The sequence below is a fragment of the Candidatus Thorarchaeota archaeon genome (genome assembly GCA_021498125.1).
Classification (GTDB): domain Archaea; phylum Asgardarchaeota; class Thorarchaeia; order Thorarchaeales; family Thorarchaeaceae; genus B65-G9.
The window spans coordinates 1-57,671 of record JAIZWL010000009.1 but is presented as its reverse complement, the minus strand read 5'-3'; the positions used below and the strand labels follow the sequence as shown (position 1 = coordinate 57,671).

The 57,671-nt window shown below is 47.0% G+C and carries 43 protein-coding genes and 1 CRISPR repeat array (1 of these 44 running past the window's edge); of the genes, 18 read left to right on the top strand and 25 right to left on the bottom strand.

Annotated elements, in window-relative coordinates:
- A protein-coding gene (locus tag K9W43_13500) for a PAS domain-containing sensor histidine kinase (GenBank protein MCF2138241.1) crosses the window boundary here: on the top strand, positions 1-462 show its final stretch. Its footprint begins 921 nt before the window's first position; 462 of the gene's 1,383 nt are visible here — the last part of the coding sequence; its start codon lies beyond the left edge, outside the window; the stop codon is at positions 460-462.
- Positions 463-563: 101 nt separating this feature from the next.
- On the opposite strand, the gene K9W43_13495 is transcribed toward K9W43_13500, so the two are convergent.
- The 3 genes from K9W43_13495 to K9W43_13485 all read right to left on the bottom strand — a co-directional run bounded on the left by K9W43_13495 (position 564) and on the right by K9W43_13485 (position 9,587).
- Positions 564-4,307, bottom strand: coding sequence for a right-handed parallel beta-helix repeat-containing protein (locus K9W43_13495; GenBank protein ID MCF2138240.1), 3,744 nt, complete (start codon positions 4,305-4,307; stop codon positions 564-566).
- A 311-nt stretch (positions 4,308-4,618) separates the two neighbouring features.
- Positions 4,619-5,680 (bottom strand): hypothetical protein, encoded by a 1,062-nt coding sequence (locus tag K9W43_13490; GenBank protein MCF2138239.1) that lies wholly within the window; start codon positions 5,678-5,680, stop codon positions 4,619-4,621.
- A 223-nt stretch (positions 5,681-5,903) separates the two neighbouring features.
- Positions 5,904-9,587, bottom strand: coding sequence for a right-handed parallel beta-helix repeat-containing protein (locus K9W43_13485; GenBank protein ID MCF2138238.1), 3,684 nt, complete (start codon positions 9,585-9,587; stop codon positions 5,904-5,906).
- 680 nt (positions 9,588-10,267) lie between these two features.
- On the opposite strand from K9W43_13485, the gene K9W43_13480 reads away from it, so the two are divergent.
- Positions 10,268-11,668: a hypothetical protein gene (locus K9W43_13480; GenBank protein ID MCF2138237.1), complete on the top strand. Its 1,401-nt coding sequence runs from the start codon at positions 10,268-10,270 to the stop codon at positions 11,666-11,668.
- A 120-nt stretch (positions 11,669-11,788) separates the two neighbouring features.
- Here K9W43_13480 and K9W43_13475 read toward each other — a convergent pair whose 3' ends face one another.
- Positions 11,789-12,349: a hypothetical protein gene (locus K9W43_13475; protein MCF2138236.1), complete on the bottom strand. Its 561-nt coding sequence runs from the start codon at positions 12,347-12,349 to the stop codon at positions 11,789-11,791.
- A gap of 191 nt (positions 12,350-12,540) precedes the next feature.
- Here K9W43_13475 and K9W43_13470 point away from each other — a divergent pair, with 191 nt between their 5' ends.
- The 6 genes from K9W43_13470 (at position 12,541) to K9W43_13445 (ending at position 20,003) form a co-directional block, all read left to right on the top strand.
- Positions 12,541-13,257: a class I SAM-dependent methyltransferase gene (locus tag K9W43_13470; protein MCF2138235.1), complete on the top strand. Its 717-nt coding sequence runs from the start codon at positions 12,541-12,543 to the stop codon at positions 13,255-13,257.
- A 321-nt stretch (positions 13,258-13,578) separates the two neighbouring features.
- Positions 13,579-15,081: a zinc ribbon domain-containing protein gene (locus K9W43_13465; GenBank protein ID MCF2138234.1), complete on the top strand. Its 1,503-nt coding sequence runs from the start codon at positions 13,579-13,581 to the stop codon at positions 15,079-15,081.
- Between the two features lies 1 nt (position 15,082).
- Positions 15,083-17,170, top strand: a complete 2,088-nt coding sequence (locus K9W43_13460) for a hypothetical protein (protein MCF2138233.1) — start codon at positions 15,083-15,085, stop codon at positions 17,168-17,170.
- A gap of 331 nt (positions 17,171-17,501) precedes the next feature.
- Positions 17,502-18,122: a hypothetical protein gene (locus K9W43_13455; GenBank protein ID MCF2138232.1), complete on the top strand. Its 621-nt coding sequence runs from the start codon at positions 17,502-17,504 to the stop codon at positions 18,120-18,122.
- Positions 18,123-18,126: 4 nt separating this feature from the next.
- A complete protein-coding gene (locus K9W43_13450; protein ID MCF2138231.1) occupies positions 18,127-18,702 on the top strand; it encodes a hypothetical protein in 576 nt (191 codons plus the stop codon).
- The gene (locus K9W43_13445) at positions 18,690-20,003 is read left to right on the top strand and encodes a hypothetical protein (GenBank protein MCF2138230.1); all 1,314 of its coding nucleotides are present in this window, start codon (positions 18,690-18,692) and stop codon (positions 20,001-20,003) included. The genes K9W43_13450 and K9W43_13445 overlap by 13 nt, the downstream gene beginning before the upstream one ends.
- A 100-nt stretch (positions 20,004-20,103) precedes the next feature.
- Here the strand turns inward: K9W43_13445 and K9W43_13440 are convergent, their stop codons facing one another.
- Positions 20,104-20,256: a hypothetical protein gene (locus K9W43_13440; protein ID MCF2138229.1), complete on the bottom strand. Its 153-nt coding sequence runs from the start codon at positions 20,254-20,256 to the stop codon at positions 20,104-20,106.
- A 244-nt stretch (positions 20,257-20,500) separates the two neighbouring features.
- On the opposite strand from K9W43_13440, the gene K9W43_13435 reads away from it, so the two are divergent.
- Complete coding sequence (locus K9W43_13435) at positions 20,501-21,016, top strand: GNAT family N-acetyltransferase (GenBank protein ID MCF2138228.1); 516 nt, start codon at positions 20,501-20,503, stop codon at positions 21,014-21,016.
- Here the strand turns inward: K9W43_13435 and K9W43_13430 are convergent.
- Positions 21,013-22,095, bottom strand: a complete 1,083-nt coding sequence (locus tag K9W43_13430; GenBank protein ID MCF2138227.1) for a TIGR04084 family radical SAM/SPASM domain-containing protein — start codon at positions 22,093-22,095, stop codon at positions 21,013-21,015. The two genes, K9W43_13435 and K9W43_13430, sit on opposite strands and share 4 nt — an antisense overlap.
- Before the next feature lie 323 nt (positions 22,096-22,418).
- Here K9W43_13430 and K9W43_13425 point away from each other — a divergent pair, with 323 nt between their 5' ends.
- Positions 22,419-23,906 (top strand): BtrH N-terminal domain-containing protein, encoded by a 1,488-nt coding sequence (locus K9W43_13425; GenBank protein ID MCF2138226.1) that lies wholly within the window; start codon positions 22,419-22,421, stop codon positions 23,904-23,906.
- A gap of 16 nt (positions 23,907-23,922) precedes the next feature.
- Here the strand turns inward: K9W43_13425 and K9W43_13420 are convergent, their stop codons facing one another.
- From K9W43_13420 to K9W43_13405, 4 genes are all read right to left on the bottom strand, one after another.
- Positions 23,923-26,058, bottom strand: a complete 2,136-nt coding sequence (locus K9W43_13420; protein MCF2138225.1) for an ABC transporter substrate-binding protein — start codon at positions 26,056-26,058, stop codon at positions 23,923-23,925.
- 82 nt (positions 26,059-26,140) lie between these two features.
- On the bottom strand, positions 26,141-28,219 hold the full coding sequence (locus tag K9W43_13415; GenBank protein ID MCF2138224.1) for a thioredoxin domain-containing protein: 2,079 nt from the start codon (positions 28,217-28,219) through the stop codon (positions 26,141-26,143).
- Between the two features lie 108 nt (positions 28,220-28,327).
- On the bottom strand, positions 28,328-29,239 hold the full coding sequence (locus tag K9W43_13410) for an MBL fold metallo-hydrolase (GenBank protein ID MCF2138223.1): 912 nt from the start codon (positions 29,237-29,239) through the stop codon (positions 28,328-28,330).
- Between the two features lie 90 nt (positions 29,240-29,329).
- A complete protein-coding gene (locus K9W43_13405) occupies positions 29,330-29,716 on the bottom strand; it encodes a hypothetical protein (GenBank protein MCF2138222.1) in 387 nt (128 codons plus the stop codon).
- Between the two features lie 304 nt (positions 29,717-30,020).
- Between K9W43_13405 and K9W43_13400 the strand changes: the two genes are divergently transcribed.
- From K9W43_13400 to K9W43_13380, 5 genes are all read left to right on the top strand, one after another.
- A complete protein-coding gene (locus tag K9W43_13400) occupies positions 30,021-30,608 on the top strand; it encodes a hypothetical protein (protein ID MCF2138221.1) in 588 nt (195 codons plus the stop codon).
- A 153-nt stretch (positions 30,609-30,761) separates the two neighbouring features.
- The gene (locus tag K9W43_13395; GenBank protein ID MCF2138220.1) at positions 30,762-31,076 is read left to right on the top strand and encodes a hypothetical protein; all 315 of its coding nucleotides are present in this window, start codon (positions 30,762-30,764) and stop codon (positions 31,074-31,076) included.
- Positions 31,077-31,078: 2 nt separating this feature from the next.
- Entirely contained in the window at positions 31,079-31,597 is a 519-nt protein-coding gene (locus tag K9W43_13390) for a carotenoid biosynthesis protein (protein ID MCF2138219.1), read from the top strand.
- A 76-nt stretch (positions 31,598-31,673) separates the two neighbouring features.
- A complete protein-coding gene (locus tag K9W43_13385) occupies positions 31,674-31,907 on the top strand; it encodes a hypothetical protein (GenBank protein ID MCF2138218.1) in 234 nt (77 codons plus the stop codon).
- Between the two features lie 97 nt (positions 31,908-32,004).
- Positions 32,005-32,322, top strand: a complete 318-nt coding sequence (locus K9W43_13380) for a hypothetical protein (GenBank protein ID MCF2138217.1) — start codon at positions 32,005-32,007, stop codon at positions 32,320-32,322.
- Positions 32,323-32,371: 49 nt separating this feature from the next.
- On the opposite strand, the gene K9W43_13375 is transcribed toward K9W43_13380, so the two are convergent.
- Complete coding sequence (locus tag K9W43_13375; GenBank protein ID MCF2138216.1) at positions 32,372-33,118, bottom strand: amidohydrolase family protein; 747 nt, start codon at positions 33,116-33,118, stop codon at positions 32,372-32,374.
- Between the two features lie 131 nt (positions 33,119-33,249).
- Between K9W43_13375 and K9W43_13370 the strand changes: the two genes are divergently transcribed.
- Positions 33,250-33,894: a hypothetical protein gene (locus tag K9W43_13370; protein MCF2138215.1), complete on the top strand. Its 645-nt coding sequence runs from the start codon at positions 33,250-33,252 to the stop codon at positions 33,892-33,894.
- Here the strand turns inward: K9W43_13370 and K9W43_13365 are convergent.
- The 12 genes from K9W43_13365 to K9W43_13310 form a co-directional block, all read right to left on the bottom strand.
- The gene (locus tag K9W43_13365; GenBank protein MCF2138214.1) at positions 33,889-35,037 is read right to left on the bottom strand and encodes an acetoin utilization protein AcuC; all 1,149 of its coding nucleotides are present in this window, start codon (positions 35,035-35,037) and stop codon (positions 33,889-33,891) included. The two genes, K9W43_13370 and K9W43_13365, sit on opposite strands and share 6 nt — an antisense overlap.
- Positions 35,038-35,101: 64 nt before the next feature.
- The gene (gene guaA / locus K9W43_13360) at positions 35,102-36,664 is read right to left on the bottom strand and encodes a glutamine-hydrolyzing GMP synthase (protein MCF2138213.1); all 1,563 of its coding nucleotides are present in this window, start codon (positions 36,662-36,664) and stop codon (positions 35,102-35,104) included.
- A gap of 9 nt (positions 36,665-36,673) precedes the next feature.
- Positions 36,674-37,933: a phosphoribosylamine--glycine ligase gene (purD, locus tag K9W43_13355; GenBank protein ID MCF2138212.1), complete on the bottom strand. Its 1,260-nt coding sequence runs from the start codon at positions 37,931-37,933 to the stop codon at positions 36,674-36,676.
- Positions 37,930-39,366 carry a phosphoribosylformylglycinamidine cyclo-ligase gene (gene purM, locus K9W43_13350; GenBank protein MCF2138211.1) on the bottom strand — a complete coding sequence of 479 codons (1,437 nt, stop codon included), beginning with the start codon at positions 39,364-39,366 and terminating at the stop codon, positions 37,930-37,932. The genes purD and purM overlap by 4 nt, the downstream gene beginning before the upstream one ends.
- Positions 39,367-39,371: 5 nt before the next feature.
- On the bottom strand, positions 39,372-41,540 hold the full coding sequence (gene purL / locus K9W43_13345; GenBank protein ID MCF2138210.1) for a phosphoribosylformylglycinamidine synthase subunit PurL: 2,169 nt from the start codon (positions 41,538-41,540) through the stop codon (positions 39,372-39,374).
- A complete protein-coding gene (purQ, locus tag K9W43_13340; protein ID MCF2138209.1) occupies positions 41,534-42,229 on the bottom strand; it encodes a phosphoribosylformylglycinamidine synthase I in 696 nt (231 codons plus the stop codon). The genes purL and purQ overlap by 7 nt, the downstream gene beginning before the upstream one ends.
- Position 42,230: 1 nt before the next feature.
- The gene (locus K9W43_13335) at positions 42,231-43,232 is read right to left on the bottom strand and encodes a phosphoribosylaminoimidazolesuccinocarboxamide synthase (GenBank protein ID MCF2138208.1); all 1,002 of its coding nucleotides are present in this window, start codon (positions 43,230-43,232) and stop codon (positions 42,231-42,233) included.
- A 77-nt stretch (positions 43,233-43,309) separates the two neighbouring features.
- On the bottom strand, positions 43,310-44,383 hold the full coding sequence (locus tag K9W43_13330; protein MCF2138207.1) for a DUF1297 domain-containing protein: 1,074 nt from the start codon (positions 44,381-44,383) through the stop codon (positions 43,310-43,312).
- Positions 44,380-45,333 (bottom strand): formate--phosphoribosylaminoimidazolecarboxamide ligase, encoded by a 954-nt coding sequence (locus K9W43_13325; GenBank protein MCF2138206.1) that lies wholly within the window; start codon positions 45,331-45,333, stop codon positions 44,380-44,382. The genes K9W43_13330 and K9W43_13325 overlap by 4 nt, the downstream gene beginning before the upstream one ends.
- Positions 45,330-46,691 (bottom strand): amidophosphoribosyltransferase, encoded by a 1,362-nt coding sequence (locus tag K9W43_13320; protein ID MCF2138205.1) that lies wholly within the window; start codon positions 46,689-46,691, stop codon positions 45,330-45,332. The genes K9W43_13325 and K9W43_13320 overlap by 4 nt, the downstream gene beginning before the upstream one ends.
- Before the next feature lie 37 nt (positions 46,692-46,728).
- Positions 46,729-47,343 carry a phosphoribosylglycinamide formyltransferase gene (gene purN, locus K9W43_13315; protein ID MCF2138204.1) on the bottom strand — a complete coding sequence of 205 codons (615 nt, stop codon included), beginning with the start codon at positions 47,341-47,343 and terminating at the stop codon, positions 46,729-46,731.
- A 119-nt stretch (positions 47,344-47,462) separates the two neighbouring features.
- On the bottom strand, positions 47,463-49,382 hold the full coding sequence (locus tag K9W43_13310; protein MCF2138203.1) for an FAD-dependent oxidoreductase: 1,920 nt from the start codon (positions 49,380-49,382) through the stop codon (positions 47,463-47,465).
- A gap of 215 nt (positions 49,383-49,597) precedes the next feature.
- Here K9W43_13310 and K9W43_13305 point away from each other — a divergent pair, with 215 nt between their 5' ends.
- Both K9W43_13305 and K9W43_13300 read left to right on the top strand, forming a co-directional pair.
- Positions 49,598-50,050, top strand: a complete 453-nt coding sequence (locus tag K9W43_13305; protein MCF2138202.1) for a MarR family transcriptional regulator — start codon at positions 49,598-49,600, stop codon at positions 50,048-50,050.
- A 199-nt stretch (positions 50,051-50,249) separates the two neighbouring features.
- Positions 50,250-52,028, top strand: coding sequence for a hypothetical protein (locus tag K9W43_13300; GenBank protein MCF2138201.1), 1,779 nt, complete (start codon positions 50,250-50,252; stop codon positions 52,026-52,028).
- A 261-nt stretch (positions 52,029-52,289) separates the two neighbouring features.
- On the opposite strand, the gene K9W43_13295 is transcribed toward K9W43_13300, so the two are convergent.
- Both K9W43_13295 and K9W43_13290 read right to left on the bottom strand, forming a co-directional pair.
- Positions 52,290-53,888 carry an L-lactate permease gene (locus K9W43_13295; GenBank protein MCF2138200.1) on the bottom strand — a complete coding sequence of 533 codons (1,599 nt, stop codon included), beginning with the start codon at positions 53,886-53,888 and terminating at the stop codon, positions 52,290-52,292.
- 14 nt (positions 53,889-53,902) lie between these two features.
- Complete coding sequence (locus K9W43_13290; protein MCF2138199.1) at positions 53,903-54,886, bottom strand: NAD-dependent epimerase/dehydratase family protein; 984 nt, start codon at positions 54,884-54,886, stop codon at positions 53,903-53,905.
- A 329-nt stretch (positions 54,887-55,215) separates the two neighbouring features.
- Positions 55,216-57,608: direct repeats of the CRISPR family, unit length 37 nt; unit sequence GTCGCAGAAGAAGATCCCAGATTGAGGGGATTGAAAC.
- Positions 57,609-57,671: the final 63 nt, after the last annotated feature.

Sequence of the window (57,671 nt, the reverse complement as noted above, 5' to 3'; positions counted from 1 at the left end):
CTCAACGGACTGGAAGAGTATCCCTTAGAAGAGGTCTCGCTCACCAAGATCGTGGATGAAAGTGTTAGACAGTTTGAGACAATGTATCCTAATGCCCACTTTGAGTTTCAGCGACCACAGGAAGATATCATCATCCACGCAAATCGCTATGCTCCACGTATCTTTTCAATCATCCTTGAAAACGCAATCATTCATAATTCCAGAAAAGACAAAAGAGTCTGGATCGAAATACGTGAAACATCAATGGGTCATGAATGCATCATCTCTGATAATGGAAAGGGGATCACAGATGATGAAAAGACCATAATATTTGACTCCGCACGAAGATTTGGGGGAATCGGTCTGCTTCAGGCCAAAATTATTGCAAACAAGTTCGGTGCGTACATCACAATCTCAGACCGGGTTGCGAATCATCCAGAACAGGGAGCAAGTGTCACCATTCGATTCCCAAAGGTCACCTGAGAACCAAGAGAAGTCTATAACCTGCACTGCATCTGAAAAATGGTTCAAGTAAAAAAAGAAGGGGACCGCTTGGGATTCGGATCCCAAGCAGCAGATATTGCTCAAGCTCTACGTTTCTTCAAGAAGTAGAGCACAACTATGACAACTACTATGCCTGCGCCTGCGGCAAGTGCAATGACTGCAAGTGCATTATCGAAGAGCGGCAAGGTTGTTGTAGTAGTTGTTGGCACAACACCAGTAGACCAAGACGCCGCAATCACAGTAACTGTGACGGAGTCGGAAGCACTGTTTCCTGCGCCATCGTAGACCGTTATTGTGAACTGATACACACCCACATCAAGGCCATCAAGACTCAGGATTATCACTTCACCGTTCCAGTCACCGATTGTCATAGCAGACCCATTCATAGTGATCTCATACCTGTCAGGATAGAGATCACTTGGCGTCCACACAATGATATTGCCTGAAGAGCCAGCATAGATTGTCACGTCCGAGGGTGAATCAATCGTGGGATTGGTCGTGTCACTGATCATCCGTACCAGCACAGTGCTGGTGACTTGATTGAGATCAATATCACGAAGCTCCAGTTCTACATCGTGATCACCGACTGTCAGACCGCTGACATCAAAGGTAATTGTACCAGTTGTCCAATCACCACCGACTACAAAGACATCGTCCACATTGATGGAATAGTTCGCAGGATGCAGATCGCTGACGTTCCACACCAGATACTGGTTGCTGCCACCAACGAAGGCAAGCATCACTGTGGGGGCCACTATGTGTGGCTCGGTCCCATCATAGACATGGACATGTACGGTATCGAACACTGTGTTTCCGTCGCTATCGCGGATTGCTACCTCAAAGGCGTAATCACCATACGCAAGACCACCAACGTCAACTGTCACATTGTGGAAGTTCCATGCACCCTGATCGTAAAGAAGACCATCTCTGGTGACATTCCAGCTGACAAGATAGTCATCATATGCGTACCAAGTCAGGAGGTAATGTTCTGTTCCCTCTGCATAAGATACATCCGGAAGCATACTTACAATGGGGAATGTAGGAAGATACTTTGATGGATAGCGATCCTGAGTACCGCCACCACCAGGAACATCATATGCACCAGAACCCGAATAATCATCCCATGCATTTCCAGTGTCAACACCATTGTCCCAGTAATGAGTACCAGTATCATATCCATTCTCGTCCATGTTACCTACGAACGTGTTTGAATAGATAACGGGACCAGCCATTCCAGTTACATGCAGTCCATACCTCGTGTTCCACCTGAAGGTATTTCCAATGAATGCCCAGTAATCTCCAGAGGAGATATAGGCACCATCACGATTACCTTCAAACAGACAATTGGTCACGTTATTATAATCACCAGTTGAAGATGTGCTTCGTATCCCATCATAACCACTGTAGAGGAATTTTGAGTTGTCGATGATCCAATGAGTCGAACCTAGGTAGAGGTAGATACCATAGAGAGACGTCAAAAATTCACTCTCATGGACCTCCCAGTACTCTGAACTGACAGCATAAATACCACGAGATATAGTATCCTTCACTATCGTATTTGTAAGGGTCACATTATCAGTATTCGAGGCATAGATACCATAGTAGGATCCAACTATTGTCAAATTGGTCAGGGTAAACACCTCACCATAATATGCGTAAATCCCATTACCATCTGTTGTGTGACTCCAATCATAAAGCGCAGCCTCGGTGATTGTCACATTGATCGTAGTGTATAACTCAATTCCGATTCGCCCAGAACTGCCTTTGAGATACAGATTTGTGAGGGTCAAGTTATTACAGTGCCCAAATCCAATGCCAAAATAAATGGACTCAACATGGATCTTATCAATCGTGATAAAGTCACTGTAAAGGGCTTGAAAAGCAACTGTCGGATTTATGAAGGAACCATTTTGAACAAGAATGTTCGTTGAGTTGACAATAAAGATCTGACCATAGGAGTTCCCATCAATAGTCAACCCATTATGATTTAGGGCATAATAGACAGGCAGCCCGTTCACTGTGTTATAAGACAGGTCCAAGACATAGAAAGCCAAGGAGTGGCCGAATGGAAAATAAATTCCACACTCTGTCATTGTATTGCCAAAGATGGTCGCATTATTAGCGTACATCAGATAGATGCCAATTTTAGGACCAGCACCAATGGTGTTGTTCAATATCTTTCCGTCATAGATCATCCAAGTATTGATTCCAGCATAGGTTGCATCCCAGATCTGGTTGAAACGGACTGTACAATTGGGAGCTGCGGATACATAGATACCCTCATACACCTGATTCAATGTATTATTTTCTACAAGGGGTTTTGAAATGTCTGAAACATAGATGCCAGCATCCCCGGTTTGCGAAACATCATTGCCAACAACAAAGAGATCACCTGTAAGAGTATCCGTGTAGATTCCTTCACTGTCAACGTTAGATACTGTATTGTAGCTCACATTAAAATCACCAGAACTACTGACGTATATGCCTGTGCTAGTGGCTAACTCAACGGTATTAGAAATAATGTCCCACTGGTACGTGGTGTCACAGTAAATTCCAGTGTCTACATCAGTTATGGTGTTATCCATGACCGTTGTTTCGTTGACTGTATCTGCATATATTGCATAGGTGGCAACATGTGAGATTGCGTTTCTCGAAACAGTAGCATTGACAACATGAAACAAGTAGATTGCTTCACCAAGACTGACTTGCGAGATTGTATTGTCTGTCAATACCAAATCTTGAGAGTTAGATAGGACCATCACTTTCCCTTTACTAATGTCCTCAATGGTATTGCCGATTATCGAAACACCAAATGAAGACTGAAGCATGATCCCATGCAGTGATGAGAAGATCCTGTTGTTCAATATTTGGGTATTATTTGTACTTACAACACTATAAATTCCATAATTATTTGACGAGGAGATACGACAACCCTTAATAGTAATATCTGAAACCACACCCCCCAATACATAGATACCATAGCTACTGCTAGTAATATTCGTGTTGGAAATGGTCACATTTTGGGCATTATCCAGCCGAACCCCGTAGTTAAGATTAGTGCCGCCAGAGCCAGTAATAGAGAAATCACGAACATATGAAGCATAGGCAATGGTGAATGTCGTATCCGCAATAAAACCCATTATGGAAGTGGAATTGGAATTATAGAGAAATATTCCATAGTAAGATAACGACCCCTCAAATGAAATATCTTTGACTAAGAGGTTATTCGAGTCAGTCAAATAAACCGCACGACCACTTGATGCAGTGATAACACAATCTTGAACTACGACATCATCAGATGAGATTATGCGGACAGCATTAAAACCAGACGAATTTATAGTCAAGTCTGTATTCATCACTCTAGTCGATGTTGCATTGGAAAGGAAAATCCCATCCCCCTTTGAAGCTAGGGTCGTGTATTCAATCGATGCATGGGAAACATTGGCAAGATAAATTGCATAAAATGAACTCGAAAGCTGGTTTATCACACAGTCTACAATCTTGAAATGAGCATCGGTGTTTGTAATATTTATCGACACCAGATTCACATCATAAGTAATGTTCAATCCTGAGATTAGGAACGGATCTAGTTCTGTACCTGAACCGGGCCATCCTTGGGTTATGAAATCCTGAGCCTTGCTAATAATAATTGGCACATGGTTTGTATATCCTGATAATCTTGCTCCTGCGGTCTGAACTCCACCATGGACAATATTCTCAGTAGATATCATGTTACTACGAGTATTGACCAATGGCATCACAACAAAAGCCGGAAGAATCATCACGAGAACAAGTGCCAGTCCTAAAATAGATCTTTGTTGCACATGATTCACCTCTGTTTTAACTTCCAGGCATCCACCTTCAACGGTAGACCAACTTCATAAACAAGTGGCCTTTATCACCTTTCAATTCCCACAAACTGGTGGCGGATGCATCATTCGCTAATTGCCACATTTGTTAATAAACTCTGGTTTTCTGAAATGTGATATTAATGGTGGAGCGATGTCAAAGTGGATTCATACTTCTTGCTTGTGGGGACAGCACATAGGTCCCAAATCATTCCTGCATTCCTAAGGCCTGATGAACACCGATGAATACAACTTAAACATCCGAGTAGATCGAAACAACGTCCAGATTAGATCAGGACTGATTCAATTCGTTCTCGAAACGAGTCGTATGCGGTCACTAAGGGCGCCTCCGCAACCAATTCATCTCTATAATTAGTCTCAAACTCCAGTACAAGATTACGGAGAATCTGTCGGAAAGTAGGAGTTTCACGGGATGCAACAAGAAGATGTGTTGTCTTTAACCCATGCTCGACAAGAATCCGCACATCACCATGATTGATACCATTGAGTTCCTGCTCGGAACCAAGCATCTCCTTGAACAGTGATAGTACCCCGGACATTGCAGAGCCTAATAATTCCAGATCGATACTTCGGCTATACTCGAGAATCCGGTGTGCGAATATGAGAGAGCCTTCACCATCCAGTACCATGTAGTCGTATGCTTGGGTCTCACTAATGATCAACACACGCGGATTTTTTGCAACAACATAAGCCACAATTAGAAGCCCAAAGCTGTATGGAAATACCCAGAGCGTGTGGCCAAAGCTTCCAAGATTCAGGCTATCTGCAACAATACCCACCGGGCCCGCAATAATCCAGACAACAAATCCCAAGAAGTACATGAGAAGCTGCCTACGTTCCTCTAATTGCCGCTTGACTCGTAAGACTCGTACCCCATATCTGATTATCTCAACAATAAGGATAGCAAAGGCAAGAAGCTGAAGTAGAAGGACTAAATCACTTGACCAGTCTGCTCTAAGAACTGCTCCGAGAAGCGACCCTCCCGCCAAAAATGCAACTAAGAGAGTCCGTGAGGGAGGAAACTCGTATTGTGACACAATGATTGCAAAATACCATGCGAGATACCCCGCGATTACAAAAATTGCAAGTAGCATATTTGAGATCCACAACCGCTCCCCATTGATAATAATGTCCGCTTGCCGAAATGGCATGTAGGTCTGATCAAGAAGAAGATCGAGGGCCATTCCTGAAAAAGCGGTAATTGTGAGGGCGTACAGGAATGCAGTAAGGTTGCGTGTCTTCCACCAACCTCGGTAGATCACTCCCAGACCAATGGCCGTGATAATTACAGATACTGCTAAGATGGGAATCTGCTCTGGACTCTGCATTGTACTCGCATATCAAAGGTTAACTGCACATAATAAGAAAATCTACTATGTACTGTCATTCAAACCTAACAGCAACGAAACGAAATTTACCAGTTGCGAATTCGGTTGATGTGAACCATAGACCACCACTTACCTATAGAATATACATAACTAAAGACAAAGTAATAAAAAAGAAAAATAGGGGCTGTTTAGGGATAACGCATCCCCAAACAGATCTATGGCACTACGCAGCTCGTCGCTTCTTGAGCATGTACAATACGACAACAATGATAATGGCACCTGCCACGCCAGCCACGACCAGACCTATCAATAATGGATCAATGGGCGCAGATGGAGTGACGGTGGTCGTTGATGCTGGGGCCCAAGGCGAGGAGACGACGGTGACTGCGACCTCATCAGATGCACTGTTCCCTGACGCGTCATAGACTGTCAGAGTGAACTGGTGCACACCTAGGTCAAGGCCATCCACATTAATGACAATCTTTGCGCCGGACCAATCACCGGAGGCAACAGCGGTTCCATTGAGCGTCACCGTGTAGCTCTCAGGATAGAGGTCGGTTGGGGTCCAGACGACAGTATTGCCAATCGAGCCATAGTAGATGGTCAAGTCCGCGGGTGAGTCAACCGATGGACTTGTGACGTCTTGGATCATCCGCACCAACACAGTATTCGAGGTCTCATTGCGACTGATATCACGGACTACAAGCCGGACCTCGTGATCGCCGACTGCAAGACCACTCACGTCATAGGTGATGGTCCCCGTGGTCCAGTCATCCTCCACGGTCAACGTATCATCCACGTAGAGCGAATAATTGGCAGGATGCAGATCACTAACGTTCCAAGCAAGTACCTGACCAGAAGCGCCCACGAACGCGATCATTGTAAAGGGTCCTTCAATCTGAGGTGCAGTCCCATCATAGACATAAACAAGCACAGTGTCTTGGACCGTATTCGCATCATTATCACGAAGGGTGATCACGAACGTGTAATCGCCATACGCAAGACCACCGATGTCAAGAGTTACATCGTCATAGTTCCATGCGTCTGCTGCAAAGAGGGCACCATCACAAGTGACATTCCAACTGACAAGATAGTCATCATAGGCGTTCCATGTCAAAAAGTAATGCTCTGTCCCCTCTGCATAGGACACGTCCAGTGGAGTGCTGACAATAGGTGAAGTGGGAAGATACTTTGTAGGATAGCGATCCGTAGCACCACCACCACCGGAAACGGGATAAGAACCAGAACCCGAATAGTCGTCCCATGCATTTCCAGTATCCACACCATCGTCCCAGAAGTGACTGGCCGTATCATAGCCGTTGGCATTTTTGTTACCAACAAAGGTGTTGGAATAGATAATAGGACTGGTCATAGCAGACAAGTAGATACCCATTTGGATATTCCATCGGAAGGTGTTTCCAGTGATCCTCCAATAGTCAGCATACTGGCTATAGATACCATAATCATTGCCTTCGAAATAGCAATTCGTAATGTTGATGTAATCACTATGGGGTGAACCTGTTTTAATTGCGGCAGTAGGCGAATACAAGAATGTCGAAGAGTCAATGACCCAGTCACTCGTCTGGTCAATAATCCGAATCGAAAAGCTGGCATTAATGAATGTACAAGAATAGATTTGTGCAAAATCAGAATTACCAGAGGCATACATTCCATAATGAGCAATATTTTCGAATGTCGAATATAACAATGTCAGATTGAGGATGTCATTCAAGGTCAGACCATCATAAGAGTCAGAGATTGACACATTCGTGATCAAAAAGACGCTCGCCTGATTAAGGTCGATTGCTGGAGACCCGGTAAATTTAGTGAACTCACTATTCATAATTGTGAGATTCGAAGAACGTTCCAAGTACACTCCGCGACCTGCACTACCGCCAAGAAAACTTGAGTTCTTTATGGTCACATTATGAGAATACTGTAACTCAACTCCATAACGTGGCTCAACGACATGAACCCCATCAATTGTGGTAAAGTTACTAAACAGTAAACTGATACCAATGGTACTCCTGACAAAACTACCGTTTTGGACTAAGACGTTGGTGGAATTAACAAGAATAACTTGACCATATTGAGAACCATCGATACTTATTCCGTTCTTATTCAGTCCATAATAGACGGGAAGGCCACCAATAGTATTATTGTTCATAGTATAGACATTAGGACTTGGGGTGATCCCTGAACGTAAGATTTTGAAGCCACACGCATACATCTGATTTCCAGAGAACGTATAGCCACTTTGAGCTCCAGTAACCAAAATCCCAACGGTAGCGATACGACTTGCGATAGCCGTGTTGTTCAGGATCTCACTATCTCCAGAGGTAGAGATTGAAAGACCACTGGATCTGAAGTCTTGTACAACATTCGACTGTACGGTGCTATTTGGTGAGGTTCCTAGATTGATGCAGGTAAATGCTTGCATCACCATATTTCGTTCAACCAATGAATGCGAGCTACCAACAATGTGGATCCCATAGTTATTGGCGTCCACAATCTCATTTCCCACAATGACCAAGTTGGTATCTATTCCTGAAAAGTAAAATCCTGAATCATCAAGGTCAGTTGCGGTGTTATAACTCACATTTACATCATCGGAAAAGGCGATATATCCTGCATAGTCCGATTCTGAAAAAGTGTTAGAAGTGATCAGCAACCTGTTGTCATTTTGAGCATATACAGCACGCAACGTTGCTGAAATCGTGTTAGAAGCGATCAGGGTATCATTGAGGTACGTACCACTGATTGCATAGTTAGACACATCATAGAGTGTATTTCCGGTTATAGAAATGTTGGCTATTTTGTTCAATGCAATTCCGTGTCCAGATGAAATAGAACGGATTGTATTATCACGAATGATCAGGTTCGTGCAGCCACTAATAGTAACTGCATTTGAGTTGACAATATCTTCAATTACATTGCCGGATAATTCCAAGTCACGAGCTGTACTAATATAGATACCATCATGCGAAGAATAAATATGATTATTGATAATCCGCGTAAGATTACCAGAGTTCATGGTTATTGCACGATCTGAAGACGTAGTGATCTGGCAACCGTCAATCGTCATATTGACAACACTAGAAGACACCTGAACACCATAATCAACAGCGGATATAGATGTATCAATAATGCGAATATCATGCACATTGTCAAACATAAACCCGTCAGTCAAATCGGTCCCAGTTGAACCATCAACACTAAATCCGAAACTGTCCACAACCCATGCAAAATAAAAGGCCGTGACAACGTCTAACCCAGAAATTGTTGTGTGATTTGAATTAGAAATATATAAAGAGAACCAAAGGGCTGTACCAACAAAGGATGTATCGCGGATACTCAAAAAGTTAGACCCCACTATCGTGAGATGATAAAACGTCGAGTTGAAGATACAATTCGACACAGAAACATGATCCGCGTCTGTAATGTATGCCGCATTGGCAAAACCAGTCACAGTAACATCAACATGACTAATAGCTGTGTTTGTTGCATTTACAAGTTCAATCCCTGTTTTTTGACCCGTGACTGTTGAATACTCAATAGTGGCATGCGAAACATTCTCGAAGAGAATTGTTGCAATCCCCGAGGTCAATTGATTGGCCACACAGTCCACGATCTTGAAGTATGCATCAGTGTTCGTGATGTTAATAATGACAAGACCCACATCATAAGAGATATTCAATCCTAAGATGAGAAACGGATCAAGTTCGGTTCCAGACCCAGGCCATCCCTGAGATATAAAGTCCTGCGTGGATTTAATAATAATAGGAACATGCTCTGTATACGTTGACAATCGTGCTCCAGCCACCTGAACAACCTCAGGTGGAGGACTTGCCGCGAGTCTAGTGGTTTGCGGAGCAGCAATAAGTGGCACGACCATGAGAGATGGCAAAATCATCAACAGGAAAAGCAAAGTTCCCTTGCTGTAGCTTCTATACATACCTTTTTCCTCGTTGAACATAACGATAACTGACCACCCGTTGACAGGACCATAACAAAAACTCAGATCTTTGCTTTCCTATCTCCACCCTCAGTTTGGCGCCGGGTGCTTCTATCGTAAAGACTCAACCACACTATTTGTTAATAAACTCTGGTTTTTATCAACGGTCACTTGTAAAACGCAAGAACACCAGAATGTGTCGATCGTGCTACCATGTATCATTCAATGATAACATGATCCCGTCTTTTAGAGCACGCGACCATAGAAAATTGACACTCAGGAGAATAGGCTCGTAGAGAAAAGGTGTGGCCAGAGTTCCGCAGAGCAAGTTGTGGTAGGAGGGGGGGGAGTTGTAAATGAGGGCATGTTACGAAAACTAGGCCCTGCGGATCATACCTGACCACAAACGTAGTAGAAACGTAACCACTATTAAACATGTCTATAACTGAGCTTTATATAAAAACAAACGTTTGTTTAATATCTTTAGAACCACAATACGAGACTGTTACCATAAATTAATGGTTGTAAAAAACAGTAATAACAGGGAAAACATCTGAAACTGCTCAAGAAACACGCGCGTGCAAAGCTTAAAACAGCAAATGCGATATGAGAAGTAAAGGGAGGTAACGCATTTGGGAATCCCGATTCTCTCTGGAATAATAAATGGACTCAAAGTGTTCTTCAAGACGCGACGATATGTTGCATATCTGATAATTTTCGTAGCAACGACGTTTCTGGCACTATTTGTATCATGGTTGATCACGCTTTTTGTAGGTACGACGGTTGAACAGTTTCTTGTCGGAACGTTCGTGTATGTGGGAGCGACTGGTACGATCTACTTTGGTATTGGAACGCTTCTCACCGGATTAAAGATGGATCGACTCTGGATCACTCGACGCGGGCGGGGTCATGTTACCGAATTCAAAGGCCTTGCATGGCTAGCGGTCTCATTCGCAATCTCGGTCTTTCTCTCCATCGCAATCGGAGAGATTGGATTACTTGCATTCTCCATGTTCTGTTGGGTTGGCTGGATCGCATTTCAAGCATACCTGTCCTCACGAACAAGTCTACGACTTGCAACAATTGCGGAGCCCAAAAAGGGAGGTCTTGCGATTGGAATTGGTAGCTTCATCGTTTTGCTCATTGGTATAGGCATAATCGGAGCCGAGATCCTCCTTGCCTTGGTCATCATCCCAAACAATTTGTTCGGCATTGATGCGATCATTGGGTCAGTCTTCAGCGAATTTATGACCAATATCACGATCCAATGGCCATTCCTCGTGGCAGCAATGGGAATGCTTGGCTTGTTTGCAATGGTGGCACTGTTCACATTTTTCAGATACGCAAAGAAGGGTGCTGCGCTCAATATCGCACTTCTGACCGTCTTCGTTGCGGTCTATGCGGGTTACTTCCTTGTTAATGTCATGAGAAGGACTGGTGCCCCACAGATGACACCTGTAGATATCGGGATGTCTCTCTTCTTCCTTATCTATGCGATGAGTGGGATTGGACGAACGGTCACAGAGGTCGTCGAAGAATCCCGTGCTCGCCTTAGGGACTTTGGGCCATTATTGACCTTCTTCCTCGCCAGCGGATTCTTCTATGTAGACAGTATAATTGCAGTGACCGCCAGTGCTCCGACCTCGATTCTAGGAAGCTGGTACATCTTTGACTGGTCGGGAACAACCACATATGCGACCTACATCTTCCGCGACATCGCCAAACTTCTTGCGTTCCCGATTGTGGCAATGATCACGATGCTATACTACTTGAAAGTCGAACGCGTCGAGCGGATTGTCTCACACGCGCGTGAAGAGGGAGAAACCTTTGCTCCCGGAGAAGTAGATGAAGAGATCGCCGAGCGCGTTCCAGAACCTGGAGAGAGCTGGCCAAGTGAGCGTGCGGAAGGAATTCCAGAAGGGAAACAGGGACATGATCTCTCAACTCGTGACACACGACGCCTCTCTGTAGATAGTAGTCGTCGCCTTGGTAAAGCAAAGCGTCTCGGAGAGAAAGACGAAGACAAAGAGTAAAAAGAATAGTAATAATAACAATACATCAAGAGAGCCTTCTGGCTCTCTTACTTATTTTATATCATATTATTGGTCAAACTGGTATGAGTCTTGACGTTATACGAGACGAAACACGACCATCTATGCAGCCTTAAACATATCAAGATTGCTTAAGCAATGAATACTGTCATCAATCTTTACATGAAGGTCTTTGAGCATTGAACCAAGAGCCTTCTCGTCTTTGACCTCGTCATGGAGCTGGACAATATCATGCTTGATGACTTGAAGACGCTGCAACATCCGATCAACTCCAGCGAGAAAGAGCATCGAAACATCGCCATCAATCCCATAAAGGATTCTTCGACGCCCACGACCAGTCTGATCGTTATCCCGATGACCCGTAACAATTCCAGTCATAACAAGTTCCGCCATGATCGTGCCAATGCTTGCACGGGAATATCCTGTTCGTTCGCTGATCTCTTTAGCGCTCAGCCGTTGGCCAGTCTTGTATTTCTCATAGAGAAGAGCTGCAAGTGCCGGAGCAGCATTCTCACTAAGATTTAACCAGTTCGCCAATTTCTCGAATAATTTTAATAAAGAATTATCGACCTCGGGCATGCTTTTCGTAGGAATTTTAATCTCCTCCTCTAGAAGATTAAAATATCTCCCAGAATTGTAGCATTTATCTCTATCGAATCGCATGATGAAAAATTTCCGGAACGGCGATTATCTTGTTTGCCAAACGACCGGATGTAACACAATATCACTTGATTCATTCCAGAAACCTGTAGAAACATCAATCATAACAGATTTCACAAAATACTCGCCACAGATTTCTATCTTAAAACAGCACATTTATTAATAAAATCGCGATAAACTGGTGGGTGTTTTAGATGTCGGATGTGATGGGAGCAATCTTGTTAGCCGCAGTTCAGAATGAAGATGCGACACATCAGATTGAACGGGATGATGGTTTCATCAGCGAGATGGACGGACGCTTCTATGTTAGCAAATATGAGGATTGGTCGGAACCACTTTGCGAGGCTCTCAAGTCTGTAAAAGGGCGCGTCCTCGATATCGGTTGTGGTGCAGGGAGAATCATGTGCTACTTGGAAGAACGAGGTTTTGTAGTTCATGGAATTGACCTCTCGCCAGGAGCAATTGAGGCCTGTAAGCGTAACGGTATCGAGAATGCCCAGGTCATGGATGTGATGGCTCTGGATCTCACACTTGGAAAGTTCGATACCATACTCTTGCTTGGTTGTAACTTTGGTATTCCAGGTAATTATGATGGAGTTAGAGAAATGCTAAAACGACTCTGGAACATCACAAACAGTAGAGCAATAATACTTGCAGAGTCACGTGACTCTAGTGATACTGATAATGAAATCCATCTAGTATATCATGAGAAGAACCGTTCCAGAGGATGGCCTGTTGGGCAAGTGCGATTTAGGCTGCGATACAAGAACCTTGTCAGCGACTGGATTGATCTTCTGACAGTAAGTCCAGAAGAGATGGCCACTCTTGCTGAAGAAACAGGATGGAAACTTATTCGGGTAGTAGGACCACGCAGAGGATATATTGGAATACTAGAGCGACAGGAAGACTGATTGTCATAATCATAGATGATGTTAGAACGTTAGCAACTCCTAAAACTGAAGCAATGTTTAAATCAAAATTTACGAACTATTACCCAAATGATGCGTATTGTACGTGTCACAGTGCATAGGCGTTTACAGGATGTGGGATTGGCAATGATTTATGGAGGCTTACTGCTACCTAGTCCGCAGTTTCATCAAGTATTCAAATTTAGTTCCGGAAGAGTTCTCATCAATAAGAGCTGGTTGAACGATAGTAAGGCGATAATCCGGACAATGATCAACAGCAGGAAGCAGTAGGTATCTATGTGGATAGCCAGGTGAGGAATTATTGTGAGTACCAATATTGAGATTGAACAAGGCGATAGTCTGGCCGGCGACAAGATTGAGGAATTACTGCGGACTGTAGAAGCAGAGATCCAACATCTAAAGGAAATTGCCAAAGAAGGGAGCGACGAGGATCCATGGGACGCAATCTCTGTAGTCTTCCGGGTCAATAATAGTATAAATAAAATATTCGGAATCATTGAACATCTCTTGCAGAGCCATTCGGACGACAGCGATTATAGAAACCGCATCTCTCTACTCAGAGCAACTTTCAATGTAGAACGCCGTGCAGCATGGTTGCGTGCACGAACCCTAATGGCCAGCAAAAAGGACCAGAGCATTATCGAGCTGGAGAAGTTCAACAAACGTATTAGCGAACTCTTCGACATTATGATCGCGATAATTGAATCGGTCAAACAATTCAGCAAACAGGAATCCATCGATCTGAGCGATGGAAAGAAAAGACTTGCAGAATTTGAACAAGAGTTTGCTACTGCTGAGTCCGAAGCCATGGATCTCTTGGTCAAACATGGATCATTTCAGCACAAAGGAAGATTGACTGCACTCACTAGACAGTTCAGCAATGCCATGAGATTAGCAAGAAATGCAATGAGGAAACGCGGATGGGAAATTTCGAGAACCACACCAGCACAATCTGCTGGCGTGACGGCTGAAGATTTACAGGAAGCAGTAGAGAAGATCGAGATATTCAGGGGCTGTGAAGTGATCGGTGGGTCCTTTGAATACAAAGTAAAAATAAAGAATTCATCGCCGTTCGTCATTACAGAGATCATTGTCACAATCGTAGCATACCCTGATGATTGCCTTGAACTGGTAGGCCCAAAAATCAAGAGGATATCACGAATTGAGGTCGGCGGTTTCCGGTCTCCTAGTTTCGTATTTATTCCGACAAAAGACTGTGTACTGGGGAAGATCGTGGCAAGTGTGTCGTTCAATGATGCGACAGACAAGGTGCATGTCTTACCAGTCCGCGAATATGTGATTCGATCAGTCTGTGACCTATTGAGACCGAAAGAGATGGTCACTCAACAACTGGACACAATCTTGAGCGACATGGTCTCAGACCAGCGTGAGACCACAGTCCCATGGAATGCCGAATTCGCCTTTACGAAGACACGGCAATTACTCGCTGCAAATAATTTTCACATCGTAGATGAGACCACTCGTGATGCAGGTGGTCAGTTTGTGGGGGTCATTCGAGGATTCGCTGAGGGAAAGTACACCAAGAAACGAGTAGTAGCAGTGATCACAATAGCTGGCACCGTTGACAAGAATGAGTGCCTGGTCACGGTGGAGGCGATGGGCGACGATATTGCCATGCTTCCAACGACCATCGAGGAGTTGTCCGAGGGGATCACTACGTGGAGCTGCATTGCATGTGGCCATCCGCTAGACGCTGATGATGTAGTATTACTCAAGACAGGAGTCGCGGTCGCGTGCCCATATTGTGGTACAGTTCTAAAACGCGACCAATATGTGAGGGAGTGAGATGGAGCAAATTCAGACAGTTCTTGAATCAGTAAATATGGATCAAACACTCCGTGAAAAGTTTAGCAAGTTCTTACACCGTGCCCAGGATCACATAATCCAGCTCAAAATGATTGCTACTGAAGGTGGCGATGCGGACGAGGCAATCGCAGCCATATTTCAGGAGAGCTATAAAGCTAAGACGTTAGTCAAGCATCTGGAAAAGATGGTGGAAGAATATCCCGAACTGAAACAGATTGAGAAGCAGGTCTGGTCACTGGATGACGAACGTGCAAGAGAAAGTCAGGCCGCGTGGTTACGCGCACGTAAGCTCAAGATCGCAGAGGCGAGGATTATACGAAGAGGCACGCCGCATAATCTCTTTGTAAGCGGCACCTGTATAATCACAGGTGGCCGGTTTATCTATGTACTAACAATAAAGAACCGGAGCAATTTTGTTGTCACGAACGTGGTTACAACAATGGTGGCCTATCCTAGAGATTGTATGCAGTTGACCAGTGAGATCTCCCAGACGATCCCACGAATCAACGGTGGCGATTTTACAACTGTCAGGTTTGAGTTCGGGCCATCGAAGGACTGTGTTGAAGGTAAATTGGTTTGTGTGGTAAACTATATTGATCAAACAGATAGGCTCCGGATTCTACGAGCACGACCCTATGTCATTCGTTCGGTCTGTGACCTGCTTCAACCAGTGCAGACAACACAGGACAAGTTCGAGTCTGTATTCAGGAACCTGGTCAGATCAAAGTCGGAGATGGTACTCTATTGGCCAGCTGATGTACTTCTCCGCAAGGCACGGACGATATTACCCGCAATCAACTTCTACTTGGTCAATGTCCACAGCGAAACGGTTGATGATCAAGTAATCGGGACCATCACAGGAATGGCGCTGGGCAAGTACACGGGAAAACGTGTGGGCGTCACAATCACTCTGACAGGGAAAGCAGGAAACGATGAGACCCGCGTGAAGGTGAGTGTCAGTGGTGACGATGAGGCAATGTTGCCCAGTACCATTGATGAGATTATTGAAAAGATAGACTCATGGATCTGCCTCAACTGTGGTGCACCTCTGAACCCAGAACAGATCATGACCATCCAGACAGGCAGTGTCTACACTTGTCGCTATTGCGGTGCATCTCTCACATTGGATCTTTATTCGCACTCCAAGGTCTCAAAGTCCGAACACAAGCAGGGGGACTTTATCGATACTGAGACCCGGACTAAGCAACCAAAGACAGGCGAAGAGATCGAAGACAGTGGTGACCCGCACATTACTGATGGTGTATCAGTCCTACGAGGATGCGAGATTGAGGGAGGCGAGTTCCACTACAAGGTCAAAATCGTAAACAATTCGAAATTAGTGGTCACCAATATTGTGGTCACAATAGTCAGTTATCCCTCGGACACGCTCAGCCTTACGAGCGAATCGGTCAAGATCATAAAGCGAATAGAGGTGGGGGGATTTCGATCTCCACTCTTCACATTTGCCCCGACGAAAGACTGCGTTGAAGGGAAGATCGTTGCAAGCGTGTCACTGATCGATTCTACAGATCATGTACACACATTTCCCGTTGCACCGTATATCATCCGTTCAGTCTGTGACCTGCTCAAACCATTGAACACAGCACCTAATGAATTTGACAAGGCACTTCAAGAGATGACTCACATCGACAATGAGTTCAAGACGGACTGGAATGCCCAGATCTTGTTTGAGCGAACCGACCAAATCCTACAACTCAGAAACTTCTATGTGATCGGTCGGCATCAAGAGATAGTAGGCGATCAATTTATCGGAACAGTCCAAGGGTTCGCCGATGGAAAATACACGGGAAAGAGAGTCGCAATAGTGATAGTGATCACCGGACATAAGGACGGTAATCAGTCAACTGTCAAGGTGACGACACACGGCGATGATACCGCAATGCTCCCCATCACGATCGAGGAGATCACGGATATGGTACGCTTGTGGCGATGCGTGTATTGTGGGGGTGAGTTGACAGATACACAGGTCTTGCGTCTGCGCGCTCATACTGCGGTTGATTGTGACCACTGCGGCAGAACGCTTACACTGGATCTATTTCCTAAATAATAGCATGTGCTACTACAAGTTGGTCGTTATTATCATGTTTTGACGTACTTAGCAGCTTTTAGAAACATATACAAAATTTTTGTTCGCCAAACAAATATCAAGAAGATTATTAGATAGTAAACGCATTCAATATTATACATGCAATAGCTATAACAAAACAATACGAGGTGCGGAATAATTATTAAGAATATAACTCTAACAATTACCAACTGTAAAATAAATGAGAGTCAAAATTCGATTCGATAACTGAATCATACATATCTCATTAATTTTAACTTTAAGTAAAATTATTGCATATACGATTCGTCATGAACCGAATCTGGTGAGGAAAGTGCAGAAAAATATAGATCGTCATGAAAAGGATATTATTAGAGATGCGGAATATCTAATATTATTAATACTGGGCAAAGCAAAAGGTAAAATCTCGCATCTACATTTGCAGAAAATTTTCTTTTTCTTATGGAAATTCCATCCGAAGATAAGTGAATTTGTGACTTTCGAAGCCCACCTTAAGGGGCCGTATTCATTTGACCTTGAAGAGATTGTAAAAAATCCTACTTATTTGACTGACATTTGGATATACCTACCTCCAAAAAATCGCTCCGAGGCCGAAAGAGCAAAAGGCGGATACATTGAGTTAACCAACAAGGGGATGGAAAAATATAAAATACTACTTCATAAAATGATGGAAAGTGCAAAAGAAAATGACGATGCTTTTGCAATATTAGGTGCAATTGATCTAATGGTGCCATTATATACTAATCTTGAGTGGGACGAACTCTTATTCCTACTGTACACAGATGAAACCAATAAAGTCTACTCAGAAAAATCCGAATTATCAAAGAGCATTCTAAAAAGAGCTGAAAAGATAGTTGATAGGTTAATAGAGAAAAAGATAATTCCTGCTGAGAAAAAAACTGCATTACTCAGACGGGCAAATCAGAGGGAGTGATTTGTTGGGTTCAAACAATTCCATAGTAAGTGATAGCTCATTTTTTATTGCATTTTTATCTGAAAACGAAATCAACGATACAAAGATCCTTGCGGAAATCCTAGAAAAATTTCATTTTTATATAGGTAAAACAGTAGAAAAAGAGATTTCAGAAAAACATAATGACGCATTAGAAACAATTAGGTTTCGCAATCTTGTAAACATATTAAACAAATATGATTACTCTGCATTATTAAGTATTATAGGTGACAAAATTTTTAAAAAAGGCGAATACGAAACTATGGCCATAGCATACTTCATTTACAGAAAATTACAGCTTCACTCTATTATTATCGATGATAAACCGGCACGAAAATTCATCGAGAACAATATCCCCGAGCTACAGCCATTCGTAAAGTTCAGTCTAAGGTATCTAGCCAACTGTTGCTGTGAAAAAATACTCCCATTCGAAACAACCATAGCAATTCTAGAAAAAGTAAAACAGGCAATACGAAATGGAGGAAGACCGTTCAATTTAACACTGAACAATATACAAATTATTGAACATATTTTCAAAGAGGTTTATGGATGTCACGGATAGAACTACATACATCAATAGAGGAGATCATCTCATGCGAAGATATTCCGGGTTTTTCTATTAAGAAAATAAATTTGGGAAGAACTCAAATATGGACCCCAACAAGGGCAATCTATCTCAGTACGTTCATTTCCCCGAGTTTGAGAAAGAAAATTTTGAGTGTGAACACTCGCAACGCTATTTATGGATTAAACAGAATAATATACCAGAAGAGAACCTATGATGCACTCGCATCAATGCTATTGGCTGGAGAAGAGGAACGTATTAAAAAAGCATTGAAAATAAATGAGGAATTAAGTCGAACAAATACTTCAATCTCAATATCATTTTCGGACTTTCCGACAAGGAAACTTGGAAAGAGATTTACAGATTTGCTAGATTACATGCATGCATACTCGTCGGTCGTATTTATTCCACATGTGAGATATGGCGTTGGAAAAACAAAAATTAAATACAGTCCTATAGAATTTTGCAAGTATGTAGATGTATCAGCATCCATTTTGCAGGAGAGAAATACAAAACCCATTTTTGCACCGTTTGATATTGGATATGATGCAAATACTCGTGATACAATCCTCTCGTATTATGCAAGTCGAGGGTATACCAATATTTGGATAGATTTTCAAGGCCGAGGATTCAGCAATACAATGATTGCTAAGATGAGAGGAATGTGGAGAGGAATCAACAATCATTTCGAAGATAAATCAAAGAACGTTGTAATATATCTCGCAAATATTCGAAAAACACCAAGAAAATCTTCAATGGATATTAGACAGAGGCCTTCTGACTTTTTAGGGGCTTTTTCATATGGGGATATTATAGGGCCGCCTTGGAAAGGAATATCTGTACCACCTCGACCTGACACCAAATTCGAAGAGGATGAAGAATATTGGCGAAAAAAAGGATTTGCGAATATAGCAGACTATAGAGTTGCGGCATTCAACAGAGATTGTAGTATATTTGAAAATCGGTCGTATTACTATCTACAGCCTGATCAAATTGTATTGCAAAATAGAATACTCGACAGTATTAGAAAAGGGATCATTCACCTCCGTGATGCATCAAACGAATCATTCAGCCGAAAAAAGCAAAGTGCAGAAAAAACAAGTTACGCTTTAAGTGGTCTCAGTATCACTGAAGAATTAAATCTTCTACGAGCCGAAGTAGAACGAGAAGGCAGTCTTTTAGAGTATATCGCAACAAAAGAGTTCTTTCGCGATGAAATGGGAGCGGTGGCCCTAGAGAAACTAATTCGGAAAAGTGAAGCCGATAATCAGAGCTCATTATTTGATTTCGATATATGAGTTGATGTTAACATCTTGCGAAAGAATTACTAAATATAAATATATGACAACTACTTTTCCAATAATCACAATCTATTTTACGTTTTCAAAAGACATGGGATCATAAGAGCATAGCAACTAATGTAAGAACGATTAGCACAAAGGAAGCAACTGCACAGTTGACGCAAGCGCCTTCCTGAATCTCTCGTTTATCGCGCGCGCTCAATTTTTGGGATTCAACGGTCTCGTCAGTCTTTTCTTTTTCCTTGGACATCAACAATCCCTCTTAACATTGTTCACATTATCTGTTTTAAAACTAGGTGTTTTCTATGCACATGATTATAGATCTCGTTCGTACTCAGGCTCGTCACGGATACTTGGTCCGTAAGAGAGATCGGTCTTATTTTGAGAACCACAAGAGCCACAGACCTACAGACCAAATCGATAAACAATACTCCGATGCCGAATGTTTTATGTTCTCCTATGTCATTGCCATTCTGAATTAGAATAATTTGCAGGTGGTATCGACAATCTTTAACTATGCAGAAGTATTGATTCGTAGGGCTGAGCTTGGTGAAGTGGAAGAGATTCGATCAATCATCAAGGAGGCGTATGCAGGCATCAAGTCCCAACTCTCCCGAGAACCTGGAGCTATGAAAGAGAGCCTTGACAAGATAGCTCGGCAGATCCAGATGGGCAATGTCTATGTTGCAATCATAGGAAATCAGATTGTCGGGACAATGCGGGTAATGCTCCACGGGCAAGTTGGCGTAATCAGCCGTGTTGCCGTTGCCAAGAAATTCCGCAATCGCCGTATTGGAACGATCCTCATCGAATACGCCGAGAATCTACTTACTCATAGAAATGCCAAGACCGCAGAGATCGAGGTCTACGGGGCAATTGATGATCAGAAGACCTTCTACGAACGAATCGGCTACAAAGAGATCGAAAAGACTGTTCGTGACGGGGAAGAGATCATCCTCATGCAGAAGAGCCTTGAGGAAGAAGAGATCGAAGAGGAAGAACCACTCTAGGGTATGATCTCACAACCATTGTTGAACTCGGGATAGTCAAAGTCATCTACTGAGATGATTCCTCTCTCGACCAATTGACGGACTCGTGGAACTTGATTCTGAAGCTCCCTAATGAGATACTTCACCGTATCGCAGATCTTATCGAATCCCTCCTGCCCCCAGAGGCGCTCTTTGTTCGCGAACAGACATCGACCACCGCAAATACCGTATACTTCACACGATGGGCATGGTTCATCAACAAGCATTACATTTCTGAGGCTTTTCGGATCGGTCTCACGAATGTCTCCAACTATAGACCATTCCCAATCAGGCGAGATCGGACAGACACCAATACTACCATCGATGTGAATTGCGAAGGTGTCGATTCCAGAACCGCATCGCAGCAGCGAGGTCTTTCCAGTAAGGAGCGTGTACATCAGAGGCATAAAGGGAACAATACCCTCGATCACGCCCTCCTCTATTTTGTCAACCCACTCACGTACCAGACGGGAGATCCCAGGGTTATAGCTATTTGCCACCCAACCATCAAAATCTGTCCAATTTCCCTCAGCGTCCCAGACAACGTTCAGTTGCCAGTGGACATGTTTGAAGGTAGGGTCTCTCAGATCAAGAAGGTGCCTGACCTCCTCATAGATATCACTATGCTGGGAAACCGCCATTCGTGCCACAACATCTCCTGTGTAACCGATCCGCTCTAACCAACGTACATTCTCAAGAACACGCCTGTAGACCCCTTTGGACCGATATCCGTCGGTGACATGCTCACGCCCATCAATGGACACAAGAATGGAATGAAAGCGTTTTACATATGCCTCTGGAATCTGACTCAGTAAGAGAGCATTCGTCTGTAACATATATCGAGCTTGTGGATAGCGATCCATAATCTCGATCATGAGGGGAATTCGAAGAGTCGGCTCACCACCATACATCATGATCTGAGGGTCATCATCCTTTGCGAGGAATCGGTCCAACTCTTCAAACGAGTACTGGATCTCCGTGACAGAGCCAGCCTCTTCTCCACCATGACAATACTCGCAGTTGAGATTACATTTACGAGTCAATACAAGGTGGTAGTTCATCTCATTCGCCAAAGGCAAGAATAAAAAAACAATGGATAAACATATCCCTCTAAACAAATAAAAATAAGAAAAGTTATCTGTTTGAAGGGTCGCGGACGGTTTTGCTCATCTGGGCGCTTAGTCTAAAAAAGTTCATACAGACAGAAGTCACGTAGGGGAATCAATGCCGCACGGTCATGAAGGAGAGATCATCAGAAACAAAAGGCGCAACCAATCTTAGTACGTAGACCGCATAGGATCTTGTATTTACGTGGAGCGTAGAGAATTGGCCATGTCGATAGTCTTATCATAGCAAAATTAGAGGGCAAATTGGGATGGCAAATTTGAAGTACAAGGCAATAGCAATCATGGTTCTTGTTATGTTCGTGATCGTTCCGGTAACGACTAACCAATCACAGACTAAATTAATTAACAATTCAGTAGTAGCAGAAGATAAGGCCAAGACTCTACAACAGGTCCCCTATATCTGGCAAGAGATAAATGGTCTCTGTAACTGGGCAGGTACTGCTATTGCTCTTCAGTATGCAGGTGTTGATGTCACCCTGCACGATCTTCTTGCGCTATCAGGAATTGGATTCTCGTTTTCGTATATCCGCTACAACGACACACTCTTGATGTTCCCCGGTGCGCTCTATCAACAGATCGATCCAGTGGTCTTTGTCACCAGACTCTATGGCTTGAACTACTCGATCTATTTTGATGCTAGCGTTGAAGGGATCGATGAGCAATTGGACTATTTCCGCTCACGAGGAATCATTGCTGAAGTCATTGATGGCCAGCAAGAGGCCTTTGCGCTCATGCGAACTGCAATCGACGAGGGGTATCCACTAGTTGTGTCAGTTGATCCCTCATGGCTTCCAGCAGCAGATTATGACTTTCTGAGAGATCAGGGTCTGACAGGTGGTGGCCACGCAGTCGCCATTGTTGGATACAATGATTCAGCGGGTGTAGCGTACATCCAAGATCCCGGAGTTGGTTCATTCGGCGATAACTACGGGTATCCGGATGATGGGAGAGGCAACTATTCACAGATCAGCTATACCAATCTAAACTTAGCATGGTCAAAGAGGTATTACATCAGCATTCTGATAAAGCGAGGTGGTGAAGAACCCACTTCTACTATCAGCGATCAATTGGGGCCGTACATCAGGGATAGACTTCTTGGTGCTGGCGAGTCCTATGCTCCCGGAGCAGCCTCAGCGTACATATGGCAATTTGGTGAGAAGGGCTTCCGCGGATTAGCAAAAGACGTAACACCGGAAGGCCTGAAGAGTTTTCTTGCAGTCTTTGACGGCATGCAGAACGAGCGCCAGTACAAGGCCTCAATTCTGACGTTTCTCGGACTTGCGATCGAGTCGTCAGTGACTCTGCAATATCTGTCGTACAAGGTATCACTGACTAGTCTGCACAAGTACTTGACGGGGCATGATTTCTCTGAGTTCTATGAAGCAGCCGAGAGCGCACTCCCACATTTTGCGGCGTTGTCAGACAACTCGTCACTTCTCTATGTCGGCAACATCTCACGCATCGTAGGTGATGTCCACGAGACCTTTTCATCTATTGCTAAGGAGTATAACGCAACAGGAGATCTTGACTCCGCCATTGCAAATCACAGTACGGGGCTTGTCAGTATCGCGGAACATCTTACAGGAATTGCGGACAGCTGGTCAGATGCCGGAAATGCACTCACCAAATATTGGCCCTATAGTCCACTTGTTCTCTATGGCCCCCTCATCATGGTATCAATAGCTGTTGCGGGAGTAGCAACAATCGGGACTTTTCTCTACGTCAGACGACGGAGATCTCAGTAAGTGAGAGAAAGGGCGATCAATGTCTTCGTTTGATCGCCGCTCCCACGACCACCAGTAAGACAACAAGACCGATGCCAAGCATCACTTGCGGACTGAGCCAAGAAGCTCCTCTACTTGTGGAGGACAGATCATAATACCCTGTCGTAATGATGGCACTGTTGCCCCATGCATCTGTTGCACGAATGCTGTAGTTGACAAAAGATGCCGTCAGATGCTGTGGTATGATCGCAGTAAAACCGGTAGAGGTCTCGGTCATCTCAATCGACTCTGTGAAGTTCAGCTTCCCGGAGTCATAGGTATAGGATAAGATAACGCTGTCAATCTTGCTTCGATCGTAGATGTAGACTCGAATTGTCACACTCACAGCAGGGATAGGATCATCCGGCGAAATGCTAACACTGATGAGCTTGGGTGCTTGTGTATCTTCAACGGGATAGTATCCGGAATTAATTGTGAGCACCAACTTGCTTCCTGGAGTGAATGACTTGACCTTATAGGGGCCTGAACCAACAACATCATCTATAGAGGGATTCCAAGTAGTCAGCGACTTATTCGCCCAAATGTGCCGAGGAAGAATGGGCATCTGCCCAAGAAGTGAATAAAGGTAAGGATGAATCCCCTTGATAGTGATACCTGCCTGATAGTCCCCAACGACCTTTGTCTCAACATATTCTAGATCATATGGGATGAGAGAATTGTTAGCATAGATATCAAAGGTGTAACGGTAGTCTTGTCCGGACACGTATGTACCATCGGTAAAGTTTGCAATAGGATCACTGAAGAACACGGCACGGGACTCGTTGTTACCCAATCCGGCAACCATTCCGGGAAGCACGATCTGCCAAGATGCTGCCTCACGCGGCACGAGAGAACCGTTAGGTAGAGTCGCAAGTGGTGAATCGTAGATTAACATGTAGGGATTGAACTGGTTCTTCCACAGCCATGAATTATCAAGTACATGACCAGTCTTAAACGGATTAAGTGAAGTACAGAAATTATCAAAGTAAGAGGGAAGTACTGCAACCTTTAACGTAGTGGTTGATCCCTTGGCATGGATCTGGACCGGATTCCAGACGCTGTATGCGCCTGCGTTGCGATCATCAATCCAACCCTCGAAGTTGGCATCACTATATACTGATAACCAACGATAGAAGAATAGAGGAATAATTGGGGCCTTATCACGCAACATCCTGAAAGAGTCGCGCATCAGTGACTCTCTCTGTACGGGATCGTAATTTCGGATATAGTCCGAGATCATACTGTCATATTCCGAGTCGTCAAAGTTAGCAACGTTCTCATCATCTAGCCCTTTCTTTGTAGACTCGAACGTCATGACACCCCAACCCGCATCATAATCGGGATAGTCGATAGTGTACAGAGCAAGTTGATAGTCTAGTGTATGATTAGCAAGTGCACTCTGGAGATAGGATGAGTTTGTGTACCAGAGGGTGACATTCAGTCCCACTGCGTGAAGATCGTCCAAGATGTTCGTTGCGGTCATATTCATTCCAGTAACATCGGCGGGAACTGCAATGGTCAGGGAGAAATCAGCACCATTTGGAGCCTCTACGAATCCGTCATCATCAATATCCAACATCCCTGCAAGAACAAATTCGTTCGTTGCATTTGAGAGCAATGCGTCGTAAAACATACCCCCTTCAGAAGACTCCAAGGAATGAGGATTATTGAGGGGCATCAGAAAATCAGCAGGATCAACAGTTCGCGGGAAGTTCTCAGTGATATTGTTCTTATCAACGGCATAGGCGATCGCGCGTCTCAAGTGCTCGCTGTTCAGAGGATAGTAATCAAAGTTCATAGTGAGAATGACGGCCATTGAATCGTATGCCCACTGCTTTTTCAGATGCGCATGACTGTCAACTGCCGCGTAGTCGGCGGGACTGATCATCTGGCCGAATAGGTCCGCATCACCAGCATCAACAGCATCAAGTGCGGCCGTCAGTGTGTTATACTCCACAATCTCAATCTGTTCGACAGTACCGCCGGAATAAATACGGGGGCTATCAGATAATGTCTGACGAGTGGTCGGTCGTTCGACCACAGAACGCGGGGAGTTCGTAACACCTGTCATAAGTATAAGCATCACGAGTCCGATAACAAGAAGCTGTCTTGCTCTGGATGCGGGTATCATCATGGCTAATCATTCCTTGGTGTTTTCCAAAGCAAGGCAGGTGCATTTGAATTTGCAAAATAAGGCTATGGGCCAACGCCATGACTCAGACCGGGCGTGGTGACAACTGACTCTTAATATCGTCAAGATCACCAGTCGGAAGATTACAGGTCTTGTTGACACAGATATAGGCCATCGCTTGGTCACCAATCGTATACTCATTGGTGAATGAGGTAAGCTGATCAAGTACTCTTGACTCCTCATCTGAAGACATCAATAGAAGCGTCATATTCGGAAGAAACCATACCCTGAGCCAGTGAGCCATTGCTCGTGTAGTATCAGAGGGGCCTGTGATAACAACTTCTGTGGTAGGACCCGTAAGGAACTGATAGCTCATCAGCATCATGGAATAAGCCATCGGATTTCTTTCAATCGACTGTGTAAAGGCGGACATGATCCCCCAAGATTTTGCCTCCAGCGATTCGTCACCAGTGATCCGTGCCAATCGTGCTATATTCATTGCAGCAACCGAATTCCCTGAAGGTATCGCTCCATCGTACGCTGTGAGGTCTCGACCAAGAAGCTCCTCTGAATCGTGTGCGGTGAAAAATAAGGCACCACTCGTCTCATCATGAAAGAGAGCAAGCATCTGGGAATTGAGTGTGTGAGCATCCAGCAGATATTGAGGCTTGGCTGTAGCCTGATAGAGTTCGATCAGGCCCCACACAACAAAGGCATAGTCATCAAGGTATGAAGGATTCAAGAGCCGATTGCCAGTGATACCATGAGCAAGCCGGCCACTCTTGATCATCCTTTTCTTAACCAGGGCCATTGCGTCCTCTGCGAGTCCCAGATATTGATCATCGATCACTCCGGCCTTGGCAAGTGCTGCGACCATCAGCCCATTCCAATCTGCAAGGACCTTCACATCACACAACGGTCTTGTTCGCTGAGAACGACGCTCTAACAATTTTTCACGAACGCAGGCGAGAACATTCTCGATCTGTTCCCTGTCGATCTCCAAGTCCCACGCAATAGCAGAGAGGTCTCTCTTCATATAGAGGACATTAGCGCCCGTACGCCGACCAGTCGCCTCGTCTTCGAAATTTCCATCAACATTCACATTGAAGACAACTTTGACAATCTCAAACTCATCAGGAGCCAAGAGTTCCTCAAGTTCTTCAAGTGTCCAAACATAGAAACGTCCCTCCTCACCCTCGGAGTCGGCATCCTCGGCAGAGTAAAAACCACCTTCAGGGCTTCTAAGAGATCTACGCACATATTCGATGATCTCACGTACCACCTGTGCGTACTCTTGTCTTCCGGTTGCCTGATATGCCTCCGTATAGGCCATGATATGCATTGCTTGATCATAGAGCATCTTTTCGAAGTGAGGCAATCTCCACTCGGCATCAGTAGAGTATCTATGAAAACCATATCCGACATGATCGAAGATTCCACCCATTCGCATCGACTTGAGCGTCTTCTCAACCATAGACAAGACCTTGCGATCTTCGTCCATGTTCCAGAGCCGTAAGAGTAGCATCAGGTTATGAGGCGCTGGAAACTTCGGCCGTGTGCCAAAGCCACCATTAATCGAGTCAAAGGCCAGAAGATACTGATCCTTCGCAACTGTGAGAATGTTCTCGTGAAGGCTACTCTCGCTGGCGACAGGTCTACGCTCCAAGCCCTTCTGTACTGTTCTGAGGGTCTCTGCGATCTGGTCTTGTTGGGTCTCCCAGATCTCAGCAAGTGCCGGTAGCAGTGAAAGCAGCCCATGTCGCCCATGTGACGATCTCTTGGGGATATACGTCGCAGCGAAGAATGGCTTCTTGTCAGGGGTCATGAAAATGGAGAGCGGCCAGCCACCAGTTCCGGTCATCATCTGTGCGACCTTCATGTAGATCCGATCAATATCCGGTCTCTCTTCACGATCGACCTTTATGCTTACAAAATGCTCATTGAGAAGTGCTGCAACTTCTTCATCCTCAAACGACTCGTGGGCCATCACATGGCACCAGTGACATGTGCTATAGCCGATCGACAGGAAGACTGGTTTGTTTTCCTTCTTTGCAAGTTCAAAGGCCTCATCGCTCCACGGATACCAATCGACCAGATTGTACACATGCTGCTGAAGATAGGGACTTGTCTCGGCTACAAGATGGTTTGGCTCGCCATGATCCATTAAATTACACAACCTTTGAGAAATCTATAGTTAACCGAATAAAGGTTTGGATATGCCTGAGAGCAGAACGAGAAAGAACGAACAAAAGAGAGAAAAGAGCAGGCAGACCTAGACCATCCGCAAACGACCGTGATCATTAGTCACGAGACCTTTACGGATAAGATTCTCTACGTGATGCTCTACCATCCATCGTTCGAACTGAAGGAATACGGGATTAGTAAGCGAGGGATAGATGATCGGGGTGATGGTGATCTCAGGAACAGTGGTGGCCCCCTCTGCAATCGCCGCAAGGACCAGATCCTCACGGATATCGAATTGCTTATCGTAGGCACCAAGCGCTTCTTTATAGTTGGGAACTAGGACAGAGGTCAGATGACCACTGATGTAATAATCATAGTCGGTCTCACGAAGCATGGAGATAGATTGTCGAAACTCATCAATTGAGGAGTTGGGATGACCATAGAACGGACCAAATTCGGTACAATCAATGTCAGATGCGTAGACCGCCTTCAATTCAGGGATCTCGACACACATGTGATCAGGAAGATGGCCGGGAGTATATCGGCACACTAAGGTCAGGTCACCAGTAACGAACTTGTCACCATCATGAAGCACCTCATCAACTCGACCCTCATCAAAGGCCCCATAGGCCTTCTCCTCAATGTATTGTTCCCAAATTGCACGAGTGGGGTGGCCCCGAGGGAATCCCAAGAAAGCCTTCATTTTCTCCTTGTCGTCAAAGAGTGGGGCTGTGATCTCATTCGCAGCAATTCGACAACAGGAGAGTCGATTGATCCGCATAGTATGCGTGATGTGATCCGGATGTATATGGGACAAGATAATCGTATCGATGTCCCGAATCTCAAGATCACGTGCCTGAAGAAATACTCTAAGGTCTTCGATGGCACAACCGGGATCAATGAGAATATTCTCTTCACCAAGAATGACTACAGTATTGCAACGAGGAAAGGATCCTCCGACTATAACAAAAACACCAGAGCCAATTTCAGTGAAGTTCAACTCAGAGACTTCCAGAAAATAGAGCTTGCTGAGGCGGTGGCAGAAACCACCACACACCTCAACAAAAGAGTGGTCCAATCACTCGACAGATTAGATGCTTCTGACCCGAACTTCAGCCATGCTGCGTACAGCTTGACGCCATTGTCTGAAATGACTCCACATAACAGGGATCATCCCGGACAAAAGAAGCATAATCACAAGAAGGGTGTTAACAACTGGGGACTGATTTGTCGGAATTGCGTTTGCCGCTACAGCATCCATCCAATACCCGAGAAGCACCAGAAGGCTCATCGGAATCACTAGTAGGGCCATTATGAAAAAGATAAGGAACCCAACAAACGGAGAATGCTGTACTATTCTTGCGAATGGACCAAGCACTTTGTGTTTCTGCCATCGTGACCCTTCAGACACTATGAAGAAGATCACGAACAGTGCGACGAATATCAGGAATGGAATGAGGAATATCTCGAAGTACATTGCCAGTACCCCTTTACATCTAATTTGATTCGGTTAAAGTACCCGATTTAAAGGCTGTGGTTCGCGTGCTTCCATTGTAAATAGTCACTGTATATGGTTTCAAGCATCGAATACTATCGACGCGGACATATTGAAACGACATAATGATGCACACCTTCCTTGATCAAGTAATAGAACCAACCAAGTAGGTCAATGCATGTCTTATCTATATTGCTAATGCATATACTAAATAACAATTAAAACGATTTTCGCTGTTCGTTACACCTATATTGCGAATTTCATCTCTTACCTTGAGGCATATGTCATGGTTCTTACAAAAAGGTTCTACCTTAAGGCGTTTCTCTATTTCGGAGGAGCAGCGATCATTCTTTTGGGCGGAACAATTATCGTCTTTGCTCCTTACAACTACATTGGCTTCAACACCACAGCCGATTCCGGTACCGCATTCACACTCTTTGACGATCCTAACTATTACCATCAAATGGAAATCTCAGTCACAGTCAAACCGGATAATGTGAGTAGAGTACAAGTGGATTTTACGGTCATCAATAACGATACTCTAGAGGTCAGAACTTTAAACATGACCCTGACAGACCCAGAAGACGTTGTACCCGGGACAAACCCTAAAGCACTCATTCACCGCGAAATTTTGAACTTGGTCCCAGGAAACTATACCGTCTATGTTGATCACATTGAAGGAGCGGATTGGATAGACGTCTCATTAGACCAATTGTCAAACAAAAAATACTTCGTTGCTATCGGTGCATCGCTCAATGTAGCAGGACTCATTATGTGTGGGACAGGCTATATGATAAGCGGCAGTATGTTTGCATCCGATGACATCATTATCGATTGGGGATATGACGAAGAAGAAGGATCATATCACAACTAGGACCCAGAGATGTTCTTGACGAGAGTGACCCGTGAGAGGGCATCGGGGGCATCTCAAAACATATACACAATAATGTACACATAGTAGGGCAATCATAATAATGCATGCATAATAATGCATATATACAGACGATAGATAGTCTATGTGATACTCATGCCTCCATCAGAACCTCCCAAGTATCCTGTACGAATCAGTCTGCCGGATGCGATCCTGCGAGTCATGACCGCACTAAAGAGCGCCTCATCAGCCTCGATCGCCACATTATCACGTACGACAGGTCTGGACCGCAGGACGGTGACAAAAGTCATTGATGTGATACTTGACATTCAGAACAACCTACAGGATTTCGAGCTTGCCAAAGTGAGAGAGGGAAGGCACTACATCATCAAGTTACAAGAGCGCACCGAACAGGCAAAGGCACTCCTTGGCTCGGTACGTAGAAGATTCGGACGCGGAAAGAGGGAGTAAACATGAATCGTTTCAGAGGAATAGGTCTCACAATATTGATGATGGGACTAAGTACACTGACAAGTTTCCATCTCTGGTGGATCTATGGTTTGAACGTGGCATACCAAGTGATAGTCACACTTCTCATAGCGACACTTGGTGAGCATCTTGTTTCAGGACAAGGATATTATTATTATACTAAACACAATGGTCTCTTCATTGGAAACGTGCCTCTCTGGATACCGTTCATGTGGGTGTTCACGGTACAAGTCTCTATGATCAGCGCGCTCACATGGGGGCTCCCGGGTCTTGCTGCTGCGGTAGGTTCCGGTCTCATAGCCTCACTTGTGGACTTTGCGTTCTTGGAACCATACTTCTCCCGACAGCAAGGCTATTGGATCTGGCAGTCGGTCGAACGCGGCTATTTCAGATTTGTACCTAAAGAACTGCACCGATTTACCGCACCCCCAGGAAACTACATCACTTGGTTTCTGTTCCCCACCATCATGAACGTGTTCCTAGTCTTACTCAGCACGTTATAAGCGAGTGTTACGGGGGATATGCGCCAGTTGTACACAGGCTCAAGAACAATTCATGCGCACTTAGAATCGATGAGAAATGGACGCTGACAAATTTGATGCTCTGCTTAAGGACAAGATCGTTTGCGACTTTAGAGGTTACCCAATTGGGCGGGTCAAAAAATTGTGGATCGATGATGCACAAGGCCCGTTTGTTGTAGTCGAAAGACACAGCCCTCAGGACTGGGGAACAAGCTGGGAAACAATACCTCTTCGAGCCATCGATACAATCCGTGAACAAATCAAGCTCAAACCCCCCACATATGCCGAATAATCTGCCGCCAACAGTGATGCAGCACTGACTGATCACCACCTGCTCCGAATCGATACCGGTGGCCATCTCATCTATAATATAGATTGAGAAGAGAAAGATGTTCGAGGAAAGACCTGTAGACAATATCGGTTCCAAGTATCCCAAACTAACGATCACCGTCTATACTAACGACCACTGCGTCTTCTGCAAACAGGCAATAAAAATAGTAAAAGAAACAGCCAATAGATGTATCCCATTGGCAGGATTTCTAAATGTCATAGAACAAGACGTGAATTCCATAGAACAAGAAAAGAAAGAACATATCAATGCGGTCCCAACCATCGAGGTCGGTGAAATGACATTTGTAGGTCTACCAAGCGTAGAAGATATGGAGTATCTCATCAATCAGGCACTGCTCACAGCCTTGACACCATGAACGAATTAATGAACCGAGAATGTTGATAGCCCATTGGGACCGGGCATGATCAGAGCCGGAGAATCTTTTCCGCATTGGTTTCGCGAATCGCTTTTGATGTGTCATAATCGATGTCGATCATATTGAGTGCAGCTAATAGATGGCCGTACTCTGCGTAGTGGTCGGAACCAAACACCAACTGTTCGACTCCCCGATCCTGTGCCACAGCATCAAGAAAGACACGAAGGGGGCTCTCCACCAGTTTGATGATAGTCGATGAGATCTCTAACCAGAGATTCTTACGCGAGATCAGAGCAGTGACACGGGAAAATCCAAAGAGTCCTCCCATATGTAGGATAACGAAATGACTCTCCGGATAAGTCACAGTGACCCGATTTATGAGCGCGAACATGCCATTGTCCACATTAGACACGTGAAAGAACACAGGAATATCCGAGTTGACCGACTCATTGATCAATGCCATGACAGCGGGGTCTTCGGGATAGAACATATTCTCGTCAAGAACCAGTGCTACCGCACCTTGGTCAACGTAGGTCTTAAGAAGATCGCGCGCACGGTCGATGGGGCGGGGAATTATTGAGCATGCAGTGTATAACCGCTCAGGGTTCAAGTTCGTGGCCTCGAGATAAAGGTCGGTAGGGACAAGGTGTGGGATTGGTACGAGCACAGCCTTGAGAATCCCGAACTTGTCCATCTCGGTGAGCAGTGTGTCTACATAATCAGAGAGGTTGGAACGAGTGACTTCGCCAATCCGAGTCCTATCGGCACCCAGATGGGTATGAATATCTATTGTCATTTCGACCATATACACAATATACCTGCTGTCTTTTGTATGGTTGTATTATATGAACGACCGGTTTAGCCGTGAAGCGTCAATGATCTCTGAACTATTGATACAACGCCATGTCTAAAAGGCATAGGCGATAGATGAATTCGAGGACAGTGACCGACACAGAGAACAATAAGACACTGGAATCATATCTCAGAGAGATAGCACATGAGATAGAAGAGGATAAGTATATGCTCATGGAGTATCTCGGACCTGTGGTGGATGGGTGTCGTGCAGCTTTCAAGGTAGACGTACAACGCGCTCGCGAGATCACTAAATTAACAGAGGATGACTTTCATGAGTACATTGACATGGTCGGCGATTCCTTCAAGAACATCACGATCTGCTTTCTTGTAACGGAAACAAGAGATGCTCTCTCTTTTGTCTTTGATGAGACGGGCCTGAAAATGGGTGACGAGTGTGTTGATCCGGATGTTGTGATACAGGGAAAATTAGAAGTTCTGAAAGAGTTGTTGAGCCCCGATTCTCGAATCTCGCCAGCTGAAGTATTGGGGGACGAGGTAAGTGTTCATGCAACCGATCCACAGAACGCAGTCATTGCTCTGGGACTGCTCTGCTATCCTGCATTGCTCAGAATGGCACGTTCAGGTATTGACCCATCATCACTCCTAGCAGATGACGCAGACAGTGTCATTATGGCTGCGGCCAGTGACATGGTCACAAAGATGGTACAAAAGTGGATCGATATACAGATTGGAAGTCATCAACAAAAGAGATCATAGACCGTGCTTGGGAAACACTTCCTCTTTGATGCGGGTGATGATCTTGTTGAGATGCTCTTGTACTTCAGATGCAGGGCGATAGATCTGGGTAACATCTTCTTCATCACGGACGGTCAGAGGGCATTGACGCAGATCGTCTTCGTCAGTCGACTCCAATAGATCTTCGGGAATCCACCGAGGTATGTCTTCATCGAGCATTATTGCAAGGAAGAGGGTCCAGAGCCTTGCAACATTCATAAGATGATACCCACCACCGCCGACCGCCAACCAGCCGTTTTCGCAGTGTTCCGACGCCAGCTCATGAAGTCGTGTCAGGACGGTCTCGTAGCCGCGGCTCGTATACGCAAGATGGGCTAGAGGATCAAGATAATGACCATCTACACCAAGCTGAGTCACAAGCAAGTCGGGCTCGAACGAATCGAAGAGAGGAACCACGATTTCTTCAAAGGACGTGATAAGCTCACGATCGCCTGAGCCTGCAAGTAAAGGTATGTTCACCGCATATCCCACGGCCTCACCTGCTCCGCTCTCATAGACGCGGCCAGTACCGGGAAAGAGCGTTCGACCGGTCTCGTGAATGGAGATGGTCAATACATCCTTGGACCGATAGAACGCATTTTGAACTCCATCCGCATGATGCGCATCAAAATCATAATACAGAACTTTCCGCCCGGGAAATTTTTTCTGGAACAGATTGATTGCGATCGCAATATCATTGAAGATACAAAAGCCCGAAGCCTCACTACGTTGAGCATGATGAAGACCGCCAGAGATCGCAAACCCTCCGGGCGCTCCGTTCATCACCTCACGCATTGCATCTAATGTTGCGCCGACATACCTACAGGCTGCCTCGTAGATCTTCGGAAAGACGGGGTTGTCAGAAGTCCCAAGACCATACTTCCAATTGGTGCAGTCGCCCGTCTCACACGACTTGACAGCCTGCACAAAATCCGGGGCATGGAACAGTTCCAGCTCGTGACGTGTAGCCAACCTTGGCGTAAAGACGTTGACCCCATCAAGAAGCCCAAACTCCTTTGAGAGCAGATAGGTGAGTTTTAGACGACGTGGCTTCAAGGGGTGAGACTTACGGAACTCGTATTGAAGCAGGTCCTCAGTATAGGGATAGGCAAATCGCGCATCCAAAGATGACACCGGACTAGTGAAACACGCTTCTCCCTTATTAGCATTGAGTGACCAGTCTTGAAACTCAATACCACTCGATCGTGCCGGGAGGCTTAGAGGTCAGATCATAGACGACCCGATTGATCCCACGAACCTCATTAGCAATCCGGTTTGCAGCACCCAGAAGCACTTCCCATGAGGGCGTACTCACCGAAGCCGTCATGGCATCAGTACTCTCAACAATTCGGATCACACAGGCTTGGTCGTAGGTCCGCTCATCGCCCATCACACCAACCGAACGAACAGGAAGAAGCACACAGAAAGACTGCCAGACTCGCTCATAGATAGCATCCTGACGTAACTCTTCTTGGAGGATCGTATCTGCATGACGAAGTATTCTCAGCTGCTCACGAGTGACAGGTCCGCCGATCCTGATCGCAAGAGAAGGCCCGGGGAACGGTTGCCTTGTCACCATCCGTTTGGGAACCCCGATACTCAGCCCGACCTTGCGGACCTCATCCTTATACAGATCCTTGAGCGGCTCTACAAGTCTCAACTTCATCCAGTCAGGTAATCGAACGTTATGATGGCTCTTAATAACAGAAGTCGCCTTCCCGGTCGCAGCACTCTCTACTCGATCCGGGTAGATGGTACCCTGCCCAAGAAATTCGAAGTGACCATAAGTAGCCTCCAGCTCCCGTGCCTTCCGTTCAAAGACCTTGATGAAGGTCTCAGCAATGATCTTTCGTTTCTCCTCGGGATCGCTCACGCCCTTGAGGCCATCAAGAAATTCGTCAGAGGCATCAACAAGATGGAACTGCTCGAACCCCATCTCCTTGAAGGCTTTGACCACCTCTTCACTCTCACCCTCACGGAGCAGACCATTATCAACGAAGACGCAATGTAATCGATCACCAATGGCTTGCTTAATCAGAAAGGCTGCAACGGTGGAGTCCACACCCCCACTAGTGCCCATCAACACAAGAGCGTCTCCGACCTCTTCACGAATGCCATTGATGATGCTCTTCACCTGGTCTTCTGGGGACCATCGCTCTTGGTACTTGCATATGTCACGAAGAAATGCTTTGAGAATGGACATCCCATTTGGGGTATGAGTCACCTCAGGATGGAACTGGGTTCCGAAGACCAGATGATCCTTGCTCTCATATGCCGCAATTCGATCGTCCCGGCTCAGCGCCAAGGCACGCATTGAATCGGGAAGCGTTCGGACCTCGTCGCTATGGCTCATCCAGACCATCTGCTCCGGCTCCAGCCCACGAAGGATCGAAGAGCGGTCGATCACACGAATCTTTGTGCTACCATATTCGGGATTGCCACCCGGTGCCAGTTCTCCACCATGAGCGACTGCCAGAAGCTGATGACCAAAACAGATTCCAAGAACAGGGATATGAAGCCCTCTCAACGTAGAGAGGTTCTCGGCAAAGATCCCTTTGACATCATCCTCGCCGACTGTGCGGGGGCCTCCTGAGAGAATCACACCTTTTACGCCGGTCAGAATCTGCTCGTCCAACCGTGTGTCCTGTGGCAGTATCTCAGCATAGACACCAAGGTCTCGACATCTGCGCGCGATCAGATGTGTGTACTGTCCACCAAAATCCAGAACAATAACTCGCTCATGGGATCCCATATCTCTCACCTAAACATCAATGCCGTCAGCAATATCGCTTCGAAACCTCACACGCCCAGCGATCTTCTGGACATCAGCATAGGCCTGCGCTCGGGCCTCCGCCACCGTCGGGGCAGTTGCAAGAACACCCAGTGCACGACTTCCCGTCGTATAGACTTGGCTGTCTTTTTCATAGACAGATGCATAGTAAATGTGTGAACTTAGACCTTGACCGATGGTGATCTCTGCATCCTTGACAACATCTGGACCGGGGTAGCCCTCAGGGACAACGTAGACACAGACTGTAGAGAGATGCTCAAACGTTGGACGAACTACATGACCATCAACGATACTCTGACAGACATCGTCCATGGAGGATGAGAGAAGAGTCAGTACATTCATCGCCTCGGGGTCACCAAATCGTGCATTGAATTCTATGACCTTGACGCCAGACTTGGTCTTCATAAACTGACCATAGAGAATGCCCTTGTATCGAGCGCCCGTCCTCTCCTTGAGACCCCGAACGGTTGTTCTCATGATACCAAGTGCAGCGTCAATATCGGACTCCTCAAGATATGCGAGCCTATGGTCCGCCTGTGAGTACGACCCCATGGAACCAGTGTTTGGACCCTGATCTCCATCAAACGCCCTCTTGTAATCACGGACCAAGGGCATCAGCTCCAACCGCTCGCCATCTACAAAGGTCTGCATGGTGAACTCTATTCCCTGCAATCGTTCCTCGAGGAGTACCGCCCCCTCTTTGGCAATGAGACCTTCCGCATAATTCTTGATATCGTCTATCGAATGCAAATGCTCACCAAAGATCTTGACCCCCTTTCCACCAGTGAGTCCGTCAGGCTTGATGACTATATTGGCCTGACCGATCTGCGTGATGATGTCATCGATCTCACTGGGACTCCGCGCAATACCAAACTCGGGATTAGCATGAGGCGCAACATCATCGAGCAATGTCCGGGCAAACACTTTACTGGTCTCAATCTGCGCAGGCTCCTTAGATGGCCCAACACATGGAACCCCGTGCTGCTCAAGATAATCTACCACGCCCAAGGCCAGTGGGGCCTCCGGACCAATAACGGCATAATCGATTCCGCTTAGGTCGAGATAGGATCCAAAATCTTCGAGCGGACCTATCAATACCTCCTTAGATAATCGGGCGATCCCCGGATTATTTCTACTCATTCGTGATACGATCTCGACATCAGACCGATGCAGGGCCGTAGCAAGTGCATGCTCTCTGGCGCCGTTACCAACAAGTAGAACTCTCGTCATGTGAGTACAACCCCGTACGGTTCTATTGTGACCTCTCCTTTATCGGATTCTTCAACCACTCCAATCAGATAGGCCTCGTCAAGAGCCCGGATCACATCTAGAGCCTGGGGCGCTTGATCCTCAGGGACAATGACCACGAGACCTATACCCATATTGAAGGTCGAGAACATCTCGGCCCAATCGATCTGTCCCTCCTCTTGGATGAGCCGAAAGATCGGGGGTAGGTTTGGGAGGTCTTGAATTCGAAAGTTCGCAGAATGCAGTCGCAGAATCTTCTTGAATCCGGACCCTGTAATGTGAGCGATACCACGGACATCGATTCCATTCTCTAAGAGGGCCCGAAAGTGCGGAACATAGACCCTTGTGGGCTTGAGCAATTCTTCCGCCACGCTGATCCCCCATGGCAGGATATCATTAAGTGAATGATTAGCCAAGACAACACGCCGGGCAAGCGTGAAGCCGTTTGAGTGAAGACCGTTCGAGGCAATGCCGATGATTGAGTCTCCGGGCTGAATTGCGGAACCGTCAATGAGCTCAGCAGGATGAGCGATCCCAACAGCAGTCCCTGCCAAATCTAGGCCAGTGGTCCCATGACCTCGTATGATATCAGGCAAGATTGCGGTCTCGCCTCCGAGAATCGGGATGTCAGAAGCACGACAGGCGTCAAGAAGGCTCTGACCGATCTGTTCCAAGACCTCAGCAGGAAGCGGTCTCTCACAGGCCAGATAGTCTACGAAACCAACAGGCATCGCACCGATACAGATCAGATCGTTGACATTCATAGCAACGCAGTCCTGACCAATAGTATCGTAGATCCCTGCCATCTCGGCGATGATCACTTTACTGCCCACACCATCAGTGGAGAGGGCAATGACCAACTCATCATTGACACGAACAGTATTAGCGTAATGCCCAAAGTCCTGAGTGACCTCACGAGTGCCAAAGGACTTGCGGACGTATTTTGCGATCACTTTGAGACCATCGGCGACCTTCGACTCATCAACGCCGGCCTCTGCATAGGTCTTCGGTGGCTGTCCAGCAGGCTCTTTCTGCACGCCCAAGATACGGGCTGCCAAGTGGGCTGCGTTCTGCCCATTATCAATACCAACGGTTGCAACTGGTACCCCCTTGGGCATCTGTGCAATCGAGAGAAGGGCGTCAAGTCCACCAAGGGCTGCAGATACAGGAACTCCAATGACGGGTCGATCGGTAAGAGAGGCAACGAAACCGGGGAGCGCAGCCGCGAGTCCAGCAACGGCGATGATGACCTTGGCATCAGATGATTCCACTATCGACTTTACACGATCTGGCTCTCTATGCGCGGACGCATATTCCACCATGTAGGCGATCCTCAATTCCTCGAGGACCCCGGTCGCTTTCTTGACGATCTTCTCATCGCTCTTGCTTCCCGCAATAATTAAGACATCTGCCATCTGACTCACTCCAAGTATTTACTCAGGCCGGTCTCAAAGGCCTCCTTCGCCTTGTCGAGAGGGACCTTGAATTTTCCAAAATCTGCAACTCGATCAGTGACCGTCAGGCCCAACTCACATATCGGGACATTATGACTGGCCATGATCTTAAGGAACTGTGGCTGATTGCTCTCCGACACTTCAGCAAGATATCTGGCAGAGGTCTCCGAGAAGAGAGTCTGACCAAGGCTTCGTGTCGTACCGGGTATCAGATCAGGATCGAGTTTGAAGCCGTATTCCGATCCTAAGACCATCTTCATGAGCGCCACTGCAAGCCCGCCCCTGCCGATGTTATTACAGGAACGTATCAGACCTGCCTGATGCGCCTCCAGTAAGGCCTCCATTGCGTTCTTCTCTGCGCCTGGTCGATATGCTGGTGGAAAGCCTCGCACCTCACCGAGCTTGAGCCGCTGGTACTCAGAACCGTTGAGCTCTGGCAACGTCTCGCCGATGAGAAAGAGATTGGCCCAGGGAGTACAGAGGCTCCTTCGGACAGGAGTGTATCCCAAGTCAAAGAGGCCTGCAATCATGATCTCAGGTGTCGGATTGATCCTATGGACAACACCATCTACCTCCGACTCGTTGTAGAGGGAGACATTCCCACCGATTATTGGCAGGTCGAAATCGTTCGAGAACCTTCCAAGTCCGCGAATCGCCTCCACAAACTGAGCGTAGGAGTCCGGTCTCTCCGGATTACCAAAGTTCAGGCAGTCGGCGATCAGGATTGGCCGAGCACCCATTGCGACCAGATTTCTCAATGCCTCAGCCGCAGAGTTCGATGTTCCCTGCTGCGGGTCAAGAAGGGTCCAGAACGAATTACAATCACTCGCAAATGCAAGACGCTTGTTGAACGGGAATTCCAAGACACCAGCATTCTCACCAATGTCAACGATCGTGTTTGCCTGAACGTGCTGGTCATACTGGCTGTAGACCCATCGTCGAGAGGCAATATTCACAGACCCAAGGAGGTTGATGATCTCCGACACATAATCATCAGGTTCTTGATACCAATCAAGGGAGTGCCCACGTGAAGGAAGTGATCCCTCTTTGCGTTCGGGAAGGGGGAATCCACCAACGAGTAAATTGATGGGCAATTGAGCCTTCACCTCACCCCGTTCAAGGACCGTGTAATATCCATCATCAGTGACCTTTCCGATCACGGCATGAGGCGTATCGTTCTGAGTCAGGACCTCAAGGACACGCTCGATCTTTTCCGGAGATACTACTGCAAGCATACGCTCCTGCGACTCGGAGATGACTATTTCTGTGGCAGTCATCCCCTCTTCTCGTAGGGGTACCTTGTCAACTTCAATGGTCACACCAGTTCCTCCTGATGCGGCCATCTCTCCAGCACATGATGTGAGACCTCCACCACCAAAGTCCTGAAGACCATCGAGGAGATTCTCTTCAACAAGCTGTTCGAGGGTATCAATGACCACCTTCTTTGCAAGAGGATCACCAATCTGAACCGCCCCTCGATTCTCTTCTTCCTCATCCGAGAAGGTCTCAGAGGCGAAACTGACACCGGCTATGCCATCTCTGCCAGTTGTTGAACCGAACAGGACAAGGTAGTGACCCGGCGTCTTTGCGATGCTTCTGATCACTTTGTCAGGACGCACTACACCAATACAGACCACGTTCACCAGACAGTTATCGTCGTATGAATCATCAAACTCGATCTCGCCCCCCACCATGGGGATACCAACACTGTTACCATAATCCGAGATCCCACGGACAACACGCTCAAGAAGGTAGGCATTCCGCGGCTTGCTCGGAGGACCGAACCGCAATTGGTTCATGAGACCTACAGCCCTGCACCCTTGAGAGATCACATCACGAATGATACCACCCACACCAGTAGCAGCCCCATTATACGGATCGATCTGACTGGGGTGATTATGACTCTCCATCGCCACACCGACTAGGACATTATCGCCCACATCCACCAGTCCTGCTCCCTCGCCGATCCCTAAGTAGACACGAGACCCTTTCGTCTTGAACAGGTGGAACCAGCGTTTGGAACTCTTGTAACTGCAATGCTCAGACCATAGAACATCAAGCATGGCCAACTCGGTCTCAGTGGGATCACGCCCCAAGACGGACTTCACATGTGCAAGTTCTTCTCGCGTCAGCATTTGGTTCCCCTCACAAAATTCTCTAAAATCGCCAAGCCATCGGTCGAACCGAGAGAGGCTCTCGAAGCCCGTTCAGGATGAGGCATCATTCCCATGACGTTACCTTCCTTATTGATCACTGCTGCAATATTCAGAAGAGATCCATTGGGATTGACCTCTGGTATGGTTCGCCCCTCGGCATCACCGTATCGGATCGGAACAAGTGATTCCGTCTGCAGCATCATGAGATCCTCCTCAGAACAATAATAGTTACCTTCCGCATGAGCGATTGGCAGCCGAAGGACTGCATTCTCAAGACCCTCAGTAAATAAGGTGGTCCTGTCACTGACTCGTAGATAGACCCATTTACAGACAAACCGCGAAGAGGTATTTGGGAGAAGCGCCCCAGGAAGCAGCCCGCACTCGGTGAGGATCTGAAAACCATTACAAATGCCCAACACGGGCCGTCCAGCCTCGGCCATGGCCTTTACGCCCTCAATGATCTCCCCCACGGCTGCCACAGCACCAGCCCTGATATAATCACCATACGAAAAACCACCCGGGATAATCACTCCATCGGCCTCTTTCAAGGCGCCAGCACCCTCACGACTGGGTACGAGAAAAGGATCAGCACCGGGTATAGAACTCAGAGCGCGCATGATATCGCGTTCGTTGTTCGTCCCGGGAAATCGTAGAACTGCAATGGGCATTCTAATCTAGCCTCACCCTCGTTGTCTCAGCTATTGGATTCGCTAGTAGCTTCTCTGCCATCTCATCAACGTGGTCAAGTGATCTCCCTGAGATCGATGTGCTCATTGTGATTCGAAAGACCTTACCAACTCGGACATCCAGTATCTCATCATAGCCAAGTCGTACAAGCGCTTTCTTGGCCACTTCACCAGGGGGATTCTTGATTCCTTCTTTGGGCATGACCACAACGTCAATGACCTCATCAAGAGGGAGAATAGACTCCGGAGTTGCATTTGAGAGCTTTTCCAGCAGTCGGCGATAGATCTCCACGACATCCCCCAGATCTTTACGGAAGATGTCCTTGTCCATCGACTGGCTGTTCTTATCCCAGACGCGCATTGTGTCACCGGAGATCTCATCAGCAACAACGATCTTCCCATCAGAGGTCTTTCCAAATTCGAGTTTGAAGTCCACAAGCCGAAGGCCTACTTGGGAGAATAGTTCACCAAGATAGTAATTGACGGCCAAGGTCACCCGTCTCATGAAGGCAAGTTCCTCCTCAGTGGCGATTCCTAGACGAATGACGGCTTCCTTTGCAATCATGGGATCGTGAAGATCGTCATCCTTGAGAAAGAACTCAACTAATGGTCGGGAGAGGGATCGACCAGTCTCAAGGCCGTATCTCCTCGCAAAAGAACCAGCAACAACATTTCGGCAGACAGACTCGATAGGATACATACTGGCCTTTTTGCATAATAACTTCGGGCCATCAAGGCGTTTTATGAAATGGGTCTCAATACCCTTAGACTCGAGAAACTTCAAGAGAAATTCGGTCGTATCACACGCTACAGTTCCTTTACCTTCAAGGATCTCTTTTTTTGCACCATCGCCAGCAGTGATCGCATCCGTGAACTCTACAATGAGCCTCTCCTCAGACTCGGGGTCTGCATAGACCCGCTTGACTTTTCCTTCGTGAATTAGTCGCAACTGAATCTCCTCATGTCGGGACTTGGGCTGAGTCATGCGAAGGCGACCAAGTGATGTTTATGAATTCTATGGAAGCACTAATGGACCCGAATTTTCAGCCAAATTGACCGTTTCTACGTTGTGGCCTCATCTAAACGGTCCTCTTTGACGGCCTCTTCAATGTCAATCATGCATACATCAAGTGGAGCATAGATCTCACGATGAAACTTGAGAGAGAGTCGTCGCATCTCGGGACTGGTCGGTCCAACACAGGGGGCTCCCGGCACTCGCGGACTGAGATCGAAGACCACAAACTCGGACTCTTCCGTCAAGGCGCCTTGAAGACTAAAGAGACCTATCATCTTTGGTGGGAAGTGCTTCGCTACGCCCTCGAGAAGTTTCTCTGCGGCCTCATATACCAGAGGCTTCTTGCTCTCACGCATCGTGACTCCCTTGTGCCCGACCTCTTCGTTGACTATGGTCGCATTAAGGGCCAACTGATCACGGGCCGGAAGATTGAGCAACCCGGACAGGTTTGTCTGGACACGGTCGTCAAAACCCACGAGATCGACACTGCCGAACTTGTCCCTCATGGCATAGGCCTGAAAGTTTGCATTAAAACGGGGTGCAAGGATGAATTCCTCCACCGTTGCATGAGCCAGATCGTCTTCTGAGATCGTCTTCTCACGGATCATCTGCTCACTCTTCTCACGATACTCCTCAGTGGACTGCGCGTAGAAGAAGGCGCGTTCAAGAGGACGGTCTTTCTGCTGCACCTTGACGATGACCAGTCTATCGATGTTATCAGGGTCTACTGGCTCAGGTATTCTAATCCCGGACTCTTTGAGCAGCCAGTACTGATCGCGTGGCTGACCTCTCTCCTCTACACGAAGTACCCAGCGATTGCCGTACATGGGAATTCGGAACTTCTTCTCTATGTTATCATACCCAACATACACGGAGAAGGAGCGGTTCGGAATCCAGAGCGTGTTCAGTTCTTCAAGTTGATCCTGAACATCATCATGGATCATGTCACCGAACCTGTCAAGGACGATGACGTGATCATAGAGATGCTTGTTATAGACCGTGTACAATTTTTCACGGCCCTTCTGGCAGACTATTACGGTCTCAAAACCGCTGGACTTGGCGGCCATCCCGATCTCTTCAGCACTATGTGAACCAAGCATTCCAATTGTGGGTCTCTTCATGTCAATGCCTCCTCAAGCCGACCCTGTGCGATCAGCTCCTTGATCTCACGGGCAATCCGGCGCCCCATCCACATCTGCTCGCCGAACTGCAAGTAACTGTAAGGTGACGAGGGAATCCAGATATTCGTCCCTGCCACAATTCGCCCGCTGAACTCGAATGTGTAAATGTTCTGGTCACGATCAATGATGGTCTCTATACAGAACGGTCCAGGTAAGTCTTGGTCGGTGAGCCTCTTAAAGCCCTCAACAAAGTCTTTGCCCATCTGATAGTACTTTGCAAGAGTCGATTCCCGTAGAACAAGCGGCAGGTTTCCAATCACCACAAAAGAGGGCCGGTCATCAAACCGCAGATTAGCATCTGCATCGGTCTCATAACGGATGTCTGCACCAAACACCTCAGTTCGATCATGGGCTAGTGATCTAAAGTAAGTGACAAAGACCTTCGTTCCAACAACGTATTGCTGAATTGCATATTGTTTGTTAGGGTCCATTTTCTGCCGGGCCTCTTCTGCATCCTTAGCAATGAAGTAGCCCTCGCCCCCAGCAGCGCCATAACTCTTCACGATGACGGGAGTCTCGATCTCCTCGACGGTTGCATATTCCTTGGGGACCCTGAGTCCCGACTCGACCATCAACTTGGTCTTCAATGCTCGGTCCTCTTCCCAACGCAATAACTCCTTGTTCCCGTAGAGCCGAAGATCTGATTCAATGATCCGCTCGGCACCAATATACGCCACAAAAGAACCATGAGGAATGAGAACGGTGTCGGGCATGTCGATATCAAGAATATCAGAGAAGGCGTCTACTTCCACGATCGAGTCGCCAAGACCAAAGGCCGTGTAAAACTCGGTCCTATCAGGTGTGGTATAGAGGACTGTATCAAATCCTTCTGCTTTCGCACCAGACATTATGTTAAGAGCACTGTGGCTCGCTATTGTTCCTATCTTCATTTAATGACCCTCTCGTAATCACGAACCCCTGATGCTTCACCGTCATTTGCAATGACCTGCTGAATTCGACGAGCATGAGCAGTAGGATAGTTTCCGTTAATACACGCAAGACAGAGGTCTCGAAGCCCTATTGCATTGGTCAATCCGTCCATTGTCTGGTAGATCAAAGCGTCGGCCTCAATATATTTCGCAATCTGCTCCACATTGGACTCGGAAGCAATGAGCTCACTGGATGTGGAGATGTCGATCCCATAATAACATGGGTGGTCCTGTGGTGGTGAGGTCACCGAAAAATAGACCTTACTTGCACCTCGCTTGCGCAGGTCGGCAACGATCATCTTTGCAGTCGTTCCTCGAACAATACTATCATCCACGACAAGGATGTTCTTTCCGCGAATCTTCTCATCGAGATAGATGTACTTTGACTTGGCCATCGCATCACGTTCGGCCTGTGAACGGGCAATAAAGGTTCGGCCCAGATACCGATTCTTGAGAATGATCTCGCGCATCGGCACATCCAGTTCTTCGGCAAGTGCCTGCGCGGCGGGACGACTTGTGTCGGGGACGGGAGTGACATAATCGGGGATCTCAAGGCCGCGCCTCTTGAACTCGGTGGCAAGTGCTCGCCCAAGTCTGAATCGAACATCATAGACAAGCTGGTTCTCCATCCGTGAGGCCGGATGGGCAAAGTAGACGTACTCAAAGAAGCAATGACTGTGAGTGGCGTTCTGCGAGATAGAGTACGATTGCATCGCACCGTCCTGTGTAAAGATCAAGAGCTCTCCAGGGTACACATCACGCTCAAGAGGGACACCGGCCATATCAAGAACAATGCTCTCAGAGGCAGCGATCACAAGACCGCTCTTTCGTCCGAATACAAGCGGTTTGAAGCCATGAGGGTCGCGGTACACAAACAGTTTACCATCATAGATCCCAATGAGACTGTAAGCACCATCCACGTTCTCATCCAGCATTCGAAATGCAGAGGGCAAGTCGCCATCATTCTCCTTCAAGTAATCATTGATACGGTCAATGATGAATTCTGCATCGCAGTCATAGTGAGAATCCGTGAGCGCGGCAATATTGGTGATGTTACCATTATGTGTCAGAGCAAGGTTCCCTCGTTGAAAGGGCCCAACAAATGTGACCAACTCGGCTTGGGACACCACACGACGCCCAGATGTAGGATACCGTGTACTTCCGAGAATGAGCGAGGCCCCATCCGGAGGCACCTCGATCCGAGAGGGACTGCCCATTGCCTTTGCCTCAATAAAGCCGCCGTTCTCAGTCCACAGGAGACCAGAGGCATCCTGACCACGATGCGCCAACAAGAGAAGGAGCTCTCTCGACGCAGCCAATCCATATGATCCTAATATTCCAAGAACACCACACACACTATTTCACCTGCTCCACTATACGTACACGCCGTTCCTCTACTCGTAATCGATCCTCGCAGAACAGTCTTACACTGCGCACCAAGATCGCGTGCTCTTCGGGTAAGATTCGCTCTGCAAGGGACTCACCGGTATCGTCATCAAGTACCGGTACCGCCGACTGAAGAATAATGGGTCCTGCATCCATCTCCGGCACTACAAAATGGGTAGTACATCCCGAAACCTTCACACCATAGTCTACTGCCTGCCACTGGGCCTTGAGACCCTTGAAGGCAGGGAGAAGAGCCGGGTGTACGTTAATGATCCTATTCTCATATGCTCTGATGAAGGTCTCAGTCAGAATCCGCATATATCCCGCAAGCACAACAAGGTCAACATCATGTTCCCGAAGAACTGCAACAACAGCACGATCATGCGCCTCACGATCAGGATACTGCTTCTTTGTAATGATTGCAGTCTTGATCCCTGCACGTCTTGCCCGCTCTAGACCAAATGCCTTACTCTTGTTGCTGATGACGATGACTATCTCTCCGCCCAGCTCCCCTCGTGCCTGAGCGTCGATGAGTGCCTGAAGATTGGTGCCCCGGCCAGAGATGAGCACCGCAATATGCTTCATGCATCGAGCCGAACGGTCATCCCCATATATGCGTTGTCACTAAGGAAACCGTCAGCATCATCGGCAGACAACTACTCAGATACGGTCGAACACCATATCAAGACTCAACAATGAACTCATCATAGTTCAAATCGAGCAGCGGCACCGAATGCGGAATGGACGGTCTCAAGGAGATTGGTAGTACTCTCAACGGCTCCAACAAGAGAAACCGAAACCCCTCGCTTCTGAAGCTCTTCAGGCAGACGGCGATTCGGCTGAGGAGGCGCAGCCATGACAATGACCGTTGCAGGGATTAATGTCGAATCACCATCTCTGGAGACCACAACGTAGTCACCAGTGACTTGGATCACATTCATCCCAACACTCATCTTGACGCCTCGCCGTTTTAATTCCTTCAGGATCACCCATCGTGTCGAACGACCTAGACCCATGCCTATAGCATTACTCCTGTCCAAGATCTCTACACTCTTTGCCATGTTCGAGAGATAGAGCGCTGCATAGCACCCAGCAACATTGCCCCCAACTATTACAACGAGATCATCTTCAGTGACTCCAGTGCTCAGAATATCTACAGCAGTGGTCACTGTGGGAGCCTCAACCCCATCAATAGGTGGCATTGCGGGAAGAGTTCCTGTTGTACAAAACACATGGTCAAAACCCTCTTCGACTATCATGTCCGCCGTGGCCCGAGTGTCAAGCCGTAGATCAATCCCCAACCTGCGCATCTCACGCCACATATGCGTCACATAGGCCATGAACTCTCCACGACCAGGAGCCTTTGACGCCAGAAGAAGACCACCACCAGGCCGCGACTCCTTCTCGAACAGTGTTACTTGGAACCCTCGAAGTGCAAGAACCCGTGAGACCTCAAGACCCGCAGGGCCTGCACCAACCACTGCGATCCGCCCGTCACCCGGAGGCCCGATCGTTCTTGTGTCTTCATACCCTGCCAGAGGATTAATGGCACAGGTTACAGCACCCATCGCAAAGACACGATCAAGGCAGCCCTCATTACAACCGATACACATCCGGATCTCGCTGGCTCGTCCTTCCCGAATCTTGGTGGGCAGTTCAGGATCGGCAATGAGCCCACGGGACATCCCTATGAGCTGGACCTTCCCGCGATTCAGAATATGTTGAGCCACACTCGAGCTATTGATACGATTGCATGCGATCACAGGAACGTCCACCACCTCAGCGATTCCCTCTGCAAGATAGGCAAAGTGACCGCGGGGCACATCCATAGTGATCTGTGGAACGCGGGTCTCGTGCCAGCCTCCAGTCACATTAATACAGTCGACCCCCGCCTTCACAAATTTCGGAGCCAGAGTCTGATTGTCTTCAAGGGTGAGACCACCGTCCACAAAATCGGCCCCACTCATTCGATAGAGGACAGGATAGTCTGGACCAACAGCCTCACGAACCGATCTGATGACCTCTAATGGAAAACGCGCTCGCTGTTCAAGATCGCCACCATATTCATCATCGCGCTGATTCGTACACGATGCCAAGAACTGATTGATGAGATAACCTGCTGAACCAAGGATCTCAACTGCGTCAAAGCCTGCCTCTCTTGCCCGTGATGCGGCAGCACCATAATTTTCAATCGTCTGCTTGATCTCTTCGAGTGTCATGGCGCGCGGGGTCTCACGGGTCAGTCTACACGGAACTGGCGATGCAGAGACCGCCTGCTCTCCGATCACCAGCGAGTGCGCATATCGTCCTGCATGATAGAGTTGAGCAGCAATAGGTACATCATGCGAATGAACGGCATCGACAAGTCTTCGCAACCCTGCAATATGTCGATTCTCAGAGATGCCGATCATGGTGGGGAGGCTCATGCCAAGATGCTCGGTATAACAACCGCCAACAATGATCAGCCCGGGATGATGCCGGGCTCGTTCAGCATAGAACCCCACTAGCTTGTCAGAGACCTCTCCGTTCTCGCAATATCCGAGATGGGTGGCCAGCATCACGAGTCGATTCTCTAGAGCAAGATCCTTGATCTGTGTCGGTTCCATTAATCGCAGGGAGTTCACTCTCCGGTAGGTCGTAGAACAATAGAGAGACGTCGTGCCTCAAAACAATTTCCCAAGCAAGTCTAGACTAACCATACACTCTCTTCAAAATACGACATATGTAGAGAGTAGTCCAAGGAGACCTCCCCTCTTTCTGCTCGAATGTTTAGACGACAGATGAACAGAAGAATCGATAAAATTATTGCCAAACAATGATGCCCAATAGAATGATAGAGATGCGGTCACGAAAGTCTGAGGGAGAACAATTGCCATTGGTCCTTCAATTAGGACCCACTACGTGGCGTGTGCTTATCATGTTACTTGGGAATAGAGGGCCAGTAGGTCCTCGCGATATTGCTCGACAACTCAACCTAAGTAGTCACAGTGTCGCAATCTACCATCTCGACAAATTGATCGACTATAATCTCGTGGAACGGACCCTTGACGGAGAATATCAGATCTGGCCAGAAGCGAATCTCGGATTTCTAAACAACTACATCTATGTAGGATATAGAGCAATACCCCGAAATGTGATATATGCCTCATTCATCACAGGTCTCGTACTACTTTACTTGGTTCTTGGGGTGGTCGATTACTCGGTTCACTCCGTCTTTGCCCTCACGATAGGAATCTCTGCAATGGTCTTCCTCTGGACCGAAGTATATCGACTGTGGCGAGGTCTCGTATGATCCACTTATATCAGTAGTCCGGTCAAGTATTATTTGGTTCAATTAAGAACTAGAAGTAATCTTGATCATTACCGTTGGCGGGAGGCTACTGGCGTGAAACTGTTTGTGACCGTTTGTGACCCATGAGTGCCCGGTGTAACCAACTGTGGTCTAAAACTTAGACTATTATTCATTTTGACTGTAGTGAGTCCCGAGAGCGATGTCAATAGTCCAATCTCGTACTGCAACAAAGCGGAGGATATACCAAGCCTGCGCAATTGGGATCATCTGTGCAGCTCTAGTCAGCGCAACAATTGTAGTCATGACCCAGAATCCAATCACACCGGAATCTGGAGTTTTCAACATAGGAACCAACGAGGCCAAAAGCGACTACCAGATCACTCCACTTCATGCAAGTCCCGCCAAGACATCATTAGAACTATTTAGAGCCGAGCCGTTTCGTGCGACCGACGAGTGGAAACTCGATTCAAGTCCCCTCTCATTTGGCCGATCAAATATTATTAGATACGGCATAGATCAAAACGGTTCCACATTCGAGATTGTTAATAGTCGGCTCACGTTTGGAAATAGAATAAACGTGCCCATTGAGTTTCTCGATTCACTCAGAGTCACCATTCAAGGACGGCTATTGGCAGGTGCCTGTAAGATCGCTCTAGAATCAAGCCTTCAGAATAAATGGACCGACATCTCAAGTGATGAAAACACTACTCGATTTCAAGAACCCGGCACGTTCGAGGTCACAGTAGATGCACCAGTCAGTGAGACTCGACTATTGACAGAACAGTGGGCATGTATGATCGGGTTCTATGTCACTATTGATATCGAAACCAGTGCAACCATAAAGATCGAATCAGTCACAGTCACGGCTCATGCAACTCAGCCTCTAATCCCGGCAACTTTGAATGTATTGAGTAGCGACGGGGAAAATATATTTAATAACTCGGCAAGTAGAAATCTTGCCATTTGGCCCGGACTGAACATGACCTTGAACACGACCAGCACTTCTGCACTGATTTATCCTCGTCGCGTCAACGACACCGTGTATCTACCCATAGACACCTTTCAATGCAGTTTCGGATGGCACAGAGGAGGTTGCTTTCTGGCCACGAGTCAGACATTCAATTTCACCACATCTCAGACCACAAGTCGAGCAATTGAAGTAACGGTCCCTACGACCCGATTATATCTCGACATCGCGCCCAAGAAATCACTGGAATGGATGATCTTCGGCGAGGATGCCGTAGACAGCATCTATCACAGAATAGCACGCTCACCGACCATGGTACCCGATTTTGTCTATCTCCCAGACATCGTCACGATAATCTCTGTGCTACTGACCGTAAAGAGTTCTGATCACGTGTATTGGTACCAGAGCTACACACCCATCAATGCAAGCTACACATGGAGACTCAGCGTGCATTGGCCGATCTTTGATTTTGCAGGATTTGGCATGTCCGCGGGATCACTGTTCTTGGTTGTATTCACAATAAGCATTCTCGTTGTCCTGATGGTTCACCTTCAACGCGCAGCAGCACCATTCAAGTTGAGATCGTTCCTCAGTAAAAAAGGCAACTTATCAATAACACTCTTGCTACTCAGTTATCTCACACCATGGTATGGACTGCACCAATCATACTTCGCAGGAGGCCTACTTGGTGAAAAGACTGAACTGATATTCATCGCTCTGAATCTAATGCTGACATTTAGCACGAGCGAGTTTGCGATCTTTTGGTCTCCTCCGCTGTCCCCGACCACTATACTCATCGAGGCCCTCTTGTGGTTGCCCGTCATCTATTGGATCTATTGTAAGTATATAAATAAATTCAATGAGCGGACCTTCACCGTGTTACTCACGCTTCCTGTAGCCATCTCGATCATAACCATGCTTGTCGCAAATTTAGATGTGGCCTGGGGATTACTACTTGCAATAGGTGCATTTGTCATCTATCTCAAGGACTTTCAATCTACACAAAAGTAGTCAAGCGCACGTGCACACATCATCACGTACCTTAGAGATCATACTTGACCAACTCTCCGATAGGCAAAGATGATGGTACAGATCGATTGTCTTTACTCGCCTGCACCAGAGCAACGCATTCAAACGTGGATCGCCTACAAGACAGCAAACACGCAATATGAGCCATATCGCATTTCAGCTTGTGATCCCACCCCCAATCTAAATAATATAATAGAGCCGCGGTAGTTGCGGCTCTTCAATACCATGCTCTAAATAAAATCGTCACGCGAAGGCCCATAGCATCGTCAGTATTGCAACGGCCACAGTCATGAGTACTGCGACCACAGCACCATACCGAATCACTTCACCCTCGATACCTATCTCATCAATGACCGCCGCCGCGTTTTGTATCTTCGCAGGACTGATCACACTTGCGAGACCGCCACCTATACCATTCGAGGCGGCAACAACCACCGCATTCGCACCGATCATCGAGCTTGCCTCATAGTGATATCGGGTGAACATAGCAATAGCAGAGGTCTCCGAACCGGAGATGAATCCAGCAAGCAGACCAAGAAATGCAGCTGTCACGGGATACGTGGAACCGAGTGTCGCCGAAGTCATCGAGGCCAAGAGATAGATCATGTTATTGCTTGGGTCGCTGGGCTCCACCCAACCAGTGGGGCTGGGAATATACCCGCTGTAGTTCATCACCTCAGCCATCGCAAAGAAGATGGCCGCAGCAAGCACGGGGCGTGGAGCACGTTGCATGAACTTGGAAAAGGTGCGCTTCATGGTATCATTGTCATGCTTGAAGAACGGAAATGATAGGATGAGCGCGATGAACATCAGGGTGTAAGCCTGCCACAAGATCTTCGTACTAATAGGATGAGGATAGGGTCCGACCTGAACGACCCAATCAAGCTGAACCATCAGCAGAGTCCTGATCGGTTCTATCAAAGTCGTCGCCAGACAGAGAATGACAAGAATCGTCCACGGAATACTGGCCTTCCGCAGTCTCATGTTCTGCTCGACCTCGTGGTCCTTCTCGTCGAGCCCGCTACGATCAATGATCGATTTGCCTTGGAGGCGCGTGTATGCATACAGTACAAAGATGACTGCTGCTCCAGCATAGACATTCGTGAGAATCGTCTGATGAACAAGAGGACTGTTCGCAACGATCGCAACCCCTCCAGCGGTCACACCACTTATGATTGCCAAGAACAGACTCTCTTTCTGAAAGAGCAACTTGCGACCACCAGCAATCCAGAGCATTGAGATAGCAATCCCTGTGGTGATTACGGGCATGAACATGGCAAAGACCTCACCTGCCTGAGAGAGCGTGAGGGCGGCTCCAGATGCCTGATTGTACTCTCCGACAAAGACCTTGACAGGAACTCCTAGCAAGGCAAAGGTCGTGAGAGGATCGTATCCGATCGAAGGAAGGGCCACAGCCACCAAGGGGGAAAAGCCCAGAGCCAGCATGACAGGTGGCAACATAGTGACTGGCGTTGCGCCGATACCGACCAAGAACAGACCAAGGCCAAGGCTGATGAGCATCACCTGCATCGGTTTGCTCCCGCCACCCAGCGTCTTAAAGAACACAATGAGACGCTGAAGTGATCCGGTCTCCTGCATGTAGGTCATCATTAGAATGGATGTTGCAACCATCAGCGAGATCGGAAAGGACTTGACAATTCCCGCAACGCTGGATACCAGTGCGACTCCGATATCAGTCTGGAAAGCAACGACTGCAATGACGAGCGTCACGAGCCAGACGACCACTCCAGTGACATCGGCCGCTTTCTTGAGAACGATCAGCATCAGAAATGCTAGCACTATCGGTGTTATGATCAGTAGTAGTCCTATCAAGGGGTCCAAGGTGATTCTCTCCTCTACAGGTAATCATTCTCTTTGTACCAAGTGATGGCTCTTCGAATAGCCTCCTGCATCGATAACTCTGGAGACCAACCAAGAAGACGCTTCGCCTTCTCGTTCGTGTACCATCGGTCTTGGTCCATACTCTCAATCGTCTTAGTGTGCCACAAAAATGTCGTCCGCCCACGATTCTTGAATGGACTCATCAACGCAATACCCAACTTGGCCACTGATACCGGAACTCGCCTCTTCGGAGGTTCAACACCAAGAGTGTCAGCAATGAACGGTATCAAGTCCTTGTACTTCATCGGCTCATCAGGACAGAGGATCAACGTGTTGTTCCCTGCACTCTTGGATGTCAGGGCCATCGCAAATCCGTTGACCACGTCACCCACGTATGTGTACATGATGTGCCTCTCGCCACTGCCAGGAAGTATGGGAATCGCACCATCATTGATGGCCTTGATCAACTCGTACCCAGTATAGAGATCACCCTCACCTGTGACTCCGGTCGGCCGCAGAATAATATGCGTCAGTCCCGTGTCCCGCGAGATCTCCCGCACGATCTTCTCCGCCATGACCTTGCTCTGCCCGTAATCGAACTGGGGTCTCAACTCGGTATCCTCATTGCCCGGCGGATAGCGGACGGGGCCTATGGTTTCGGTCGTCGAACAATAGATGAAACGTTCAACACTGGTCCCGATACAGGCGTTCATCAGGTTCCGCGTCCCATCAACATTGACCTTGTACAGGAGATCAACATCGCTCGGGTAGAAGTCAAAGTACGCCGCTAAATGAAGCACCGCCTCCATGTCCTTGACAGCCGCCTCCATCGAAGGCGCATCCAGCAGATCACCCTCCCGAATCTCTACGCCATCAGGAAAATTCTGCGTGTTACTCGTCCTGCGTACGAACGCATAGACCTCGTGGCCTTCCTCAACAAGGCGACCCAATAATCGCCGACCGATAAATCCGCTTGCTCCGGTAACCAGAACTCTCATTTCTGCACACACCTCGCGGTACCTGACTCATTGTTACTACCATTTATCTGTTCCCTCATCCCTACCACCCGACAAAATACCTGCTAAACGCCACCCAGTTCCGTGATCATATATCACTCCCGTCCCGCAGTTGAGATCCATCAGCAGACGACAATCGCTATCCTCACGATCTATCTCAGACCATTCCGTGTTCGGGTCGCGGACGGTTGCCCTTTATAAAGTGTGGTGATCCTTATAAAGGACCTTGCAAAATCGGCATCACCACATTGCACCACCCCACAAAGACTTATGAGGACCCCTTTCCTTATTTTTCATGGGTTTTGGCCCCAGTCGCAGAAGAAGATCCCAGATTGAGGGGATTGAAACTGCGTACCACCGCCGAGAACGTAGCCATTCCGAGGAGTCGCAGAAGAAGATCCCAGATTGAGGGGATTGAAACACAGACGCATCAGTACTGATGCACATCTTAATGAATGTCGCAGAAGAAGATCCCAGATTGAGGGGATTGAAACGTATTTCTCATGTAATTACCTACTAAATAGTTATAGTCGCAGAAGAAGATCCCAGATTGAGGGGATTGAAACAGCCTCAACACTATTCATTCCCTGTGTACCAGTTGTGGAGTCGCAGAAGAAGATCCCAGATTGAGGGGATTGAAACGTCGTAAGTAGCAACCCACATTTGAGGGTGGAAGTGGGTCGCAGAAGAAGATCCCAGATTGAGGGGATTGAAACCTTCTCGACAGCAATTTTCGCGGGAACGCTTTGAGGACAGTCGCAGAAGAAGATCCCAGATTGAGGGGATTGAAACAAGACTGCTACCAAATAACTTAATAGTGGTCTTCTCTCGTCGCAGAAGAAGATCCCAGATTGAGGGGATTGAAACTTCGAGCGTGGAAATGCTCCATCACCAACCTTACCCAAGTCGCAGAAGAAGATCCCAGATTGAGGGGATTGAAACATGACTAGCACAAATCTATTCCGTTGCTTCTCATCCTTGTCGCAGAAGAAGATCCCAGATTGAGGGGATTGAAACAGTTTGACCTTGTTTCTCTCTATAGAACTGTTGTGGAATGTCGCAGAAGAAGATCCCAGATTGAGGGGATTGAAACACCGCGAAACTTTCATTCAACGCTTCATCTGGAATAAATGTCGCAGAAGAAGATCCCAGATTGAGGGGATTGAAACTGACACGATGGAACATTACACTATTGCATATGGGCGATTAGTCGCAGAAGAAGATCCCAGATTGAGGGGATTGAAACTTAATCGGAGAATCAATCTCCATATGCAAAACAAACCCAGTCGCAGAAGAAGATCCCAGATTGAGGGGATTGAAACCTATCTTCCCTGTGAGAGGGATGAGATTGACCATGACGGTCGCAGAAGAAGATCCCAGATTGAGGGGATTGAAACCAAAAGGTCCACAGCTCCCTTGAAGACGGTCAGGCCCGCTTACAATGTCGCAGAGAAGAAGATCCCAGATTGAGGGATTGAAACCGTTTACCGTTCCGTGGTGACTATACGTAAAACCATGATTGGCCTGTCGCAGAAGAAGATCCCAGATTGAGGGATTGAAACTGCAATTCAAATGAAATTGGCAAGGGACGAAATCACGCAGGTCGCAGAAGAAGATCCCAGATTGAGGGGATTGAAACTATTTGTCTACATAACCACACACTTCTCACATATTGGTCGCAGAAGAAGATCCCAGATTGAGGGGATTGAAACTATAAGGAATTTTTCTACATCTCTTGGATGCTTTGAAGTGTCGCAGAAGAAGATCCCAGATTGAGGGGATTGAAACACCAAGGATGGTTCATCTCGGGCCATGCCCCAACGGGCTAGATTGTCGCAGAAGAAGATCCCAGATTGAGGGGATTGAAACGTAAATGGTAATCCTGATGCCACAAGATGCAACTCAAGTCGCAGAAGAAGATCCCAGATTGAGGGGATTGAAACAATGTAGGGCTTTCCGCTACCCTCATATCAACAGTATGCAGTCGCAGAAGAAGATCCCAGATTGAGGGGATTGAAACGAATCAGGATCGAAATAGCTGGAAACGCTGTGGCCACAAGTCGCAGAAGAAGATCCCAGATTGAGGGGATTGAAACCAGGCGGTGCCCTAACGGGCCCCGGCATAGGGAAGTCGCAGAAGAAGATCCCAGATTGAGGGGATTGAAACTATTGAGGTGGATATCTGGAGATCCTATAGCCACGGGAGCCTGTGTCGCAGAAGAAGATCCCAGATTGAGGGGATTGAAACTTATATAGGGTTATTGGATTCTGAGTGGTTTCATCTATATCGTCGCAGAAGAAGATCCCAGATTGAGGGGATTGAAACTTCTCGTTCATTGTCTTTACCCCTGTAAGTTGAAATCAGGTCGCAGAAGAAGATCCCAGATTGAGGGGATTGAAACTCCGTTGCTATCGGAATGTCATTGATAGCCATATAAAGGTCGCAGAAGAAGATCCCAGATTGAGGGGATTGAAACTGTAACAAAGCCGCCAATAAGTCTAGTGCATCCCCACCGTCGCAGAAGAAGATCCCAGATTGAGGGGATTGAAACTTCTCGTTCATTGTCTTTACCCCTGTAAGTTGAAATCAGGTCGCAGAAGAAGATCCCAGATTGAGGGGATTGAAACAGTTTGACCTTGTTTCTCTCTATAGAACTGTTGTGGAATGTCGCAGAAGAAGATCCCAGATTGAGGGGATTGAAACACCCGAAACTCATCATTAAACAATTCATCTGAATAAATGTCGCAGAAGAAGATCCCAGATTGA

Coding starts and splice junctions, on each gene's coding strand:
- K9W43_13490 (MCF2138239.1), bottom strand. CDS start 5,680: ATGCAGAGTCCAGAGCAGATTCCCATCTTAGCAGTATCTGTAATTATC.
- K9W43_13475 (MCF2138236.1), bottom strand. CDS start 12,349: ATGCGATTCGATAGAGATAAATGCTACAATTCTGGGAGATATTTTAAT.
- K9W43_13470 (MCF2138235.1), top strand. CDS start 12,541: ATGTCGGATGTGATGGGAGCAATCTTGTTAGCCGCAGTTCAGAATGAA.
- K9W43_13460 (MCF2138233.1), top strand. CDS start 15,083: ATGGAGCAAATTCAGACAGTTCTTGAATCAGTAAATATGGATCAAACA.
- K9W43_13445 (MCF2138230.1), top strand. CDS start 18,690: ATGTCACGGATAGAACTACATACATCAATAGAGGAGATCATCTCATGC.
- K9W43_13440 (MCF2138229.1), bottom strand. CDS start 20,256: ATGTCCAAGGAAAAAGAAAAGACTGACGAGACCGTTGAATCCCAAAAA.
- K9W43_13430 (MCF2138227.1), bottom strand. CDS start 22,095: ATGAACTACCACCTTGTATTGACTCGTAAATGTAATCTCAACTGCGAG.
- K9W43_13420 (MCF2138225.1), bottom strand. CDS start 26,058: ATGATGATACCCGCATCCAGAGCAAGACAGCTTCTTGTTATCGGACTC.
- K9W43_13415 (MCF2138224.1), bottom strand. CDS start 28,219: ATGGATCATGGCGAGCCAAACCATCTTGTAGCCGAGACAAGTCCCTAT.
- K9W43_13405 (MCF2138222.1), bottom strand. CDS start 29,716: ATGTACTTCGAGATATTCCTCATTCCATTCCTGATATTCGTCGCACTG.
- K9W43_13400 (MCF2138221.1), top strand. CDS start 30,021: ATGGTTCTTACAAAAAGGTTCTACCTTAAGGCGTTTCTCTATTTCGGA.
- K9W43_13395 (MCF2138220.1), top strand. CDS start 30,762: ATGCCTCCATCAGAACCTCCCAAGTATCCTGTACGAATCAGTCTGCCG.
- K9W43_13390 (MCF2138219.1), top strand. CDS start 31,079: ATGAATCGTTTCAGAGGAATAGGTCTCACAATATTGATGATGGGACTA.
- K9W43_13385 (MCF2138218.1), top strand. CDS start 31,674: ATGGACGCTGACAAATTTGATGCTCTGCTTAAGGACAAGATCGTTTGC.
- K9W43_13380 (MCF2138217.1), top strand. CDS start 32,005: ATGTTCGAGGAAAGACCTGTAGACAATATCGGTTCCAAGTATCCCAAA.
- K9W43_13375 (MCF2138216.1), bottom strand. CDS start 33,118: ATGACAATAGATATTCATACCCATCTGGGTGCCGATAGGACTCGGATT.
- K9W43_13370 (MCF2138215.1), top strand. CDS start 33,250: ATGAATTCGAGGACAGTGACCGACACAGAGAACAATAAGACACTGGAA.
- guaA (MCF2138213.1), bottom strand. CDS start 36,664: ATGGGATCCCATGAGCGAGTTATTGTTCTGGATTTTGGTGGACAGTAC.
- purD (MCF2138212.1), bottom strand. CDS start 37,933: ATGACGAGAGTTCTACTTGTTGGTAACGGCGCCAGAGAGCATGCACTT.
- purM (MCF2138211.1), bottom strand. CDS start 39,366: ATGGCAGATGTCTTAATTATTGCGGGAAGCAAGAGCGATGAGAAGATC.
- purL (MCF2138210.1), bottom strand. CDS start 41,540: ATGCTGACGCGAGAAGAACTTGCACATGTGAAGTCCGTCTTGGGGCGT.
- purQ (MCF2138209.1), bottom strand. CDS start 42,229: ATGCCCATTGCAGTTCTACGATTTCCCGGGACGAACAACGAACGCGAT.
- K9W43_13335 (MCF2138208.1), bottom strand. CDS start 43,232: ATGACTCAGCCCAAGTCCCGACATGAGGAGATTCAGTTGCGACTAATT.
- K9W43_13330 (MCF2138207.1), bottom strand. CDS start 44,383: ATGAAGAGACCCACAATTGGAATGCTTGGTTCACATAGTGCTGAAGAG.
- K9W43_13325 (MCF2138206.1), bottom strand. CDS start 45,333: ATGAAGATAGGAACAATAGCGAGCCACAGTGCTCTTAACATAATGTCT.
- purN (MCF2138204.1), bottom strand. CDS start 47,343: ATGAAGCATATTGCGGTGCTCATCTCTGGCCGGGGCACCAATCTTCAG.
- K9W43_13305 (MCF2138202.1), top strand. CDS start 49,598: ATGCGGTCACGAAAGTCTGAGGGAGAACAATTGCCATTGGTCCTTCAA.
- K9W43_13300 (MCF2138201.1), top strand. CDS start 50,250: ATGTCAATAGTCCAATCTCGTACTGCAACAAAGCGGAGGATATACCAA.
- K9W43_13290 (MCF2138199.1), bottom strand. CDS start 54,886: ATGAGAGTTCTGGTTACCGGAGCAAGCGGATTTATCGGTCGGCGATTA.